This is a genomic window from Mesorhizobium sp. M7A.F.Ce.TU.012.03.2.1, assembly GCF_004006095.1.
In the GTDB taxonomy this organism is placed as follows: Bacteria; Pseudomonadota; Alphaproteobacteria; order Rhizobiales; family Rhizobiaceae; genus Mesorhizobium.
The window spans coordinates 6,625,884-6,683,554 of the sequence record NZ_CP034779.1; the positions used below are offsets into that span (position 1 = coordinate 6,625,884).

A 57,671-nucleotide genomic window follows, 5' to 3' on the forward strand; every position below is an offset into this window, starting at 1 on the left:
GAACTGCCTGTTCGCGGGCATGACAGCGCTCGCGCTGCTGGGCGCGGCGAAAATCACCACGGCGCAGGAAACCGATCAGGTCGGCCGCTCCACTTATCTCGAGGCGCTCAAGGGCAAGAAGGTCATCTTCGTGCCGATCTCACAGGGCATGGACCTCAACCAGGCATGGGTGGTGGTGTGGCAGCGTCACGCGGCACGCTACGGCTTCAGCCTCGAAGTGCGCGATCCCTCCGGCGACACCAATGCCGGCATCCGCGCCATGCAGGGCGCCATCGCCGAGAAGCCGGACCTGATCATCGTGCAGAACCCCGATGTCCAGACCTACGCACGCCTATTGAAACAGGCGCAGGCGGCCGGCATCAAGGTGCTGCAAGTCAACATGCAGTCGGCCACCCAGACCGACAGTTATGTAGGCAATGACTGGATCGAAATGGGCCGTCTCGAAATGGGCGAACTGGCCAAACACTGCACCGGCCCCAATGCCGTCTCGCACAAGGTGGTCTGGCTCGCCGGTGTCCAGACGGGCGCCGCCAACATCTACATGCGCACCGGCATCGACGAGGTTCTGAAGGCCAATCCCGAGCTGCAGCTCGTCTCCGACCAGCCGGCCGATTACATGAGCGAAAAGGCCCGCCAGATCACCGAGACGGTCCTCCAGCAGCATCCGGACCTGTGCGGCATCATGGGCATCTGGGACAATGCCGAGGTCGGCGCAGGCGCCGCCGTCGCGGCCGCCGGCAAACAGGACCAGGTGACGATCGTTACCAATGGCGCCGGCAGCGCCACGGGCTGCGAGAGCATCAAGAACGGACTGCTCGACGTGATCTTCAACTTTAATGCCCCGATCCAGGCCGAGATCGCCGCACAGCAGATTTCCGAGCTGCTGCAGCAGCCCGAGCGGCAAGCGGGCAGCGAGAAGACCATCTTCTTCGGTCCGATCACCCGCGTCGACAAGGCCAATGCGACCGGCAGGAATTGCTGGAAGCTGGACGAGCTCAAGTAACGGACTTCCTTGATGAGCATGGCCGAAAGCCTTGTGCGCTGGCGCTACCGCCTGCTCCCCGACCACGTGGTCGGGGAGATCCTGACCAAGAAGTGGATCGACAGCGTCATCCCCTTCACGGCGCTGGTCATTTTGTGCGCGATCTTCGGCTCGATCGTGCCGGGCTTCTTCGATCTGGCGACGCTGACCAATCTCAGCGGCCAGACCGCCGAGCTTGGCCTGGTGGTGCTCGGCATGACCATCGTCATGGTGTCGGGCGGCATCGATCTGTCGGTCGGGTCGACCTTCGCGCTCGCCGTGTTGGTCACGCTGTATGGCATGAATGTCGAGCAGTGGAGCTTTGGTACCGGCCTTCTGGCGTGCTTGGGCCTCGGCGTCGTCTGCGGCGCCATCAACGGCTTCCTGGTTGGCTTCCTGCGCATGCGGGCCTTTCTCACCACGCTGGTGACGCTCATCATCTACCGCTCGACCTTCGACATCGTCTTCCCGCAGGTCTCGACGCGGATCGTCACCAGCGGTTCGGATTCGCCGGCCTATGATTTCCTTGGTTTCGGCACGATCTGGGGCGTGCCGACATCCTTTGTGGTCTTCGTCGTCATCGCGCTGATCATCCATCTCGTGCTGTCGCGCGCCCGCTATGGCTGGCGGTTGTTCGCGGTCGGCGGCGCGCGCCGCTCTGCCTACAATGCCGGCATCAATGTGCGCTTCATCTTGTTCAGCGCCTATGTCTTGTGCTCGGTGCTGGTGGCGCTCTCCGGCTTCTTCTTCTCGGCTCGCATCGGCAGTGCTGCTTCCGACATCGGCACCGGGCTCGAACTGCAGGTGTTGACCGCAACCGTGCTCGGCGGCATCTCGCTCGGCGGTGGGCGCGGCTCGGTCGCCAAGGCGCTGATGGGCACCGTCTTCGTGCTTGTCCTGTCGAACAGCCTGCTTGCGCTGGCCGTGCCCGGCCCGGTCAATTTCCTGATTCTCGGCATCGTGCTGCTTTTGTCGGTGCTTCTCGACGTGCGCTGGGTGAAGAACCGCCACAAGATCCTGCGCAGTGTCTACATCTCGCCGACCTTCGCCAAGATGCCGCAGGCGATCTCGACCGCGTCCGGCGCGCCGATGGCGGTGAACGACCGGTTGAAGGACGTCGGCGTCATCGGCCTCGGCTTTCTCGACGGCGCGGAAGATGTGATCTTCGACCGGCAGGACCGCCTCTACACCGGCAGCCGCCAAGGCGATATCCTGCGCTTCCAGCCGCCACACTACACCGACAGCGAAGTGTTCGCACATATTGGCGGCTCGCCGCTCGGCATGGCTTTCGACCGCGACGACAACCTCGTCATCTGCGTCGCCGGCATGGGCCTCTACCAGGTCTCGCCGGCCGGGGATGTAAAACTGCTGACCGCCGAGACCAACCGCTCGCTGACCTCGGTGGTCGACGACTCCACCATGAAGCTCGCCGACGACTGCGACATCCTGCCGGACGGCCGCATCGTCTTCTCGGAAGCGACAGTGCGCTTCGAGATGCATGACTGGTATGCCGACGCGCTGGAAAGCCGCGGCAACGGACGCATCATCGTCCATGATCCCAAATCCGGTTCGACACGCACACTGCTGTCGAACCTCGTCTTCCCCAATGGCATCTGCACGGCCTTCGACGGCCAGTCGGTGCTGTTCGCCGAAAGCTGGGCCTGCCGCATCAGCCGCTACTATTTCGATGGCCCGAAGAAGGGCCAGGTCGAGCGCGTCATCGAGGGCTTGCCCGGCTATCCCGACAACATCAACCGCGCCTCCGACGGCACCTACTGGCTGGCCCTGATGGGCATGCGCACGCCGGCATTGGATCTCTCGCTTGAAATGCCGGGCTTCCGCCGCCGCATGGCGCGGCGCGTATCGGAAGATGCGTGGCTGATGCCCAATCTCAACACCGGCTGCGTGCTGCGCTTCGACGAGAACGGCCAGATCCTCGAAAGCCTGTGGGACCAGGCAGGCGAAAAGCATCCGATGATCACCTCGATGCGCGAGCACAAGGGCATCCTCTATCTTTGCGGCATCTTCAACAACCGCATGGGCACTTTGCCCCTGAAAGGCGTCTATCCCGACTGGTTCAGCTCGGATTCCTACTGGGGCAAAAAGTCATGAGCGGTTTGAACCAGCTTCTTGACCGCTTTCTCGGCCGTGGCGAGTGGGCCGTGACCGTGCCGACGCTCGACGGGCCGTTGCTGCCCAACCAAGGACTGGAGGAAGCCGGCCAATTCGCCGGCCTCGCCGAGGCCGACAATCTCGTGCGCACCGAAAAGGGCCTCCTGGCAAGCAGCGCGAACCGGCTGATGCGCTTTAGCGCCGACGGCCATGCCGAAACCTTGCAGGAATTTCCGGGCGAGATCACCGCACTCGCCCATGCCCGCGGCATGACCGCGATGGCCATCGACGGCAAGGGCGTCGTCATCCGCGGCGGCCTGCATGACGGGCGCGAGGCGACGGGCGAGGAGGCTCGCCGCCTCTCCTGCATCACCGCTCTCACCTTCCTCGACAGCAACACCTTGCTGGTGGCCAACGGCTCGGCCTCAGTGCCGGCGAGCGGTTGGCGTCGCGACCTGATGCAGAAGAGCGTATCCGGTTCGGTCTGGCGGCTCGATCTGAAAAACGGCCGGCTGGAGTTGATCAGGGATGGCTTGGCCTGGCCGGCCGGCATCGCCACCACCGGCTCCAACCGCATCTACGTCTCGGAGGCCTGGCGCCACCGCGTGCTGGCGATCGACCTTGCCACCAAGGCGACGCTGCCCGTGCTGGAGCATCTGCCGGCCTACCCCGCCCGCATCGCACCGGCCTTCAACGCCGGCTACTGGCTGACCTTCTATTCCGTGCGCAACCAGTTGGTGGAGTTCATCCTGCGCGAGGACACCTACCGCACCCGCATGCTGGCGGAAGTCCCCGAGGCCTACTGGATGGCGCCGTCGCTCGGCTCATGGCGCGACTATCGCGAGCCCATGCAAGGCAGCCAGTTGAAGCAGATGAACGTGCTGAAGCCATACGCGGTGACAAGGTCCTACGGGCTGGTGGTCCTTTGCGACCAGAACATGAAGCCGCTGTCGAGTTTCCATTCGCGCGCCGACGGCAAGGTGCACGGGACGCTGAGCGCCTGCGAGCTGGGCGATGACCTTCTGGTCGCCTCGCGCGGCGGATCGCGGATCGTGCGCGTGGCGAGCGCCGCCAGTGGCAAGCGAGGCTAAGCGATGTCGGACGCCAACATCATTGAACTCAGGGACGCCGCCAAGGCGTTCGCGCGCATTCCGGCCTTCAAGAATGTCAATTTCGACCTGCGCAAGGGCGAAATCCATGCGCTGCTCGGGGAAAACGGCGCCGGCAAGTCGACGCTGACCAAGGTCATGGCCGGTGTCTTCAAGCTGACCGAGGGCAAGATGACCTTCGACGGCAAGGATGTGTCCTTCGCCACGCCCGCCGAAGCGCTGCGCGCCGGCATCGCCATGGTGTTCCAGGAAACCAACCTGGTGCCGGCCATGACGGTGGCGCAGAATCTCTATCTCGGCGAAGAGAAGATGTTCAACCGGTTGCGCGGCCTCTACATTCAGGCGCGGCAGTTCCTCGCCGGCATGGGCTTCCAGGTCGACCCGTCCGCGCAGGTCAGCACGCTGGGCGCGGCGCACAAGCAGATGGTGGAGATCGCGCGCGCCGTCCACCACAAGGCCCGCGTCATCATCTTCGACGAGCCGACCGCGACGCTGACGCCCGAAGAGAAAAGCCACTTCTTCAAACTTTTGCAGCGGCTGGTGAAGGAGGGCATCGCCGTCATCTTCATCACCCATGCGCTGGAAGAGGCGCTTGCCGTCGCCAACCGCATCACGGTCATGCGCGATGGTGAGATCGTCGCGTCCGGCGAAGCCAAGGGCTTCACCCGCGCTTCGATCGTGCAGGCCATGGTCGGCCGTACGCTGACCGAAACGCTGCATGGCGAGGTCAAGCGCACGGCGCGGCCCTATGGCGACAAGGTGCTTTCGGTCGAGAACCTGTCCTGCGCCGGCCTGGTGCGCAACTCTTCCTTCTCGGTGTTTTCGGGCCAGGTCACCGGCATGTTCGGCCTTGTCGGCGCCGGCCGGACCGAAATGGCCAAGGTCGTCGCCGGACTGTTGAAGCGCAACATCTTCCACGGCGGCGAGATCCGCCTGCTCGGCAAGTCGGTGCGTTACCGGGTGCCCAGGCCTGCGGTGCGCGACGGCATCGTCTATGTCACCGAGGATCGCAAGGTCGACGGCTTCTTCGAAACCATGACTGCGGGCGAGAACCTTCAAGTGGGTGAACTGACCGAGGGCGCCAATCCCGTCTCCATGGTGTCGCTGGCGCGGGCCAGGCAACTTGCCCGCGAATGGGGCGAACGTCTGAGCCTGCGGCAGACCAGCGACCGAGCCCGGATGATCGAGCTCTCCGGCGGTAACCAGCAAAAGGTCGTGATCGCCAAATCGCTGATCCAGAAGCCTAGGCTGGTGATCTTCGACGAGCCGACACGCGGTGTCGACGTCGGCGCCATCGTCGAGATCCACCAGCTCATCAGCGATCTCGCCGAGCAAGGCATGGCCGTCGTTGTCATCTCGTCCTATCTGCCTGAAATTCTCGCCGTTTCGGATCGCATTCTGGTGGTCAAGCGCGGCCGCGTGGTCGAGGAGATGATGCTGTCGGAGGCCACCGAGGAGCGCGTCATGTTCGCCGCGGTTCATTGAGCGGCTCGACAAGGAAGACACTTTTGCCGGTCAAGCCAGGACCAATGTCTGGCCGGTCCTATTGCCTTGCAATCGGTTCCGCGTCTGAATAGGTCAAAGGGTCAGATCACCCTGCCCGAGCGGATATGCCCAGCATTAATCTCAAACTTCTGCAGACGTTCCTGCTTGCCGCCGAAAACGGCAGCTTCCGTCGTGCTGCCGAGGAGAGCAATCGTTCGCCATCGGCGGTCTCGATGCAGATTCGCGACCTTGAGGAGCAGATCGGCATCTCGCTGTTTATCCGCACCGCACAGCGTGCAAGCCTGACGCCGGAAGGCCAGATCCTGTTCGAGGAGATCGCCAATGTGATGTCACAGGTGCAGACCAGCCTCGACCGGCTGACGGAGGTCGCCGCTCGGCGCAAGGGCAAGGTGCAGATCGCCTGCGCCCCGACGCTCGCGGCAAGCCGGCTGGGCGATATCCTGGCGACATTCAAGTTGCGCTATCCCCGCAGCATCGTCGAGGTCATCGAGAGCCCGCCGCAGGCCGCGCTTGGCCTTTTGCAACAGCAGGAGGTCGAGTTCTACATCGGCCCGGAACTGCCAAACCTGACGGACTTCCAGTTCGAGTCTATCCTCGACGATCCGCTGATGGCCTGCATTCCCACGGAAATATACGGCGGCGAAAAGAAGCTGCTGCTCTCCGACCTGCTGCGCTATCCGCTCATCCTGCTCAACCGCAAAACCGCCGTGCGCGGCCTTGTCGATCGGCTGACGGCGGCGGAAGGCATCGAGCTCAAGCCGCAATACGAGGTCGAAAGCGCACAGACGGCGGTGGCGCTGGTGTGTTCGGGACTTGGCGTCTGCGTGGTGCCCGGCATCGCCATTTCGCGCAATGACGAGCGCATGCGAGTGGTGCCGATCGACCATCGCGACGCCCACCGCTCCGTCGGCATCATCACGGCGCGGGGCTATGTGCACCACTCCTTCTCCGAACAGCTGATGAACCTCATCCGCACCAATTTGCGCGAACTGGCAAACTGAGCATCGCGCCTTCGGACAGGCACCTTGCACGAGCGCCGAGAATAGTGCGGGAACGCCGTCATTCGCAGCCCGGCCTCACCTGAATATCAGCGCACCCTCAGTCGGTCTGGATCCAGACCGATTTGGTCTCCAGATATTCATGCAGATGTTCGATGCCGCCCTCGCGGCCGTAGCCGGACATCTTCATGCCGCCGAACGGCACCGCCGGGTCGATGGCGTGGTACATGTTGACCCACACCGAGCCGGCCTTGATGCGGCGGGCGAGCTTGTGCGCGGTGCCCAGATGGGTGGTGAAAATGCCGGCTGCCAAGCCATAGGGCGTCGCATTGGCCCGCGCCACGGCTTCGTCGAGCGTGTCGAACGGCATCGCCGAAATCACCGGACCGAAGATTTCTTCACGCGCGATGGTCATCTTGTCCGACACCGCGCCGAAGACGGTCGGCGCGATGAAATTGCCGCCGTCGTAGGGCTCGCCCGTCAGTCGAGATCCGCCCGCTATCAGTTCCGCGCCTTCGTCGCGGCCGGCCTTGATATAGCCCACCACCTTGCCGGCCTGCCTGGCATTGATGAGCGGGCCGATTTCGGTTTCCGCCTCGATGCCATGGCCGATGCGAAGCCTGCCGGCAAACTCGGCGACCCGGCGCACGAATTCGTCATGGATTTCGCGCGCCACGAACAGCCGCGATCCGGCGATGCAGATCTGGCCCGAATGCACGAACACCGCCATCGCGGCGACAGGAACCGCCTTGTCGATGTCGGCATCGCGGCAGACGATGATCGGCGATTTGCCGCCGAGTTCCAGGGAAACGCGCTTGAGGTTTGTCACGCCCGCCCGCGCGATGGCCTGCCCGGTCAGCGTCGAGCCGGTGAAGACGATCTTGTTGACGTCGGGATGTTCAGCGAGCCGCGCACCGGCCTCCGCCCCGGTGCCGGTGACGACGTTGACGACGCCGTCGGGAACGCCGGCTTCCTGCATCAGCCTGGCGATCAGCAGCGGCGTCAACGAGGCGTCCTCCGAGGGCTTCAGCACGATGGTGCAGCCGGTGGCCAGCGCCGGCGCGATCTTCCAGATCGACGCGGCGGTCGGAGCGTTCCAGGGGATGATCGCGCCGACAACGCCCACCGGCTCGCGCCTTGTGAAGCTGACGATCTCGCCGGGGATCGAATTGTCTATGGATTCGCCATGCAGCGCGGTCGCCATGCCCGCATAGAAGCGCAGCATGCCGATGACGCGCCGCCGGTTGGCGAGCGTGCGCGTGATCGGCAGTCCCATGTCGAGAGTGTCGGAAACGCTGAGCTCTTCCCAATGAGTCTCGAAGAGATCGGCGATGCGCAGAAGCACGCACTGCCGCTCATAGGGCGAGAATTTTGACCACGGCCCTTCGAAAGCCGTGCGCGCAGCGGCCACCGCCGCATCGATGTCGGCGGCCGAGCCACGCGGGACGGTGGCCAGCACTTCGCCAGTCGCCGGGTTGAGCGCCTGCATCTCCTGGCCGGATTGTGCCGGAACCCACCTGCCGCCGACGAACATCGGCCGGAATTCGCCGTGGTAGAGTGCCGTGGCCTTCGCCCGCGGGTCGAAATTCAGCGTCATCCCTTCCTCCTCACAATTCCGTGGCGACTATGCCTCCCACGCCGGTCGACCTCAAACAAGGAAAGCTAAAAGGGCGTTCAGATAATCGGACTGTGCAATGTACGCGACTTCCCCGATGGTGCCGGCAACGGAGGAACAGATATGAGACTTGCTGGCAAGGTCGCTGTCGTCACTGGCGGCGGTTCGGGATTTGGCGAAGGCATCGTCAGGAAATTCGTCACCGAAGGTGCGCGGGTCGTGTTGATGGACCGTGATGAGGCCGCCGCGGCCCGCGTTGCTGCCGAAGTCGGCAAAAATGTGCGGCCAATCACTGGCGACGTCTCGACACTCGCAAGCTTCGAAGCGGCGGCAGACCTGGCCCGCTCGGCCTTTGGCGGTCTCGACATACTGGTCAACAATGCCGGCGTGGCCCAGCCGCCCCTGGCGCTCGAGACGATGGATGAAGAGATGTTCGACCGGATCGCCAACGTCAACATGCGATCCATCTACAATGGCGCCCGTGCGATCGTTGCGCATTTCAAATCCATCAAATCGGGCGCCATCCTCAACGTCGCCTCCACCGGCGGCGTCTCGCCGCGCCCGAATTTGACTTGGTACAATGCTTCCAAAGGCTGGGCGATTGCCGCCACCCGGGCCATGGCCGTGGAACTCGCCCCCTTCGGCATCCGCGTCAACGCCATCAACCCGGTTGCCGGCGACACGCCGCTTCTGTCCACCTTCATCGGCTCCGGCGAGGAAAACCGCGCCCGCGTCGTCGCCACCATTCCGATCGGCAGGCTGTCTACGCCGGCGGACATGGGCAACGCCGCGGCATTCCTGTGCTCCGACGAGGCCAGCATGATCACCGGCGTCGACCTCAATGTCGACGGCGGCAAGTGCATCTGAGCGTTAGACCATTTGGGAGTTGGCGATGAAGCCTGTCTACGAAATCGCCGTGGTGCATGGCGACGGCATCGGCCCGGAAGTCTGCGCCGCAGCGGTTCAAGTGGTGAAAGCAGCGCTTGGTCCCGGCAACCCCTTGCACTTCAGCGAATACCCGGCCGGAGCCGAGCATTTCCTGAAGACCGGCCAGAGCTTTCCCGAGCCGACCTTCCAGGCCTGCCGCGCGGCGGACGCCATCCTGCATGGTGCGGGCGGCTTGCCGGGCGTCGTCCATCCCGATGGAACCGAAGCAGGCCTGGATTTCACGCTGAGACTGCGCTTCGAACTCGATCTCTATGCCAACGTCCGCCCCATCAGGCTCTTCGAGGGCGTGCCTAGCCCGTTGAGCGGAGTGAAGGCCGGCGATATCGACTACATCATCTTGCGCGAGAACAGCGAAGGGCTTTACGCCGCGCGGGGATCGGGCGCCCTGTTGCGCGGCGAAGTGGCGGTCGACACGCTGGTGCAGACCCGCTCCGGCATCGTGCGCATCGTGCGCAAGGCCTTCGAACTGGCGCGCCAGTCGGGCGGCGCGCCTCGTGACGGCGTGCGCCGGGTCACCTGCTGCGACAAGGCCAACGTGCTGCGCAGCTATGCCTTCTTCCGCTCCGTCTTCGACGAAGTGGCGAAGGACTATCCCGATATCGCGACCGAGCACGCGCTGGTCGACGCCATGGCGATGCATCTCGTGCTGAAACCGGGCCATTTCAACGTCATCGTCAGCGAGAACATGTTCGGCGACATCCTGTCCGACCTCGCCGCCGCGACGGTGGGCGGGATGGGCATGGCGCCTTCAGCCGAGATCGGCGCGGCCAACGGCTTCTTCCAGGCCGCGCACGGCTCGGCGCCCGACATTGCCGGCCAAGGTATCGCCAATCCGTATGGGACGATCCTGTCGGCAGCCTCGATGCTCGACTGGCTCGGCCACAAGCATGGCGACGAGAGGCTCAACCAGACCGCGGCGCGCATCCGTCGCGTGACCGAGGACTGCCTGGCCAACGGGCTTCTGAGCGCCGACCTGAAAGGCAGGGCGTCGACCAGCGAGATAACCCGCTCGATCTGCGACCGGCTCGCGGCAGCGGCGTGACTGATGATCAAGGTGAAGATAGATCTTGTTGGACCTCGCAAGGTCGGCCAGACGCTCATGCGCCGGATATTCATTGCCGACCGGCACGAGGGCGAGGCTTGAGATGGGCGCTCTCGATCGCCAGGTTTCGGTCGAGGATTTTCGCAGGCTTGCCCGTCGTCGCCTGCCGAAATCCATCTTCGAATTCATCGATGGCGGGGCGGGGCAGGAACTCACCCTTAACGCCAACCGAAGCGATTTCGAAAAGATCAGACTTTTGCCGCGCGTGCTTACCGATGTTTCGCATCCGAACGTTTCCACGACGCTCTGGTCCGAGACCTTGCCGACACCGCTCGTGATCAGCCCGATGGGTTCCTGCGCGCTGGTCAGGCCCGGAGCCGACATTGCGATCGCGAGGGCGGCAACCGCTCGCGGCATCCCCTACACACTCTCCACCATGGCCACGGCCAGCATCGAAGGCATGGCGCGAGCCGTACAGGGGCCGCTGTGGTTCCAGCTTTATGTGCTCAAGGATTTCGACTTCAATCGCCAACTGGTGAGGCGAGCGGAAGAATTTGGCTATTCGACGCTGGTGGTGACCGTTGATCTGCAAGCCGGGGGCAAGCGCGAAAAGGATCTTAGGAACGGCATATCCATCCCACTGCGGCCTTCGGCCCGGCATCTCTGGGAAGGCATGCTTCATCCTGGCTGGTCGCTGCGCCTGCTGCGCGGTCGTCTGCCCCAGTTCGAGAACGTCCGCGGCTATCTCGGTGACAACAGCGCCGGCCTGACGATCGCCGCGCGTGTTGGCGGCAGCCTCCATGCAGGTTTCGACTGGGACGATTTCCGCCAGATCCGCGACTGGTGGAAAGGCCGGCTGCTGGTCAAGGGCATCCTGCACCCGGACGACGCGTCGCGACTGGTGGCGGCTGGTGCCGATGGCATCTGGGTGTCCAACCATGGAGGCCGTCAGCTCGACGGTGCTGTATCGAGCATCGATGCCCTGCCCGCCATCCGTGAGGCACTTGGCGCCCAAGTCCCGATCCTCATCGATTCCGGTATCCGCACGGGCACGGACATCATCAAGGCCAAGGCACGCGGCGCCACCGTCGCGGCGATCGGCCGGGCCGCCCTGTTCGGCGCCGTGGCTGGCGAGTCCGGTGTGGCCAAGGCACTCGATATCATCCTGGACGAAGTGGTGACTTGCCTCAGGCTCTGCGGAATCCCCCGTTTTCAGGAAGCGGGATCAGAAATCATAGCATAGCGCCAAGACGTGTGCTCACGCTTGGTCGCAAAGTTTCAGCCACCAATTGCCGCCCTCGCACGCCGCTCTTCTCAGGCCCACGCGCTGGCGACAGCGTTATGAAATTCGAAAGGCTGCGCAGTCGGATAGGCGGACTAAACTCCGCCGCCCGGTGCTGTTTTCGGTTCCATCCATCCGTTCTTCAGGACGTCGCGAAGCACGTTCCGAGTGTCTTCGCCCGCTGCCGTTGCGCCGCTCGCCCAAGCGATCGCCAGTGCTCCGAAAAAAATGTCGCGCCCGGTCATCGTCCGTCGTGCAAGCCCTTCGACCTGTGCAGCCTTCAGGATTCGCTCCGTCGTCGCGATGACAGCATGGCAGGTCGGCGTCAGCGGGGATTCTACTCGGCAAGCGGCCCGTAACGGTTCAGGCAAGCCCTCATAAGCCAGCATCCAGTCGCCGAGAGCTTCAACCCAGAGTTCGAGTGCGCGGCCTGCATCGCTCTCCCCGGCTTCGATTTCAACGCGACGATTGTCGAGGCTTTCATAGTGAAGAATTAGCAGCGCAGCCAGGAGGGCGTCTTTGTTTGGAAAATGGCGGTAGAGCGTCCCTGCCCCCACGCCCGCCAGCTTCGCGATAGCATCCATCGAGACGTCAACACTGTCGTTGCCGAACGCTTGTCGCGCCACCTCGAGAATGTGCGCCCGATTGTGTTGCGCGTCCCTGCGGAGGGCTGACGCGATCGACGATTGAGACATGACTGACCTTTGAACCCTTGAAGATCGGAGACACTCTCCGTATCTAAAGTCGAAGCGGAGATAGTCTCCATATAGCCCGTGGTCGACTGTTCTAACAGGTCGGCATGAGCCGGCGAAACGAGGACGATGATCAGGCAGATGATACCGGCATGCATCTGGGCAACGGTACGGCAACCTGCCTGGGGCCTGGCGCGCGCGGTCAGTAGATGCCGCGAGCGAGCTATACGAAGTTCGAGGCTGGCTGTTCCATCGGGGTTATGGCGGCACCACCCTGCGCGACCATCTGGATGTCCCGCTCAACACGGGATCGATCCGCGCATCATGCGCTGAGCTCACAATCACAATTATCTGGAAGGAAATCGACATGAACATCGGCATTATCGGCGCGGGAAATATCGGCACCACCCTCGCACGAAAGCTGACAGCGGCCGGACACGCGGTGAAGCTGGCGGGCTCGAAGGGGCCTGATGACATCCGCGAGAAGGCGATGAAGGTTGGTGCGCTCCCGGTTGCCGCGCACGAAGCAGCCAGGGATGTCGAGGCGATCGTTCTATCGATCCCGTTTGCGAAGATTCCCGATGTCGCCAACATCTTTGCCGATGTACCAGCCGACGTGGTCGTGATCGACACCTCCAATTATTATCCTATGCGCGACGGGAACATCGCGGAGGTTGACGATGGCAAGCCGGAAAGCGTCTGGTCCAGCGAACAACTCGGCCGGCTGGTGGTCAAGGCGTTCAATGCGGTCCTCGCCCAAACGCTCGCCGAAGGTGGCGCAGCGGCCGGAACGGCTGGACGGATCGCGATCCCCGTCGCAGGCGATGATGCGCATGCCAAAGCGATCGCACGCGAACTGGTGAACGAGACCGGTTTCGACGCACTTGATGCCGGCGATCTCGCGAGTTCCTGGCGCCAGCAACCGGGCACGCCAGCCTACTGCACGGAACTGACGTTGCCTGATCTTCAGCATGCGCTGTCCACGGCGGAAAAGGCGCGCGCACCCGGAGCTCGCGACGCACTGATCAAGGGCTTCATGGAGGCGACGACCCCCCTCCGCCACGAGCAGATCGTAGCCCGCAACCGTGAAGTCACCGCCCTCCGATGAGAGACTTTTCCGGTTCCGGCCCGAGGTGGTGACCAAGAAAACTCCCCAAGAGTTCCTTCTGTTTGTCGGGAACAACCTGCCAGCGACGATGACGAGGCCGGCGTGAACCGGCTCTTTAGAGTTTTGTGAAGCCCTTGGCGTTATTTGCGACAAAGGTGAAATCCCCCTTGATGATGCGAGGCGTCAACTCCCAAGCTCCGCTGCTCAACCAGCGAGCCTGAGCCATAGCGCCTGCCTGACACGGCAGGCGGTTAGCCGCCGCCGCCCATGGTCACGGACATGAAGGCCCGGAAGGCCGCCGCGGCCGGTTCGATTGATCTGTCCCGCGACCAGGCCAGGCCGACATCCATGGTAGGAATGGGCTCGACAAGCCCGCGCACTTCGATGCGCTGCCCCTCCAAGGACCAGGGACGGTAAACCATGTCCGACAGGACAGTGACCCCCATGCCGGCAGCCACGAGCGACCGCACGGCCTCAACCGAACTGGTGGTAAGGACGGCGCGAAGCGAAAGCCCCGCGGCATCCCAGTAACGGGCGGCCGTCGTACGTGCCTCGTCAACCGTCAGCATGACATAATCTTCCGCCGCCACATCGGCGAGGCTGATTTCCTGCCGCGCGAGCAGATGATGATCAGCCGAAAGCCAGAGCCGGCGGTTCGACCGCATCAAGACTTCCTGCGCCAACTCCTTGGTGTGCTCCAGGTTGGACACCAGCATCACGGCCATGTCGATGTCCCCGCACATCAACCCGCTTTCGAGAGCGTCTCGGGGCAGTTCCAGCACCTCGACCTCGATCTCGGGATAGGTCTTTCGAAACCGCGCGTAGTGGCGCGACATGTAGTAGCCGACGACCGTGTAGGTCATGCCAAGCCGCAGCTTGCCCGCCAGGCCTTTCCTATCGCGCAACGGGCTTCGGACGGCGGCAGCGACGGCCCCGGTGATAACACGCGCATGTTCAAGAAACCGCGCGCCCTCCATAGTCAGTCTTACGCCAGCGTGGTTACGCTCCAAAAGCCGTACGCCCAGGTCAGCCTCAAGCGTCTTTATCGCCGCAGTGACGGCCGATTGCGAGATGTTGAGATCCACCGCAGCATGACTGACCTGTCCGCTCTCGGCGGTCGCGATAAAATAATCAAGCTGTTTCAAGGTGATGGTCATGGTGCGCTCCGGCCCAGAACCATTATCTGTTTTTTTGATATGACAATCAATAAACTACTATTTCACAAACGCCCTCGCATGCGCAAAAAATGCTGCAACGCCGCAAAGACGGCAGCTTCGAGGGGTAACAATGCGATGGCGGTGACGCTAAACTGCGACATGGGCGAAAGCTTTGGCCTCTACAAGGTTGGCGATGATATGGGCATGATGCCCATCATCGACGTTGCCAATGTCGCCTGTGGTTTTCATGCCTCCGATCCGGATCACATGCACGCCGCCGTCCGCAGCGCCAAGGCGAGTGGCGTAAAGATCGGCGCCCATCCAGGCTTGCCCGACATTCAGGGTTTCGGCCGGCGCGAGATGCGGATGACCCGCGAAGAAGTCAGGAACACCATCATTTACCAGGTGGGAGCGCTTGCCGGCTTCCTCAGGGCCGAGGGTGTGGAACTCCACCACATCAAGCCGCATGGCAGCCTCTACTTCATGGCCATGCAGCAGGAGGCAATCGCCCATGGCGTGTGCGACGCGGCAGAGATTTTCGGCGTACCCCTCTTCGGCATGACGGGCACCCTGCATGAGAAGATCTATCAAGAGCGCGGTATCCCATTCGTCGCCGAGTTCTATGCCGATCTCGACTACGATGCCTCCGGCAAGCTGATCTTGACGCGCGTTCATGACGCCAAGGACCCCGCAGAGATGGCCGAGCGGTGCGTGCGCGCCATCAGGGAGGGCGAGGGCACGGCAGAGGACGGCAGTTTCTTTCCCGTACGCTGCGAAACCATCTGCGTGCATTCCGATACGCCGAACGCCATCGAAATAGCCAGGGCCGTGCGCACCGCAATCGCTCCCTGGCACTGAACTCGACCGAACCCGCCCGCGCAGGCGGTTCCAAATTAGTCTGTCTGCAGTTTTCCGGAGCTTTTTATGGCCCAGATTCTTTCGCCTCTTCCCGGCACTTTCTATCGCAGCGCTTCGCCAGACCAGCCGCCCTACAAGGCGGATGGCGACGCGGTTTCCGCCGGAGACGTAATCGGCCTCATCGAAGTGATGAAGTCGTTCCACGAAGTGAGGGCCGAGACGGCCGGTACGAACATCCGCTTCATTGCCGACAATGAAGACCCGATCATGGCCGGCGCACCTATCGCGGATCTCGACTGATGCTGAAAAAGCTTCTGGTTGCCAACCGGGGCGAGATAGCGGTCAGGATCATCCGGGCCGCGCAAGATTTGGGGATCGCCACCGTGGCGGTGTATTCGGCCGCAGACGCCGAGTCGCTCCACGTCCAGCTTGCGGACGAATCGGTCAACATCGGCCCACCAGCAGCAAAGAAGTCCTATCTCAATGTCGAAGCAATTCTGAAGGCTGCCCGCGACACCGGTTGCGACAGCGTTCATCCTGGCTATGGTTTCCTTGCCGAGAATGCCGCGTTTTCCGACGCGGTCACAGGCGCTGGATTGGTCTTCGTCGGCCCGTCGGGAGATGCGATCCGGATGATGGGAGACAAGGTCTCGGCGCGATCGGCCGCCGCCGCTGCAGGTGTCCCTGTGGTGCCTGGCTCGGCTGGCCGGGTCGAGGGCCTCAAGGCTGGCCACGAGGTGCTGACCGCAACCGGTTTTCCGGTGATGATCAAGGCGGCGGCAGGCGGCGGCGGGCGGGGCATCCGCATCGCCAACTCGCTCGCCGAGTTCGAACAAGCCTTTCCTCAGGCCGAAGCAGAAGCCCTCGCCGCCTTTGGCGACGGTGGCCTCTACATGGAAAAAGTGATCGGCAAGGCCCGCCATATCGAGGTGCAGGTGCTGGCAGACGGAAGCGATGCCATTCACTGCTATGAGCGGGAGTGCTCGCTGCAGCGGCGACGCCAGAAGGTTTGGGAGGAGGCGCCGTCGCGCGCACTTTCAGACAGGCTGCGCGAGGATCTCTGCGCTTCGGCGGTCGCTTTGGCCAAGGCGGTCAAATACTCTGGTGCCGGCACGGTAGAGTATCTTTATGACGATGAAGCAGATCGCTTTTACTTCATCGAGATGAACACCCGTATCCAGGTCGAGCACCCGGTCACCGAAGCGATCACCGGCATCGACCTCGTTGCGGAGATGCTTCGCATCGCCGGCGGCGAGAAGCTGCGGATTCGGCAAGGCGATGTCTCCGTCAAGGGGCATGCGATCGAAGTCCGACTCAATGCCGAAGACCCGGCGAAGGAGTTCGCTCCATTCCCTGGGCAGGTGGCCGAGCTTCGCATTCCCGGCGGTCCGGGCGTACGCTTCGATTCGATGCTCTACCAAGGCTATCAGGTGCCGCCCTTTTATGATTCGCTGCTTGCCAAGCTGATCGTGCATGCAGAAACGCGCGAGGCGGCGATAGTGCGCCTGATCCGCGCGCTCAACGAGTTGAAGATCGGCGGGCTCAAGACCACCAAGCCGCTGTTTCTTGCGCTGGCCGCCGATCCGGCGGTACGGGCGGGAGACGTGCATACCCGCTGGCTGGAAGGCTGGCTCATCGAAAACGCCGCAACATTGGCGGGTTAAGGAGGACCGATGTCGATACGATTCAACTTCGGCGGTGACGAACATATCTTCGGCGAGGTGTCCGAAGAAATGTCGCTCACCTCCTTCTTTACCGGCCTTTCGATGACGAACGCGGTGCGTACGGCAGGCATCCGAGGTGTCACCGAGATCTGCCCAGCCAACGCCAGCTTCCAGATTCGCTTCAACCCCGACATCGTCAAGCCGCAGGATTTGCTCAGCGAACTGAAGTCGATGGAAGAGGCGGCCTCGAAGGCGGACCCGGTGCTGAAGACCCGGATCATCGAACTGCCGGTTTATTTCCAGGATCCATGGACGCGTGAAACCTGCCTGCGCTTCCGCGAGCGCCATCAGGACCCCTCCTCCACCGATCTTGAATATTCGGCACGCATCAACGGCTACGCCACGGTGGAAGAGTTTATCACGGCATATTCCGGCCAGCCCTGGTTCGTGTCCATGGTCGGCTTCGTCGCCGGACTCCCCTTCCTGTACCAGATGGTTGAGCGCAAGAAACAGATTCAGGCGCCGAAATACTTGCGTCCACGCACCGACACTCCCAAGCTCACCATTGGCCATGGCGGCTGCTTTGCAGCGATCTATTCGGTGCGCGGCGCTGGCGGCTACCAGATGTATGGCATAACCCCGGCTCCGATCTACGACCCGACCAGGAAGGTGCGCTACCTCTCAGATGATATGTGCCTGTTCGAGCCAGGCGACATCGTCAAGTTCAAGGCCATTGGCCGCGATGACTACGACGCCACGCTGGAGGAAATCGAAGCCAATCGGTGGCAGCCGACGGTTCGCGAGTGCACCTTCAGCCTGAAGGACTTCAACGGCGATATTTACGGCACCAATGCAAAGCTGATGGAGCTTATCAATGGCCGTTAAGGTAATCTCTCCCGGCCTCTCCACTTCCGTGCAGGATCTTGGCCGACCGGGCCACTACCATGTCGGCATTCCAGAAGGTGGCGGCATGGACCGCTTTGCCACACGCATCGCAAACCTGCTTGTCGGCAACGATCCGGGTGCCGCGGTGCTCGAAGCCACCTTCATGGGCCCCGAACTCGAATTCACCCAATCCGCGGTCGTCGCCGTCACGGGAGGAGAACTCCCCCCCAAACTCAATGGCGAGGAACGGCCGACCTGGGAAAGTTTTCCGGTGAAGGCCGGTGACCGGCTTTCCTTCGGCTTCCTCAAGGGCGGCGCGCGCGCTTATCTGGCCGTCTCCGGCGGTATCGACGTACCCGTGGTTCTCGGTTCGCGCTCGACTTACATTCTGGGCGCACTCGGCGGCCATCAGGGCCGCACGCTGAAGGCGGGTGATGAGCTTCCCCTCGGCGAGGGTTCCGGCAAAGCCGGTCTTTCACTGCCTGCAAATCTGCGCCGCGCGGGCAATAGTCCGGCGGAACTCAGAATGCTTCCCGGCATGTACTGGCATCGGATCACTGAAGCTGCCGGCACTCGGTTCTTTGAGGAAACCTGGAAGGTCGCACCCGAAGCCGACCGCATCGGCTATCGCTTCCGGGGTGGGACGCCGCTGGAATTCGTCGAGCGCGAGCAGCCTTTCGGTGCGGGCTCCGACCCCTCGAACATCGTCGATGCCTGCTATCCCTACGGATCCGTCCAGGTGCCGAGTGGCACGGAGCCGATCGTTCTTCACCGGGACGCGGTTTCGGGTGGCGGGTACATGATGCTGGGCGTGGTGATATCGGCCGACATGGACCTTATCGCCCAGCTCCAGCCGCACACCCCGGCGCGCTTCGTTCCGGTGACGCTGGAAGACGCGCTTGCCGCGCGAACCGAACAGCGCGCCGCGCTGGCGCGTGCTGAAGGGCATCTGGCCGGCTGACGTCAGCCGGGAAAATGCCGGCGGAGGAGCCGGTGGCGAGGAGATCGGCCGGCCAAAACCGACCGTGCGTGGCGGAAGACAAAATCCGGTGCGCGAAACGACAAGACGACGCCGGGCAACGGCGTGAATTTGGCACCCGAGCAGTCCGCTAGAGACCGCCGGAACCGACAGGGGAAGACATTTGCAACGTGACTGGCCGCAAGGCCGGATGCTTCGCGCCTTTCCGTCGGTAGAAAGAAGGAAAGGGTCATGAGTCATCTGAGCGCGGAGAATGTCTCGGTATCGTTTGCGGGGCTGAAGGCCCTGTCATCGGTAGACCTCCAAATTACGCCCGGCCGCATCAGTGGCCTCATCGGCCCGAATGGCGCTGGCAAGACCACGCTCGTCAACGTGCTGACCGGCTTCCAGGCACCGACGGAAGGCACCATCAAGCTCGACGGGGCAGCACTCACAGGTCTCAAGCCGCATCAGGTCCGGCGGCGCGGCATTGCCCGCACCTTCCAGGGTGGGCGGCTCTTCCGCGACCTGCCTGTGCTGGACAATTTGGAGGTAACCGGCGTTGGTCTGGGAATGAGCCGGCGCGCTGCCATCGCCGAAGCGGAAGCGATGCTCGACTGGATAGGCATCGGTGCGCTGGGCACCCGCATCGCCGGAACGTTGCCATATACGGACGAGCGCCGCGTCGCCATTGGCCGCGCCCTGATGGGACGGCCCGCGTACATCCTGCTCGACGAGCCCGCGGCTGGCATGAGCGCGCTGGAGGCGCGGGAGCTTTCGGCCCTGATAAGACATATCGCCAGCGATCTCGGCTGTGGTGTCCTGCTCATCGAGCACAATGTCGGGCTGGTGCTCGGCCTTTGCCAGCATATCGTCGTGCTCGATTCCGGAGCGATCATCGAGGAAGGCCCGCCTGCCGCGATCCGCGACAGCGAGAAGGTGCGCCACGCCTATATGGGCACGGCCGCGAACACCGACCTGCCTGTGCTGGAGGCGATGGAATGAGCCTGCTCGCCCTTTCCGATATCACTATCCGCTACAGCCGTCTCACGGCGGTCCGAAATGTCTCCTTCTCCATGGACGAGGGAGAAATCCTGTTCATCACCGGCCCGAACGGAGCCGGGAAGTCTTCGCTGCTGCGCGCGATCGCCGGTGTTACGCCAGTGGCGGGCGGCCGGATCGACCTTGCAGGTCATGAGATCACCGGCCAGGCGCCGGAGAACATCGCCCGGCTCGGATTCTCCATGGTGCCGGAGGGGCGCGATGTCTTCGGCTCGCTGACGACCGAAGAGAACCTTCTGGTCGGAACCGGCATGCACGCCCGCGAACGCGGCTGGCGCAGCCGAGCGGCCGACGAACTCGAAGCCGTCTACGCAACCTTCCCGATGCTGAAAGAGAGGCGGCATGGGCAGGCGGGATTGCTGTCCGGCGGGCAGCAGCAAATGCTGGTCATCGGACGCGCGTTGATGACCAATCCGCGGCTTGTAGCCATCGACGAGCCTTCGCTGGGCCTCGCCCCCAACATCAACGACCAGGTCTATGAGCGGCTGATCGCGCTGCGTGCGCAGCGCCAGCTCACGCTCCTGATCGTTGAGCAGAGCTCGGCCCGGGCGATGATGGTGGGCGGGCGGATGATCCTGATGCGTGGCGGACAGATCGTGCTCGATGGCGACGCGCGGACGCTCGGCAACGGCGAGGCGATCCAGGCTGCCTATTTCGGTTACGAGGACCACTGAGATGCTCCAGATCCTGTTCGACGCACTCTCGCTTGGTTCGCTCTACTCGCTTGGGGCGCTTGGCATTGCCCTCATCTTCGGCGTCATGCGGCTGGTGAACTTCGCGCATGGCGACGTCATCGCCTTCTGCGTCTTCGCGCTGCTATGGCCCTCAACAGACGCCATGGCCATCGTCTTCGCTGGCCAATTGCCGTGGTACCTGCTGGTGCCCTTCGTGCTCCTTTGCGGGGCCGGGCTGTCGGTGCTGTGCGAAATCGTTGTCTTCAGGCGGTTCCGCCAGGCAAATCCGGCAACCATGATGATCGCCTCCTTCGCGCTCGGTTTCGTCATTCGCTACTTCCTGCTCATGCTTTTCTCCAGTCGGCCGAAATCGATCTCGCTGCTGCCCGAACTGTCCCAGCCGGTGGAGATCCTCGGTGCCAGGCTTCCCCTCCTCCAGCTCATAACAATCGTCGCCACGATGGTCATCCTGATCGGCCTGACACTGTTCCTGCGTCAAACCCGCTTCGGCCTGGAGATGCGGGCGGCGGCCGAGAACTTCTCGATGGCCCGCATGCTGGGTGTGCGTGCGAACCGGATTATCATGGGCGCGTTCGCGCTCTCCGGCGCGTTGGCCGCCGCCATTGCACTGATCTTTGGCGCCCAGACAGGCACGCTGGACATCCAGATGGGCGCCTCGATCATGTTGATGGCCTTCATCGCCACCGTCATTGGCGGCCTCGGCAGCCTCGGGGGAGCCGTGCTCGCCGGCTTCTTGCTGGGTGCCGCCTCGGTGATCATGCAGGTCATGCTGCCCATCGACGCCCGGCCGTTCCGCGATGCCTTTGTCTATGGAGCGGTCATCCTCGTTCTCCTCTTCCGCCCGCAAGGGCTTATTGCCGCGCGCGGCACCAAGGAAAGGGTCTGATTTCATGGGTGTCGCCGCCTCCCTCACCAACTCTACCGCTGCCGGTGCCGCGGCTGCCGAGCGAAAGCCCGCCCGCTTCGCGCTTGCCCGCCGCACAATCCTGACGCCGGTCCTGCTTTCTCTGCTGCTGCTGGCCATCGCGCTGATCACGGTGATGACCGGATCGCGGCCCTTCAACCAGACGGTGATCGACGTGTTCGTCCGTGTCATCCTCGTCGTGGGCCTATACATCTTTATCGGAAATTCGGGCGTTCTCAGCTTCGGGCATATCGGCTTCACCTGCCTTGGCGCCTACGCGGCCGCATGGCTCACCATCAATCCGATGATGAAACGCGGTTCGCTGCCGGGATTGCCCGAATGGCTGCTGGCGACCCGTTTGCCGTACTGGCAATCGGCCGTGCTGGCGGCATTGTTCGCCGCCCTCGCCGCTCTCATCTTCGGGCGGGTGCTGATGCGGCTATCGGGCATCGCGGCTTCGATCGCGACCTTCGCGACGCTCGCCATGATCAACACAATTTATTCCAACTGGGAGAGCGTGACCGGAGCGACCTCATCGGTCGTCGGCATTCCGATCGTGCGCATGATCTGGCCGTATCTCATCGGCGCCGTGGTCGCAATCTTCATCGCCTGGGCGCACGCGATCTCCCGGTCCGGCCTGGCCCTTCGTGCTGCCCGCGACGAGCCCACCGCCGCCGCGGCTTCCGGTATCGACATTCCCAGGGAAAGACTCGTGGCGTTCGTCGTATCGGGCGCGGTGATGGGGCTGGGCGGTGCGCTTATGGCTCATTCCATCGGCGTGGTCACACCCGATACATTCTATCTCGGTCTCACCTTCATCACCCTTTCCATGCTCGTCGTCGGCGGCATGGGCAGCCTGTCGGGGGGGGTGGTGGGTGTCGTCCTGCTGTCCGCCCTGATCCAGGCGCTGCGCTGGCTGGAGGCAGGCGTATCGCTCGGCGAGTCCACTTTCGCCCTCCCGAAAGGGGTCCAGGAAATAGCCCTCGGCGTCATCATGATCGTGATCCTCGCGCTTCGCCCATCCGGACTCATGGGCAACCGCGAGCTCACCTTACCTCGCAGCAGTCGCAACAAGTGACCGGCGGCACAAGCCCGACCGGAAAACAAAAAAGGAGACGTGCATGACATACAAAATGAGAATTGTCGCAACCGCTCTGGCCTCGATGTCCATCGCATATCCGGCGCTGGCCGATGACAAGACTATCGTCATCGGCTTCGCCACTGCGGAGTCGGGCTTCATGGAAGCTTATGACAAGCCTGCGCAGGAGGCGGCCTTGATCCGCATCGACGAGATCAATGCGGCTGGCGGCCTGCTTGGAAAGCAGATCAAGGTTGTCAAGGCCGACACCAAGTCCGACCGGGCCGAAGGCGCCAAGGCGGGCCTCTCCGTGCTCGACCAGGGTGCGGATCTCGTGGTCGTGTCCTGCGATTACGACTTCGGATCGCCGGCTGCGCTCGCGGCCGAGGACGCGGGCCGTATCTCCTTCTTCCTGTGCGCGGAATCGGTCAAGGCCGGTATCCAGGGTGTCGGCCCGCACAGCTTCTCCGCGTCGGTGCTGGCGGCCGTGCAGGGCGCAACCATGGCCGAGTGGGCATTCAAGGAAAAGGGCGCAAAGGACTTCTACCGTCTGCTCGATACTTGGACGGCCTACAACAAGGGCATCTGCGACGGCTTCGACTGGATGATGCCGAAGCTCGAAGCCCAGGGCGCGAAGCTTGTCGGTGAAGACACCTTCAAGAACGAGGACGCCTCCATCGCCGCGCAGATCACCCGCATCAAGTCTCTGCCGAAGGAGCCGGATGCGATCATGCTTTGCACGATGATGCCGGGCGCTGTCTCGGCCATCAAGCAGCTTCGCGCCGCGGGTATCAACTCCATGATCCTGAATGGATCGGGCGTCGACGGTAGCTATTGGCTCTCGGCTGTGCCCGATCTGACGAACTTCTACGTCCCCGTTCAGGGATCGATCTATGGCGACGATCCCAATCCGGCCGTGCTGAAGTTCAATGCCACCTACAAGCAGAAGACAGGCGCCGATCCCTCGAGCCAGTATGTCTTTCCGGGTTACGTCATGGTCGACGTCTGGGCCAAGGCGGTGGAGCGTGCAGGCACGGCCGATGCCGACGCGGTCGTCGCGGAGCTGGAAAAGATGAAGAATGAGCCGACGCTGTTCGGGCCTCGTACCTTCTCGCCGGAACTACATCACCAGAACCAGACGCGGTACCTGATCGTCGAGACCAAGGCCGGCAAGCCGGGTGTTGTAGGCAACTGGACGATTTCCGAGCCGGTACCGATGGAAGCCTTGCTCAAGTAGGAGAAGATGGGCCGGATAAGTCCGGCCCTTCATCTACGAAAGGCCCTGTTCCTCTGGGACGACCGGGCCTTTCGTCTTTGAGGATCTTGCCTTTGGACAAAAAATGAGGGCGGCCCGTTTGGACCGCCCTTGTCGCCCGATGAATTCAGATTTTCGCTACCCTCGCGCTTTGCGGTAGGAATCCTTGAGCGCTATGAGCTCCCCCGAGAAAGCGAAGATATCGCAGCCGTCGACTTCGATTTTCTGCCCCGCTGCCGTGGTGCCGACGAAGCGCCATGATGAAAGCCCGGTGTCGCCCGTCACGACGTGCCGTCCCCTGGTCCACTCGGCTTTCGGGAAGGCATCGAACAGCGCTGCATAGGCGGCGCGCACGGCGTCACGCCCCATATGCTTGCGCCCTTCGGCATCGGGTCCAGCCGAGCCGTGGAAAGCGCAATTCTCAGCCATGCAGTCCATCAGCGCGCCCACGTCGCGGGCGTTCCAGGCCGCGAGGAACCGGTCGAGCACGGCCAGCCGCCTGGCTGCGAGATCGCCGGCTTCAACGACCTCGACCTCCAGGAAGGCGAGCGGTGCATCGCCGGCATTGATGACGTTGTGAGCCACACCCGTCCGCCGCGAATAGGGCACCCCTTGGGTGAGAGCGGCTTGCGACTGCGCGCCGTCCGGGCCTTCGAGACCGAGTTTGCCGCCCGTAAGCGGCACGATGACGTAGTCATGGCCATGGATGTGCCAGCCGGTCTCGGCCCCGGTGGCAAAGCGCCATTCGGTGACCCGGAAGCGTTCGTCGTCGATATGGACGACCGGTTCGGCTTTCATGCGGGTCATTCAAGTCCCTCCTTGGCGACCGCACCGGTCAGGCGCTCAAGCGTCCGGCCCATGCGCGTCATGATTTCCTTCACATCGTCTTCTGTCGAGATCATCGGCGGACAGAGCGCGAGCTGGTCGCCGATGGCGCGGAAGATGAGGCCTTCCTCGTGGCCGATTCCTGCTGCGATAGCCCCTACACGCCCAACCTTGGCGAAGGGGCGTTTCGTCGCCTTGTCCGCCACCAGTTCAACGGCGCCGATAAGACCGGTGCCCCTCGCTTCGCCGACAAGCGGGTGATCGGCGAATGAGCGGATGCCGGCCTGGAACGACGTCTCAAGGCGGGCCGCGTTTCCGATCAGGTCCCGCTCCTCGAAGATGGCCAGATTCTCGAGACCCACCGCCGTGGCGACCGGATGACCCGACGCGGTGAAGCCGTGGCCGAAATTGCCGATCGTGGCGGTGTTGTCGGCGATCGCCTGATAGATCGCATCGGAGAAAATGACGGCGGCAAGCGGCATATATGACGACGTGATTTGCTTGGAGACCGTCATGATATCAGGCGTGAAGCCGTATTTCTGAGCGCCGAAGGGCGTACCAAGCCGCCCGAAACCACAGATCACCTCGTCTGCTATCAGAATGATATCATTTGCCCGGCAGATTTTCTCCACGCCTTCCCAGTACCCGACCGGTGGTGGCAGAACGCCGCCGGCTGCCATAAGCGGCTCTCCTATGAAGGCCGCGATGGTGTCAGCCCCTTCTTCCGCGATCACCGCTTCCAGTTCGGCGAGCAGGCGCGCCGTGAAGGCGGCTTCGTCTTCGCCTTCCATGCCGAAGCGATAGAAGTGCGGGCAGGTCAGGTGGCGAACGGGAATCGCTGGCAGATCGAAGTCGCGATGGTTGACCGGCAGGCCTGTCAGGCTGCCGGAGGCGACGGTGATGCCGTGATAGCCCTTGGTCCGCGCCAGGAATTTCTTCTTTTTTGGCCGGCCCAGCGCGTTGTTCATGAACCACATCATCTTGACGATGGTGTCGTTGGCTTCCGAGCCCGACGACGTGAAGAAGACACGCGTCAGGTTTTCCGGCGTCATCTCCACGAGTTTCTCCGCGAGCCGGATGGATGGCTCATGCGCCTTGGAGGAGAAGGTGTGATAGTAGGGCAGCTTCAGCATCTGCTGATAGGCAGCGTCGGCCAACCGCTTTTCCGAAAAGCCGACGCCCACCGACCAGAGCCCGGCGAGCCCTTCGATGTATTCCTTGCCGCGTTCGTCATACACGCGGATGCCGTCGCCGCGGCTGATGATCAGCGGCCCGGTTTCTTCGTGCTGACGCAGGTTTGTGTATGGGTGCATGGTGGTGGCGATGTCGGCGGCGGCGAGAGAGTTGGAAAGCGCATCCATGGAAGTCCTCAGCGGCTTGGGGAAATGGTTCGGGCGGTGAGTTCGAGATAGTCCTCGATCCCATGCGTGGAGCTTTCACGATTCGGGAAACGAATCATGGCAGGCTGTTGGAATGGGTGTCGATGATCCGCCGCATCAGCGCGGCTACGTCGCGCGCATTCGGAGGATCGGAGTGGATGCAGACGGTGTCGAAGTCGACCGGGCGGATCGTACCGTCTGTCGTGACGAGTTCGCGTCGGGTAAGCGCCCCCACCATGCGATGCTCGGCAAGTGTCAGGTCGATGGCCGACTGGACGCGCGGGATGATCAGGCTGCCGCCGGGAGCGTAGGCAAGATCGGGAAAGAACTCGCCCACGAAGGCAACGCCGAGCTCGGCTGCCGCCGTCTCGTGACGGGTTCCCGCCAGGCCGAAGAGCGGGACGCCGAACGGCTTGACCGCCGCGGCAATTGCCCGGGCAGTGTCTATGTCGTGCGCGGCCATGCCGTAGATGATGCCATGCGGCTTGACATGGCTGAGCTGCCCGCCCTCGGCGGCCAGCATCCCCGTCAGAGCACCGATTTGGTAGAGGAAGGCGGCTGTCAGTTCCTCCGGTTGAAGTTTCATCTCGCGCCGGCCGAATCCCTCGCGATCGGGAAGGGACGGATGCGCGCCAACCTTCTTTCCGTGCGAAAGCGCGAGCCGCACGGTCTTCAGCATCGTCCATGGATCGGAGGCGTGGAAGCCGCATGCGATGTTGGCGCAATCGATGTGAGGCATGATGCCGGCATCGTCGCCGAAACGCCAGTTGCCGTAACTTTCCCCCATGTCGCAGTTCAGGGTGACCATGGTTTGCTTGCCTCAGCCCAGAGTGTTCGACGCCCAGCCGGGGGCGATGTGCGGGAATTCCGGCGGTGGTTCGCGCTCATGCAGCAGTCGAAGCACGCGCGGCGGCGTCAGTGGCAGCTGCCGCACCGGTTTGCCGATAGCGCGTGCCACAGCGCAGCCGATCGCGGCGCCCACGGCCAGGATCGGGACCTCGCCCGCGCCCTTGGTGCCTAGAGGCCCCATCGACGGTGCGCCCTCGTAGAGGTCGGCGGCGACCGGAACCACGTCCTGCGCCAGCGGCAGGCGATAGGTCTCGAAATCGTCCTGCGCGATGCGTCCGTCAGCGGTGATCGTCACCTCCTCATGCAGGGCGTAGCCGAGACCCTGCACGACACCACCCTGTATCTGGCCCATGACCGCGCGCGGGTTGAGTGCGCGGCCGACATCCTGCACCACGCGATAGGCCAGCACCTCGACATGACCGGTGTCCGGATCAACCGCCACCTCGGCCTCGTGAACGACGAAGACGGGGATGTCGAGCGCATCGATGAAGTGCCCCATCGCGCAGCCGGACATTGCCGGAGTGTTCCTGGCGGTAAAGGCTCCGCTTCCGGTGACCGGGCCGGTGGTTGCCTGCGCATGGGCGACGACAGCGGGGATCGACATGCCGGAACCGGGACGTCCCGTGATCTCGACACGACCATCCCGCACCACCAAGTCTTCCGGTCGGGTCTGGAGCATCTCACCGGCGGTCCGCAGCAGCTTCTCCCGCACTTCCGCGCAGGCAGCCACACTTGCCGCACCGATGGAGACGGTGGTGCGCCCACCGCCAACGCCGACATCGAGACCGGCGGCATCCGTATCGGCTTCGCGCACGATCACCTGGTCGGGAGCGAGGCCGAGCTGCCCGGCCACGATCTGCGGCAGGGATTGCACCATCGTGCCGGATCCGATCTCCACACCCGAGGTGACTAGCGTTGCGCTACCGTCGGCGTTCAAATTCACCGTCGCCGCCGAAGGCCCTACGAAAACAAACCATGTGCCGACCGTGGTTGCAATTCCATAGAGCCTGCCGTCGGCCTTGGCCTCTGATGTACCGGTACTGGCGCGTAACGCCTCCATGCGATCGAGCATCGGACCTAGCACATCGGCCTCGAAAACCTGGCCCGTGGCACCGAGATCGCCATCTCCCAGGACATTTTTCTTCCGGAACTCCATAGGGTCGAAGCCTAGCGCATCGCAGATTTCGTCGGTATGTCGCTCCAAAGCGAATGTGTTGTAGACGCCGTTGCAAGCTCGGAAAGCACCGTTGGGTGGTGTGTTGGTGTATACGGCGCGGCTGACGAGCCGCGTTGCGCCAACCCTGTAATTGCCGCCCAGCGTGTGCGCCGTCATCGTCGTCAGAAAAACCTGTTCGCCTCCATACGCGCCGCAGTCCATCAGCACGACCGCCTCGCGCCCGGCAATGTATCCTTCGGCAGTGACAGCGGACCGGATGCGGATTTCCGCATTCTCGCGGCAGAGGCAGGTTGCCATCTCTTCCTGCCGGGTATTTTCCAGGACCACTGTGCGCCCGGTCATTCGCGCCAGAAGTGCCGTGATAGGCTCGATGGATGAATCGAATTTCAGGCCGAACCCGCCGCCGACAGGGGGTACAGTGACCCGCACACGCCCGGGCGGAAGCTGCATGACCCTTCCGGTGACGTTGCGCACGGTCCAAGGCACCTGCGTCGAGGTCTGGATGTGAGCACGGCCGTCCTCCCAGGAGCCGATGGCAACGCGCGGTTCGAAGGGCACATGGTTCTGCCGGCCGACGGTGAAGCTGCTCTCGACAATGCGAATGTCGGGACGGGAGAAGGCCGCATCGACGTCGCCGCGACTGGATTTTGCCTCCCAGGCGATGTTGCCGGCACGTGCACCGCCCTCGGTGATCACCTCATAGCCGCGCCAGCCCTCGTGAACGAGACGGGCGGCGGGCTGGAGCGCTTCGGCCATGGTGGACACCGGTGCCAGCGGTTCGACCTCAAGCACGACGACTGCAAGCGCCGCCCGCGCCTGCTTCTCCGTTTCGGCGGCGATGACGGCGATTGGTTCGCCGTGATAGCGGATCGTGTCGATGGCCAGGAGCGGATGGTCGGCAATGCCGATGCCGTACAGCCCTGGCGCATCGGCGCCGGTCGCCACCGCGCGCACACCAGGACAGCGAAGTGCTGCCGAAACGTCGAGCTTGCGGATCCGCCCAGCGGCAACGGTCGACCGCAGCAGCACGGCATGCAACATGTCGGGGCGAACCCGGTCGTTGGTGTATTTCGTGCGCCCGCGCAGCTTGTCCTGCGCATCGCGGCGGGGAAGGTTCATCACCGTGGCGGACAGCTCAGACATGGATGCCTCCTACCACCTGGCCAGCCATCCGCGCTTGGTCGAGCCAGTCGGCCACGGCGTCGACGATCCGCTCATATCCCGTGCAGCGGCAGATGTTGCCGACCATCGCGGCCTTGATTTCGGGACGGCTCGCATGCGGATTGTCGCGCACGAACGCCGAAAGGCTCATGACCATTCCCGGGAAACACATGCCGCATTGCACGGCATCGGCCGCCTCGAAATTGGCCTGGAGCGGGTGCAGCGCCTGGTTTCCGGAACTCAATCCCTCGATGGTCGTCACCGCGCATCCCTGGACGAGGCCAATCGGCTTCAGGCAGGACGGCACCGCTTCATCGTCGACATGCACGGTGCACGCGCCGCAGAAGCCTTCGCGGCACACGGCTTTGGTCCCCGTCAGGAATCGTTCCTGCCGCAGGATGTCGACGAGTGGCGTCATCGGATCGCCATCAAAGCGGCAGTCCTCGCCATTCAGCTGGAATATCACGGTCATACCAGGCGCCCGGTCTTGAGAAGTGCGGCAACACCGCGCTTGACCAGCGGCGCAAGAACCTGGCGCCGGTACCAACCCTCCGCTTCCTTGCCGTCGCGGCCCTGAAAATCATTGTGCTCCAGCGCAAGCCCGGCGGTGCGTTCCGGATCGAGCGCAGAGGCCGAGTCCGCCGCCATGGCCTGTTCGAGCGCCGCCCAGCGCCGCGCTACCGGCTCCACCGAGCCGACGGCGATGCGACATCGTTTGTCCTTGTCTACCGCAAGCGAGACGATGGCGACCGGATAGTCGCCGGCTTTCCGAAGCGGCAGGCGGATATGAGCACTGGCGACAAGGTCGCGGCGCAGATGAATTCTCGTCACAATCGCTTCGGCCAGCAGCGCGTGCCTGTCTTCGAGGAAATCCGAAATACCGATGAGTTTTGGGCCTTCGAACGTCTCCAGTTCCACCGTCGCCTCACAGACGAGAAGCGCAGGGGGGAGATCGGCGGCGGCAAAGTCCAGGGCACAAAGGTTGCCGCCCACGGTGGCGACCCTTCGGATGCCGGGATTGGCCGCATTCTCCGCCGCGGCAACCAGACCTTCGAAGCCCACCGCCCCGTGCAACGCGCGGCCAAGGACTGCATGGCTAACGGCTGCGCCGATCACGACATGGTCCGGTGCGATTTCGACCTTGGACAAGGCGGGTATTCGGTGGAGTGCGACCAACGCCTCGGGAAGATCGACCCCGCGCCGTGGATCACGCATCATCCAGGTGCCGCCGGCAAGCACCGCCGCGCCTTGCCGGCGTGCGGCCATTGCCTCTTCAATCGTGCTGGCTGCGGTGAACGATCGTTCCACGCTTGGTGCCATCTGTCATACCCCTCGGAAGCAGCCAACTTTCGCGGCGCTGCAGCATTGTTGCTCCAGCTTTAGGCTCCTGTGAAATAGTAATTCTTTGAATATCGTATCGAAAAAACAGATAACTCGGGCATCCCGCGAGCGCCCGCAAGATTGCGGCGCGCTCGTTAGTGCTCAGACCCAGTGGGCGACGGTCCGTTTCTCAAAACTTTCCCGGAACTGGGCGGTGGTTTTGGGGAGCAGTTCGCCAGTCTCCCAGTCGAGGATCACGGCATAGTGCCGAACCGCATCGAGCGTATCGATCTCGCCGGAGCGGTATTTGCGCGCGACCTCCTCGGGATCCATGCGTGCCCAGTCCTTCCGTTTCGCCCGGATGTCGGCACGGCAGGCTTCGGTTGCCGTCCCGTCGATTTCGTACTGGCACAGGTCGCGGTCGATTTCGCGGATCACCACGCCGTAGTCAGTCCTGGCGCGCTCCAGGGAAACGTAGTCGTCGATCACGTCCTCCATCACCTTGCGGGGCTCGCGCTCCAATGGATCGCCGAAACCGCCGCCGCCGGCCGTCGGACGAGCGAACTGATCGCCTGTGTGGACGGAGTAATCGGAGAATACGGAGCCGAGCCAAATCTCGGTCTCTTCTCCGGCGCGCTTCATGGTCAAGCCGTGGGGCATCGACGGCAGGCCTCCTTCGACACCCCAGACGACAGCGCGCTCGCGGTCGCAAATATAGGACATGACGGCATTTTCAGCCTCAAGCAGCAACGAAGTCTTCTGCACGCCCACGCCGCCCCGCCATTTGCCGGGCCCGGCTGAATCCTGCTTGATCTGGAACTCGAGTGTCCGAGTGGGATTCACCCGCTCGTTGCCTTCGTTCGGCTGCGACATCAGCCCAGTTCCGAAGCAGGCGGTGGTGACATCGGCACCATCCTTGCCGTTGCGCCCGCCCCAACCGCCGGGCAGCCATTCGTAGAACATGAAGATCGGCTTTTCGGGTTTGCGCGCGTCCCGTCCCCCGGCCAGCAGATATTCGAGGTTGAAGGCGCAGGCGATAGCGCGTTCGGGCATGATCTTCGACCACATCTCGAAGATCGCGTTCATGATCTTTTCGAACGGCATCAGGAACCCGGTCACCGCCACCGGCCATTCCGCGCTGACGATGCTGTTCTTTGGCGCGGTCACCTCGATCATCCGGTAAAACCCGCTGTTGAGTGGAAGGTCCGGAAAGAAGGTCTTCATGCCGGCGACCACGGCCGAGAAGGTCGCGCCCGGGGCGGAATTGTACATCGAGGCAATGGTCGAATGGCTTCCCGTAAAATCGTAGTGGATCGTGTCGCCCTTGATCGTCATCTTGATGCGGATCGGGATCATGCCTTCGCCGGCACCGAGATCCCGGTCGATGTAGTCGACCGTCTCCCAAGTGCCGTCGGGCAGCTCCGCGAGACGCTTTCGCACCGCACGTTCGACGTAGTCCTGAACCTCCTCCATCCCGCGCATGACCTGGCCGCGTCCGTACTTCTTGACCAGCCGCAACAGTTCGCGCTCGGCGGCCTGCGTCGCCTGCGCCTGGGAATGGATGTCGCCAATGATCGATGCGGGATCGCGCGTGTTGGCCGCGATCATGTTGGCGACGTCGGAGCAGAAGCGGCCGCGCTGGAAAAGGCGCAACGGCGTGATCCGCAGGCCTTCGCGAAACATGTCGCGGGCGGTGACGTCGAAGGAACCCGGCACCGAGCCGCCAAGATCCGACCAGTGGCCGTTCGACTGTGAGAAGCCGATCAGTTTGTCTTCGTCGAAGATCGGCCGGACGAGCCGAACATCGCTGAAATGCGTACCGCCGGCATAGGGATCGTTGATTGCGTAGACGTCACCGGGTGCCATGTCGCCTTCGAAGACCCGGATCACCTCCTTGCACGTGTTGTGCAGTGTGCCGACATGGACCGCGATGTCGTAGTTGCCCTGGGCGACGGAGTTGCCATCGGCGTCGTGCAGGGCGTTCGAAAAGTCTCGGTTGTAGATGACGAAGGAATAGCAGGTGCGAAGCATCTGTTCGGCCATCTGGTCGACGGTGGTGATGAAGGAGTTCTTCAGCACCTCGAACGTTACCGGATCGAGGCCAGGGCTCGTTTCAATCAGCTTTGTCATGTCTCAGCCTTTCGTCACGATGAGAATGTTCAGGAAGCCGTCGACGGTCGCGCTCATTCCCGGCGGAACCACGGTGGTGGAATCGAACTGTTCGACGATGGCGGGTCCCGCAAAGGCAGCGCCGGCCCTGAGTTGGTCGCGTTCATAGACAGCCGCATCATGAGATACGCCGTCGAACCAGACGCCGCGGCGGCCGAGCGGCTCGGGCACATGAGGCAAGACTTCATGCCGCGGCATCTCGGCTTTCGGTACGATGCCGATCGCCTTGACCGCGATGCGGAAGATCGACACCGGCGCCTCTTCGCGGCGGTAGTTGAACTCGCGTTCGTGCTCGTTGTGGAATGCCTCTATCAGCGAGCAGATGCTCTCGATCCGCGCCGGGGCTGACACCGCGAGCGATCGCCACTGGCCCTGGTACATCATCTCGACCGTACGCTGCAGCGCCATGTCTTCGCGCGCCACGCCCTCATGGGTCAGGCGCTCAACGGCCTGTTCTTCCATCAGAACAAAGGCCGTCTGCATCTCGGCGGGCGAGACCGTCGAAGCATCGGCCATGAAGCTTTCGGAGAAATCATGCTGCACGTCGACGAGAAGGCAACCGAGCGCGGAGGTGACGCCAGGATTGGGCGGCACGATCACGGTTGGGATCGAAAGCTCCTTCGCCACGGCCGCTCCGTGCAAAGCGCCTGCACCGCCGAATGCGACGAGCGCAAAGTCTCGTGGGTCATAGCCCCGGCTGATGGAGAGAAGCCGCACGGCATTGCCCATATTGGCGTTGGCGACGGCGATGATCGCCTCGGCCGCTTGGTTGAGTTCCATACCGAAGGGTGTCGCCACAGTCTCCTGCACCGCCTGGGCGGCCAGGGCGGGGTCGAGGGTGATCTTGCCGCCCGCAAGGCTGGTGCCGAGACGGCCGAGCACGACATTGGCATCGGTGTTGGTGGCGGTGCGGTTGCCATTCTTGTAGCAGGCCGGGCCCGGAAAGGCGCCGGCGGACTGCGGTCCGTTGCGCAAGCTGCCGCCCTCGTCCTGCCATGCCAACGACCCGCCGCCCGCGCCGATGGTCAGCACCTCGATGGAGGGGAAGCGGATCGGATATCCGAATTCGATGTACCAGTCTTTTGTGATGCGCGACTCCCCGTTCCATGCGAGCGAGACGTCGGTGCTGGTGCCGCCCATGTCGAAGCCGATCGAGTTCGGGAAGCCACAGAGATTTCCGATGAAGCGGCTTGCGATCGCGCCGGCGGCGATGCCGGATCCCGCGAGCCGGGCCGAGAAATCCCTGACGCTCGCGGGCGTCATGACCCCGCCACCGCTGTGCAGCAACAGGAGATCTCGTTTGTATCCGGCGGCGGCAAGCTTTTCTCCGAGACGCGACACGTAATCGACGACGACCGGGGCGCAGACGGCGTTGGCCATGGTGGTGGAAAAACGTTCGTGCTCGAAGATTTCCGGCATCACCTCCGAGGAGATCGAGACCGGCAGATCCGGCATGGCCTCCTTCAGAATCTCACGCATGCGGCGCTCATTGGCGCCGTTGACATAGGAGTTCATGAAGCAGACGGCGATGGACTTGACCTGCCGTTTGACGAGAATTTCCGCGACGCGATGAGCGGCCTCTTCGTCCAGTGCTTCCAGGATCGTGCCCTCGGCACTGACCCGTTCGCGGACTGTCAGCCGGTCGCGGCGCGGGATATACGGCTTGGCGACATCCTTGTAGGTGTCCCAGAGGTCTTCCTTGTTGGCGCGGCGGATCTCGACAACATCACGGAAACCCTCGGTGCAGACCATTGCGGTGCGTGGCAGGCGGCGGGTGATCAGCGCATTGGTGGCGACCGTCGTACCATGAGAGAACAGCGTCACCTCCGAAAGATCGATGCGGCCCTGCTCCACGCCATTCATGATCGCCTGCATGGGATCGTCAGGCGTGGAGGCGGTCTTCTCGATGCGGATCGCGCCGCTGTCTTCGTCCATGATGCAGATGTCGGTGAAAGTCCCTCCGACATCGACGGCAACTCTTATTCTGCTCATGACAGTTCCTTCGCGGGATATTTGCGGGCAAGGCCCGGCTTTCGCCGCCCTTGCCGGGGCGGCGTCGCAATAGATTATGGAATTGACCCGGATTTCGCCGGGTCTAGTGCCGCTCTCTTGAGGTCGAAGCGCGGCCTGCCCGGTTCGCTGCTTCGCGACGGGTATCGGTCGGTGCGCAACCGAACCGCGTCCGGTAATGCTTGCAGAATTGAGACTGGTCGGCAAAGCCCCAGCGGTAAGCAATCTCGGCAACGCTGCTGATGTTGGTCACCGACATCAGTTCCTCGGCGCAAAGTTCAAGCCGGGCGTCGCGGATGAAGCCGTTGATCGACTGGTTGCTGTCCTGAAAAAGAACCTGCAGGTAACGCAGGGAAATCCCGCAGGCATCGGCCACCGCCTGCGGGCCGAGGCCGGAATTCTTCAGATTGTCGCGAATATACTGCTCGGCACGATGCAAATGGCCGGCCCGGATCGACGAGATGCTGCTGTCCAGCACGCGATCGTCGCTCACGATCGACAGGCACAGCATTTCCAGGATGTGCCTGCCCATCATCTCACGAGCGACTTCAGTGATCTCATCGACATGGCCGATCGTGGTTCGCACCGTGTCGAGGAAGAGCGCGGCGACGCCCTGGGTCGCGTCGAAACTGAGCGCACTGAGCCGTTCGGCAGACCCGATCCGCGCCCGAACGCTCGACGATGGCACCTTCAGGACCCACAGCGCGTTTGGCTTGCCGTGCCAGAATTCGTAAGGCGCGTCTCCCCTCTCAACGAGGAAGCCCCCCGGACCGCAATTGACGGTCCTCGACCCTTGCGAGAAATTCACCTCCGACATCTCCGGGATGGTGATGAGCAGGCTGGCGTCACGTTCGTTGAGGAAGTGGCGGCGATGGCGGCGATAGCTTACGGCATCGCAGCGCATTTTAGACACGCTGACGAGCCCAAGCGAGAAGGTTTCCAGCGTGCCCGAAAATTCACGACGGTTCCGATACTCGGTGTCGAGCGGAAAATAGGCTTCGGTAACAGCGGCTTGCCAGGCATCACCGCCTGTGGGACCGCCGATCGTATCGACGACGTATTTCATTCCCCGACCTTTCTGGTTGGCCCCGGTTAGCCCGGTGTTTTTCTGAAGATTACAGGAATCCGCCGGCGCGTATTGGTCAAAAACGAATAAACTTATGTGGCCGTTGGCCCAAGGGCCGGAGCTCGCGATGGTTTCAGTTATCGTCACGGTCCTGGTGTGCAGTTGATCAAACCAGCCTTGGGCGCGCAAACCGCAAGCCAAATTGGAACCATGCATCGGCCTCGACCGGCTCGTGCACCTTGGGCACGGTCGTCGCCGTGTTTGGTTTCGCGCGATGAGGATGGCGGGACACAGCGCGCACCCGAAACTTCTTCGCCAGGCAACTTTGCGCGAGCCCGCGGCCGAGAAACCCTGTTCCGCCAAAAATGGCGCCGATCCGCTCGGCTCCTCGGTCGTTTTGGCATGAGCCCAACCCTTCCACGCGCCGAAGCGATGCGCCGGCCTAGTCGGCCGCCGGGATAACCCGCCAAATCTTGTTGCCCACATCATCCGCGATCAGCAATGCGCCAGTTCGGTCGATGGCAACGCCAACCGGACGGCCGAATGCCTTGTCATCGTTGCTCAGAAATCCGGTAAGCACGTCCTGCGGCGGCCCCGACGGCTTGCCGTCGGCAAACGGCACGAAGATCACCTTGTAGCCGCTTCGCGGCATGCGATTCCATGAACCATGCTGGCCGACAAAGGCGCCATTCTTCATGTGCAACCCGAACAGGTCGGCGGTGTTGAAGGTGAGCCCAAGCGACCCGGTGTGCGCCCCGAGTGCGTAGTCGGGCACGATCGCCTTGCCGACGAGGTCCGGACGCGGTGGCTCCGCCCTGACATCGATGTGTTGGCCGAAATAGCTGTAGGGCCAGCCGTAGAAGGCGCCATCCCTGACCGATGTCATGTAGTCGGGAATGAGGTCGCTGCCGATCTCGTCCCGCTCGTTGACGACCGCCCAGAGTTCCCCGCTTTCAGGGTTCCAGGAGAGGCCGTTCGGGTTGCGCAGACCCGACGCAAAGAGCCGCGTCTGCCGCGTCGCGAGGTCGATTTCGTGCACGGCGGCGCGGCCTTCTTCCTCCTCCATGCCGTTTTCGCCGACATTGGAGTTGGAGCCCACGGTGGCATAGAGCTTCGTTCCGTCCGGACTGGCAATGACGTCCTTGGTCCAATGGTGATTGCGGCCGGCCGGAAGGTCGACGATCTTCTCGGACGGAGCAGTGATCTCGGCGTCGCCATCGCGATAGGGGAAAGCGACGACCGCGTCGGCATTGGCGACATAGAGCTTGCCGTCGAGCAGCGTCATGCCGAAGGGCGAGAAGAGGCTGCTGAGGAGGACTGTCCTGGTCTCAGCCACGCCATCGCCGTTCTCGTCGCGTAACAACGAGATACGGTTGGCGCTCCGCACCTCGGCGCCAGCCCGGCTCTGGAACAGTTTCATGAACCAGCCACGTATGGAAAAACCTTCGTCAGGTTTTGGTGGCGCATTGCTTTCGGCGACCAGCACGTCGCCATTGGGCAGCACGTGCAGCCAGCGCGGATGGTCGAGGCCGCCAGCGAATTCGTTGACGGCGAAGCCTTTGGCGGCGACCGGCATCTTGCCTTGGGGCCAAGGGGTCGCCTCGGCAACGTGGACCGTGGGTATCCAGGTCGGATTGGGTTCGGCAAGCGTCGGGTTTGGACCGTAGGTCTGCTCGATCGGAACGGTGGCCTGTTCGCGCGAGAAGAAGAACAAGCCCGCCCCCGCGATTATGACGAAGGCGACAATGACGAGTAAGACGCCCAGAATTTTTCGCATTGGATATTCCCGAAGATTGGGACAGTGACGTAACGCCATCAGGGCGTTCCGGTTGCGGCGGCACGCGACATTTGCGCGAAATAGGCGGCCAATGCGGCAATATCTTCGTCCGAGAGGTTTTTAGCAGCGTTGCGCATCAGATGGGCGAAGCGCGTGCCGCCGCCCTTTTCCTCGCGGAAAAGCTCGAGCTGGGTCGCGATGTATTTGGCGGGCTGTCCGGACAGTTCCGGATAGATGGGGTTGCGGTCCGGACGACCGTGGCAACCCAGGCATGCCGGAACGTCGCGCTCCGGGATGCCGCGTCGCGCGATCTCATCGGCACGCGCGATCCGGGCGCGGTCCGGTTGCGTCGACGTTGCAGGCGCAGGCAGCGCGGAAAAATGCCGCGCGAGATCGGCGAGGAGTGCAGGGTCGACAGCGGTGACAGAAATTCCCATGACACCGCTCTGGCGGTGGCCGGTAGCGTAGGCTCTCAAACTCTCAAGAAGATAGGTTTCGCGCTGAGAGGCCAAGACGGGCGTTGCGGGGCTCCGGCCGAGCCCGTCCGTGCCGTGGCAGCGGGTACAGTCGGCGAGTGCGCGTTCGAGGCCTTGTGTTTGGCCAGTCGACGGTTCGCTACTGCCATAAGCAAGGTCGCGCCACCGCGCCTCGTCCATCATCGGCAGTTCGCGCAGGAAGGCGACCATCGCCCAGACTTCATCGTCGCGCTGCTGCGTCGGCCAGGCCGGCATGCCGGTGAAGCGCACGCCGTGCTGGACGATGCGGAAGAGTTCGGCGTCCGTCCATTCGCCGACCTTGCCGGCAAGGTCCGGCGGCTGCGGCAGCATCGCAAGGACGGCGGGCGACCGCGGTTCGCCGGGCGCACCGTGGCAGATGGCGCAGCCGCGCGCGAAATGGCCGGCAGCCGGCTGAATAGCGTAGCGCGGCAGCTCGTCCGGCACCTTGACCGTGAGTGCGTATGTCCGCACGGCCGAGCGCATCGCGAAGTGCAGGAACCATTCGGTCACCTTCCAGTGGCCGGTCGAGGCACCAACGTTGAAGAAGCCGATCCAGGTCGCGAAAAGCACCGCGGCCGGCAAGATCGCCAAGCCTATCGCCAAGTGTTTCCAGTTGACGTGCATCAGCCGGCCAGCCTCTCGGTTTTGCCGCTCAGGAGCCTGGCAAGCAGGAAGACGCCTCCGGCGAGGTAAACGGCAGCGCCGATCATCAACATGATGATGCCGCCGAGCGCCTGGTCCTGCCCCGCCCCGAGCACGAGGCCGAAGCACGTCACTTCGCCGAGGCCATAGAGCGGTCGCGAGGCGAGCGAGAGCAGCGCGCCAAGCAACGTCATGTGGATGGAGGTCAGGAGCAACGCGAAGGCGCCGGCAGCGTCCCTAGCCGGCGCATCGGCATTGCGCGGCGCCATGCACGTCAGCCACAGGAACAGCCCGGCGCCAAGGAAGGACACCTGCTCGATCATGGTGGCGATGGTCGATGTCTCGGCCCACTGGCGCGCAGCCGGCGCATGCCAGCCCCAGACGACAATCAGTTCGACGAGAGAGGCGATAAGGGGAGCGGCGGTGGCCACGGAGCGTATCGTTCTGGCAATACCGATTGCTATCAGCGGCGCCGCAATCGCGACGACGCCCATGTGGGCAAGCATGTGAGCCGCGAACGAGCCACGCCACGCATCGAGCAGCGGTCCCGCCCAGACCAGCGCGAGGGTGACGAAGCCCAGCAACAGGCTTGCCGTCCTCATGAGGAGCATCCGTCGATGAAGAGCAGCGGCAGCCCCACGTAGAGCACGGCGACGAAGCTCAGGCCGCAAAGCAGTAGCGTGGCAAACCCCTGGAAGAGGTTGCGGTCCGTCGCTGTGGGATCGTCGTGCGGCGGGTCGTTCGTGCCGAAGCCCCACTGCCTCCAGGCGAGCCAGCCGGACAAGACGATCATCGCGAGTGCCGCCAGCGTCATAGCCACGATGCCAGCCTGGACGACAGCGAAACCGAGGTCACCGCGCTTGGCACACCAGATTGCGGCCAGTGCGTAACAGGCGAGGAAATGTCCGGCCCAGATCACGGGCGCGGTGAAGAGCGTCCAGAGCGTTTCGACCTCTTTGGGAATGATGCGCATCACCGTCTCACATCGCTTCCGGGAAAAGACCGATGACGGCGAAGGTGATGACAGCGGTGATCGCCATAAAATGCCAGTAGAGCGCGACGTTGTGCAGTTCCATGTCGTGCTCCCGCGTCAGGCGACCGGCGAGGCTGCGCGCAAGGCAATAGAGCTGCATGACGGATCCGACCGCGGCATGAGCAAGCGCCCAGATGACGAGAATCCAGACGATCGCCGGATAGACATGCGCGGTCGGCTGCATGTCATGCTGCCAGGGTCCGGCAAAACCGGCTGCAGAGGCAGCAAGCGTCAGCAGAAACGCAGCAACAAGCGCAACGCGTGCGCCGTCGATCCACCCGCTTGCGTTCAGTCGGCGCGCACCAAGCATCGCGACCCATGCGGCGACGAAGAGAGACAGCGCGATCATCGGCCACCGCATACCGGGACCCGGCTGCCCCAGAGTGAAGTCGGGATGGATGGTCCAGTAGAAAAAATAGCCGAAGATGAGGCTGGCGAAGGCAGTTCCGTCGCCAACCATTGTAATGAACATCGCCCACCAGCCAACAGAATCCGGACCGGAGGCATAGAGCGGCAAGCGCAATCCAAGGCCGACATCCTTGGTCTTCCTTTCCGGGGTTTCGCCGGTGCCGGTCCAGAGCCACCACAGAACGGCAGAGAGCGTGCCGATGCCCGACAATAGGGCGAGGATCCAGAGTTCGAAGGTGAGCGCGACGAAGACCCCGCCGAGCAATGCGGCCGAGATTATTGTGATCGTGGTTGATGTCGCCACGCGCTGGCACTGTAGCGGATGGGCGTCGAGCACCGAGGTGATGAGCGTCTCGCGGCGATTCTCCTTGGCACTGCGAAGATAATAGGCGCCCTCATTGACCTTTTGCATCAGATCCGCCTGGTCCCAAAGCGGATACCGGCTCTCGATGATCGGAATGGATCGAACGCCCCAGTTCTCCTCGGGCTCGTTCAGCCATTCGAGCGTGCCCGCCTTCCACGGATTCTGCTCGCTGCGGGGTTCGCGATGCTTCGGCCGTACAACATCGAAGACAACCACCAGCACCCCTGCCGCGAAAACATAGGCGCCGATCGTGGAGATGAGATTCAGCCAGTCCCAACCGATCCCCTCGGGGTAGGTGAAGACGCGGCGCGGCATCCCGCGCAGGCCGCTGAGATGCATCGGAAAGAACGCGACGTTGAAGCCGGCAAACATCAGCCAGAAGGCGGTGCGCCCGAGACGGGGCGAGAGCATCCGCGCATTGATCAGCGGGTAATAATAGTAAACGCCGGCGACCAGCGGGAACAGCATTCCACCGATCAGCACGTAATGCAGATGTGCGACGATAAAATAGGTATCGTGCGCCTGCCAGTCGAACGGCACGAGCGCGACCATCACGCCGGTCAGCCCGCCGATGACGAAGATAGCGAGCCCGCCGGCGCCGAACAGCATCGGCACCGAGAAGATGACACGTCCGGCCAGCATGGTGGCGATGAAGACGAAGATCTGCACGCCGGTTGGAATCGCGACCGCTTCCGAGGCGGCCGAGAAGAATGCCAGCGAGATCTGCGGCAGGCCGGTAGCGAACATGTGGTGGACCCAGAGGCCGAACGATAGGAAGCCGGTGCCGACAGCGGCAAGCACGATCCAGGAGTAGCCGACGATCGGACGTTGCGAAAAGGTTGGCACGATCATCGCCATCAGCGCGATGGCGGGCAAGAAGATGATGTAGACCTCGGGGTGCCCGAAGATCCAGAACAGGTGTTGCCACAGCAGTGGGTCGCCGCCCCGCGTCGGGTCGAAGAACGGCCAGTCGAACATGCGCTGCATCTCAAACAGGATGTCGCCGGCGATCAGCGGCGGAAAAGCGAAGAGGATCATGCCCGCGACGATCAGCAGGTACCAGGCGAACAGTGGCATTAGGTTGATGCGCATGCCCGGCGCACGGCACTTCATGATGCCGACGATCAGTTCGACCGCCGCAGCAATGGAGGCGACTTCGATAAAGGAGAGGCCCAGCAGCCAGATGTCGGCACCAATGCCGGAATATGCCTTGTCAGTGGCAAGAGGCGGATACATGAACCAGCCTGAAGAGGGAGCGGCGTCGAAGAAGATCGAACCGCAAACGAAGACACCGCCGATCAGAAAGCTCCAGAAGCCGAAGGCGCCGAGACGGGGAAATGGCAGTTCACGCGCACCGAGCATTGGCGGCAGCAGAAAGATCGCGACGGCCTCGAAGATAGGCACGGCAAACAGGAACATCATCACGGTGCCATGCAGCGTAAAGGCCTGGTTATAGAAGTCGGCAGAGAGGAAATTGTTTCCCGGAACCGCGAGTTGCGTACGCACAAGAAGCGCCAGAACGCCGCCAAACAGCATGAAGGCAAAGGCCGCACCCCCGTACCAGAGGCCAACCTGCGTATTGTTGACCGAAGTCCAGTAACGCCAGCCGATCGGCGTCTTCCAGACGAGGCGCAGCTGTTCTTCCTCGATCTTCTCTGCGGAGGGCAAGGCGTTTCGCTTGATGCGGGCTTTGAGGGTTGTCATTCGAGCCCCTTCAGCCAGGAGGCGATTTCGGCGATGTCCTGTTGGGGCAGCATGTTGAAGTCGGGCATCTTCGAACCCGGCTTGATCAAATGCGGATGGGCGATGAAGCTACGAACGGCCTCATCGTCGGTGGGCAAAACGCCGGCACCAATCGTTCCCCGCGAACTCATATGCGAGAGATCCGGGCCGACACCACCCTCAGCTTGTGTGCCCGCAACGCGGTGGCACGCGCCGCAGCCGTTGCGAAGGAATATGTCGCGTCCGGGCAAGGATGCGCCGGGCGAAGGGTTCGCCCGCACAGCCAGCCATTCCCGGAAGGCAGCGGGCTGCATGGCGACGGCCGTGAAGGTCATCAGCGCGTGCGAGGTCCCGCAATATTCCGCGCAAGGGCCGCGGTAGGTGCCAGGTTTGGTCGCCAGCAACGAGAGCCGATTCACGCGACCCGGGATCATGTCCATCTTGCCACCGAGCGCGGGAATCCAGAAGGAATGGATGACGTCGGTGCTTTTCAGCAAGAACTCGACGCGCTCGCCAACCGGCAGCCTGATCTCGTTGGCGGAAAGAATAGGAACTCCGCCGTCAGCCGGGTGGTAGGCGACCCGCCACCAGAATTGCTCACCAGTCACTTCGATCCTGAGACCATTGGCTTCGCCGGCTCGTGCGAAAGGTCTCAGTCCAGGCATCAACCAAAGCGCATAGCCTAGCAAGAGAAAGAGGAGTAGCGAAGGAATGGCTGCCCCGCCCCAGAAAATCAGCCGGCTTGCAATACGCTCGTCTATGGGAGTGCGCTCATGACGTGTCGCGTGGACCAGAAGACCGATGACCGTCAGCCAGATAAAACCGCCAGCAATGGCCATGAGCCAGAAAAGGTCAGCGATCTGGCGCGCTTCCTCTCCGGCCGGATCAAGCGCCGACTGGGCTCCCGAGCAGCTGGAACAGGTTCCCAAGCATAACCACAGCGCGAGCCAGCGCACCGCAGCGAGTTTCGTAATCCGGGCGCTTGTGCTTGGAACTGTTGACGAATCTATCCCTCCGATCGATGCCCTTGCTCACAAACGCGCCCGCAACCGAGTGGTTGCGCCGAAATTTCAGTTTAGCGGCAATGGCCAGTGCTCATGCAATCTATGCGCCGGTTTCGTCATTTGTCGCGCCGGTAGGCTTCGATTCCGGCGATCCTTTGTACGTCTCAGCAGGCAGCCATCGATTTTAAGGTTTCACCAACTATCGGGACCAATCGGGCGATTTCTTGCACTTTGCGGCGTTCGACGGCGTGCCCAAGCCGTCTCGAAAAGTACCCTCCGTTCCAACCTGCGAGCAGGCGACCGAGCATTGGTGTTGGTGAAACGTGGGCGCGCACCGAAGAGTTGTCGCCGAGCCGCCCGCCGATCTCGAACATCTCGATCAGGAACCCGCGCCTCCGGCGCGGTTGCAATGCCGGTCCTGTAAATGTCCGCAACGCCAGGGGGGCGGCTCAGCCATCGTCCCTGGCGACCAGTAGAAAAGGTTCGCGCTCCGGCGTCGTCACCGAAAAGCCCGAAGGGCCCACCGCGCTGAAAAAGCGATGGAACATGTCGATGAAGACACGCACGAAGAGTGGCTTTGCCGAACCGTACATGTCGGCGACGATCAGCGTGGGTGGCGGCAGTTCATCGAGGATTGGTCTTCGAACGATCTCCTCGCCATCGGCGGTGGCGCGACCGATCGGCCGCATGTTGAGGACGGCCATGCCGAAGCCGGATGCGACGGCCGAGCGCACCGTTTCGTAAGAGCGCGTGCGAAAGCGCACCTCCGGTCGTTTCGCCAGCACGTCGAACAGGGTCAGGAGATAGGTCGCCGTGTGCGGCAGGTCGAGCAGCACCAGCGGCCGTGCCGCCAGTTCCGCCAGCCAGATGCCGTCGCGCGCGGCAAGGGGATCGTCTGCATTGAGCACGGCATGCGCCGGTACCTTGCAGATGCGGGTGACGCTGTCGATACCGATTGGACCGATGTCGTAGAGAATGGCCAGATCGATCTGGCCAGCGACAAGCCGTTCCTGCAACTGGACCTGGTCGGCCTCGACAAGGTCGATCTCGACATCGCCGACGCTGTCGAGGTAGCTGCGCAGCATCTCCGGCATGAACAGCGCGCCGAACGGCTCGAAGCAGCCGATGCGCAGGACCTTCGGCACGCGCCCGTTGAGGTCTCCGATCGACCGGTTGAACTCCGTCTCCGCCGCCAGCATGATGCGGGCGGCGGCGACGAAGCGTTGGCCGGCCGGCGTGATGGAGACGCCGCGCGCCGGCCGCCTGTCGAAAATGCGCGCCCCCATCCCGGCCTCGGCCAGAGTGATCGCCGCGAGGATGGAGGATTGCGAGATGTAGAGCGATCTGGAGGCCGCCAGCACGCTGCCAAGGCGGGCGACTTCGCAGACATAGCGCAACTGCCGAATGGTCAGATTCATGGCTCTTTGTTACATTAAATAGCGAATATTCCCCACAACAATACATTTTATGGTGATGAAAAAACCCGCCAGATTGCCCGGGCTGACAAGGCTGCCGGAAGAGCGGCCATGAAGTGAGGGGTTCGAACTGCATGCCGAATGGGCTGTCTCCCATTGCCGACGCCGATGATCTGTGCCGCCTGGCTGCTGCGGAGCTTAGCGCCGCCTACCGCGCTGGATCGCTGTCGCCCGTCGAGGTGACGCTGGCGGCGCTGGATCGCGCCGAAGCGATCAATCCGCTTTTCAACGCCTTCACCATGATCGACCGCAAGGGTGCGATCGAGGCCGCAGGTGCTTCCGAGAAACGATGGCGGGCAGGCGAGCCGCTGTCGGCAGCCGACGGCATACCGACGACGCTGAAGGACATCGTCTGGGTCGAGGGCTGGAGCGTGCGTTACGGCAGCAGGACGACGACTTCCGCCGCCTATGACAAGGATGCCCCCGCCGTTGCCCTGCTGCGCAGAGCCGGCGCCGTCTTCATCGGACAGACGACGACGCCCGAATTCGGCTGGAAGGCGATTACCGACAGCGGCCTCTGCGGCATCACGCGCAATCCCTGGAATGCGCAAAAGACCCCCGGCGGTTCCTCCGGCGGAGCGGCGGTGGCCGCCGCCACCGGCGCCGGCGTCTTCCATCTCGGTACCGATGGCGGCGGCTCGATCCGCATTCCGGCCTCGTTCACCGGCATCGCCGGATTGAAGCCGACCTTCGGCCGCGTGCCCGCCTATCCGTCCAGCGCGTTCGGAACCGTCGCCCATATCGGACCGATGGCACGGACAGCACTCGATCTTTCCGTCATGGCCGGCGCCATGTCCGGCCGTGATATCAGCGACTGGCAGCAAGGCGTGGGAACGCTGGCGCCGCTTGGCCGGATCGAAGAAGTTTTGCGGGGCGCTCGGATCGGCTACTGGTCGAAGCCGCCTTCAGGAGCGCTGGATTCCGGGATCGCCGCCGTCGTCTCCCACGCCTTGACGTGTTTCGACACCTTCGGCGCGACGGTCGAGCCGATTGATCTTCCCGGTGGCGATCTCCTCGACCTGTTCCAGCATCACTGGTTCACCGGCGCCGCGGCGCGGCTGGCGCTGGTTCCGCCGAGCGAACGGGCGGGCATCGATCCGGGCTTCCTGGAGATCGCACAGGCTGGGGCGGCGTTCGACGTCCATACGCTCGTCGCCGCACAGTTGGAGCGCGCCGAATTCGGCGCCGCCATGGACCGGCTGCTGGACGACTATGATTTCATCGTTTCGCCGGGGTCATCGATTCCAGCCTTCGACGTTGGCCTTGAAGTGCCTCTGGGCAGCGGCCTCTCGCGATGGATCGAATGGGCAGCGTTCAGCTACCCCATCAATCTCAGCCAGCAACCCGCCTGCGTCATCCCTTGCGGCATGACCGAGGCGAGCCTGCCCGTCGGCTTCCAGATTATCGGCGCGCGCGGCGACGATGCCCGCGTGCTTTCGGCGGCAGCCGACCTGGAAGCCGCTTTCGTGCCCATGACCCACGCGTTTCGCCAGAAAGATCTGGTGTGAAAGATTTCGCATGAAGAAAAGACTCTAACCAACGCCAAAAAAGGGGAACTTTGCCATGATGAACAGACGTGCAATGCTGCAGGGCGTGGTCGGCGCGGGTGCGGCCGGTGCCGCGCTTCTTGCCGATATGAACACTGCGGCGATCGCCCAGGACACCAAGCCCATTCCGGTCGGCTCGGCCCTGCCGATGTCCGGCATTGCCGCCGCCGACGGCATCGAGTTCAAGAACGGTCTCGAACTTGCCGCCGAGGAGATCAATGCGGGGGGCGGCATTCTCGGCCGGCCTGTCGAGATCCACATCGAAGACACCAAGGAAATGGGCGCCGACCTCGTCAGCCAGTCGATGCAGCGCCTGATCGACCGCTTCGAGGCGCCGGTCATCATCAATGGCTACAATCTCGGCACCAACATGATCGAGATGGACGTCGCCGCCGACAACGACGTCATCATGATGCACTACAACACGCTGATTTCGCACAATGAGAAGTTCAAGACCGACCCCGCCCGCTATTACAGCTCCTTCCAGGGCGATCCGCCGGAGTTCTGGTATGGACCGGGCTGCCTGAACTTCCTCAAGACGCTTGCCGCGGACGGCAAATGGAAGGCGCCCAACAAGAAGATCGCCATCATCCCGTCTGCCAACGAATATTCGATCGTCATCGCCAACGCGATCCGCGACAAGGCCGCCGAATACGGCTTCGAGGTTAGTCTGTTCGAGACCGTTCCGTTCCCGACCAACCAATGGGGACCGACGCTGGCGAAACTTCGCCAGGACCCGCCGGCGGCGATCCTGGTCACGCACTTCCTGCCGCAGGACCTGGCGCAGTTCATGGTCCAGTTCCTCGCCGAGCCGATCAACAGCCTGATCTACATGCAGTACGGACCATCGCTGCCGGCTTTCCGCGAGATCGGCGGCGAGGCGGTCAACGGCGTCGTCTATTCGACGGTGATCGGCTGCCTGCCGGACGATTTCTCCAAGCCGTTCCGCGAGAGCTACCGGGCCAAATTCGGTCCGAACTCGGCCTACATCACGGGATCGCAGACCTATGACGGCCTGTGGATGTGGGCGCTTGCCGCGGCAATCGCCGGTGGTCCAGGCGAACCGATGGACAAGGCGCAGACCACCAAGGTGGCCAATGCGATGAAGCGCCTGGTCTATCGCGGGGTCAACGGCACCTACCGGGCCGATCCGGCCGGCCAATCGGCCTTCTGCTATCCGACGCAGGTAGCCGATCCGTCGCTTGGCATGCCGCACCAGTTCCTGCAGCATCAGGATTACAAAACCGATCCGAAGCTGATCGCGCCGGTGCTCTATGCCACGGACAGCTTCATCCTGCCGCCATGGATCAAGTGACCGGACGCGGAAATGAAACCAACGACACCGGCCGGGCCGTTTGCCCGACCGGCTCCATTGGGTGAGAAATATGACTGAGGCCGCCGGTCCGATGCTGGTTTGTGACAGTGTGGTCAAACGGTTCGGCTCGCTGGCCGCCGTCGACGGCGTGTCGATGGTGGTCAATGCGGGCGAGATCGTTGGCATTGGTGGGCCAAACGGCGCCGGCAAGACAACTTTCTTCGACGTGGTGACCGGGATCACGCCGGCCAGTGGCGGCCGGGTGCATTTCGGCGACACCGACATTTCGGCGCTTCCGGCCGACCGCATCTGCCAACTCGGCATCGCCCGCACCTTCCAGCTCAATGCCGCCTTCGACAGCTTGACCGTTCGCGAAAACATCGAGATCGCCGCGTATTTCGGCCGGCAGCGGCGAAGGCTGGCCGGCTTCCGCCTTGGCGAGGATGTCCGGCAGGCAACGATCGAAGCGCTGGACTTCGTCGGGCTTGCGGCCAAGGCCGACGAGACCGTGGCGCGGCTGCCGGTGCTCGACCGCAAGCTGCTGATGATTGCCGGCGCCATCGCCACCCGGCCGAAAATGCTCTTCCTCGACGAGCCGGTGGGCGGGCTCAACGTCGCCGAGATCGACCAGATCATGGCGATGGTGCTGAAACTGCGCGACCAGGGACTGACCATCGTCCTGATCGAGCACGTCATGCGCTTTCTCCTGGCGCTCTCCAGCCGCGTGATCATCATGCACCATGGCAAGGTGATATTCGAAGGCCGGCCGGACAAGGTCGCCGAGGACCAGACCGTTGTCGAAACCTATCTCGGCCAGGGCACGCAGAAACGGCTGAAGAAATTCTTCGATGAGCAAGCTGCCGCGACGAATCCGGCGGTGGGGGGAACGCCATGACGGGCGCAGCCGCAAAACCACCTGTCCTGCAACTCGACGGCATCGTCTGCGGCTATGACGGACTCGACGTGCTCAAGGGCATTTCGCTGACCGTTCATGCCGGTGAATTCGTCACCGTCGTCGGCCCGAACGGCCATGGCAAGTCGACATTGCTCAAGACCATTTCCGGCCTGGTGCCGCTGCGCGGCGGTCAGATCAGCATCGACGGCCGGCGCCTGTCCGGCAAGCCGCATGAGACGGCGATGTTGGGCGTCGCCCACGTGCCGCAGGGCGATATGCTGTTCGCGCAGATGAGCGTGCTCGAAAACCTTTTGATGGGCGGCTATCTCGCGCCGGACAAGGCCGAGATCGCGCGTCGGCTGGACGAGGTCTACGCGCTTCTGCCGAAGCTTGCCGACCGTCGCAACCAGATCGCCTCGAGCCTGTCGGGCGGCGAACGGCGCATGGTCGGCATAGGCCGCGGCCTGATGATGGGCGGGCGCATCCTTTTGATCGACGAGCCGTCGCTTGGCCTCGCGCCACTGATCATCGATCAGGTCTACGACGTCATTTCGCAACTGAGCAAGGCTGGGCGCACGATCCTGCTGGTGGAGGAGAACCCGGCCCGGGTCGAGGACCTCGCCGACCGCCTGCATCTGCTCGACGACGGCGCCATCGTCTGGTCAGGCAAGCCCGCCGAACTGATGGCGCGCGACGAACTCCTCGCAACCTATCTCGGAGGCTGACGCCATGACCGACGTTCTCATGGCCATTCTCGTCGCCGGCTTCACCTCGGGCGCGCTCTATGCGCTGGCGACGGTCGGGCTGTCGCTGGTCTGGGGTTCGATGGGCATGCTCAACATGGCCCATGCGGCGATGCTGACGCTTGGCGGCTACGTCGCCTTCACGGTGATCACCTCGCTCGGCCTGCCGGTCGCGATCGGTTTCGCCGGTGCTATCGGCGCGGGTGCTTTGGCCGGCGCCATCCTCTATTTCGCGATCGTTCGCAATCTCCTGCAGAACGACAAATCGACATTCGAAGCCAACGTCATGATCGCCACGGTCGGCATCGGCATCGCCCTCGAGAATGCCATCCTCCTGACCTATGGCGGGCAGCCGCTGAAGCAGCCGGTTTCGATCGCCGGCGCCCTGCGCCTGGGGCCGCTGACACTGCCTTGGCAGAACCTTCTGATCATCGCGGTGGTGGTCGTCATGATGGTGGTCGTCTCGGCGGCGCTCGGCCGCACGCGGATGGGTCGTGCGATCCGGGCGACGGCGCAGAACCGCGACGCGGCGCAACTCATGGGCGTCGCCGTCAACCGCGTCTACCTGCAGGTGCTGATGCTGTCGGGCGCGCTCGCCGGCATCTGCGGCGTCATGGTCTCGTCGATGACGCAATTGTCGCCGCCACTCGGCAACGACCCGATGCTGAAGGCCTTCATCATGTGCGTGGTCGCCGGTCTCGGCAATCTGCCGGGCGCCATCGCAGCAGCACTTGGGCTGGCGTTGCTCGAATCCTTCGTCCAGTACGCCTTGGGCGCCAGGTGGGGCTTTCCATCGCTGCTGTTCGTCGTCATTGCCGTGCTGATCTGGCGGCCGTCCGGCCTTTTCGGCCACGCCGAAATCCGGCGCATGTGAGGGTCATCATGACAGAGACACGTCCCCTGCCCCGTTTCTCCATGTCCCGCTCGGCCAGGACTGATCTTGCCATCAGCCTGATGCTGATCGCGGCGGCGATCGCGCTGCCGTTCCTGGTCGACAGCCGCTACATCCTTGGCCAGATCGTGCTGGCGCTGTTCTATGCGACGATCGCCTCGCAGTGGAACCTCCTGTTCGGCTTCTCGGGCATCTTCTCGCTGGCGCAAATGGCGATCTTTGCCTTCGGCGGCTATGCGACGGCGATGCTCTGCTTCTATTTCGGCTGGAACGTCTGGGCAGCACTTGTGCCTGGCGCGCTGGGCGCCGTGCTGTTCTCGCTGGTCGTCGGCCTCGCCTGCCTTCGCCTGACCGGCGTCTATGTGGCGCTGCTGACGCTGGCGATCGCCCAGACGATGTATCTGCTGATCGTCACCGACACCGAATGTTTCGTCATGGTCGGCTCCGTCTGCCGCCAGTTCACCGGCGGCGCCGTCGGCTTTGCCCGCTTCGGCGACCTCGGCACCAGGGCCTTGCTCCGAGCGCAGTGGCTGGTCGGCAATTACGCCATCATCGCGGTGCTGTTCGCGCTCACCATGGTCTTCACCTACGCGATCGTCAAAAGCCCGATCGGCCTTGCTTTCCGGGCGCTGAAGGACAATCCGGGCTATGCGGTGGCCCGCGGCGTCAACCGCTTCCAGGCGCAGCTTCTGGTGTTCGGCATCTCCGCCTTCTTCACCGGGCTGGCCGGCGGTTTCTATGCCGCGCATTTCCAGGCGATCGGCCCCGGTGTGCTGTCGATGTCGCAACTTATGTTCATCATCGCCATCGTCGTGGTCGGCGGCGTCGGCACGTTCTGGGGACCGCTGGTCGGGACGGTGGTGCTGGTGCTGGCTGACGAGTTGATGCGAGAGAGCGGCGAGTTCCGCACGCTCGGGCTCGGCCTGATCATCGCCCTGTCGGTGGTGCTGATGCCCAAGGGGCTGGTCGGCCGTTTTGGCGATCTCATCGACTGGCTCGGGCGCCGTCGCGCCAGCCCCGACAGCAAGCCAGCAGCAAGCAGCATTGTGCAAAGCCCGACCCCGGCCGGAAAGTGAGAGACTGACGATGTTCGATACGATCATAGTGGGCGCCGGCTCGGCCGGCTGCGTGCTGGCAAACCGGCTCAGCGCCGATCCTGCCCGCAAGGTGCTGCTGCTGGAGGCCGGGCGCGAGGCGCCGCTCGCCTCGGACGTGCCGTCGGACTGGCCGACCATGTTCAACACGGAAGTCGATTGGGGCTACTACACCGAGCCGCAGGCCGGCTGCCGCGGCAGGCGGGTGTTCTGGCCGCGCGGCAAGATGATCGGCGGCTCCGGCGCGCTGAACGCCATGATCTATATTCGCGGCCTGCCGTCCGACTATGATGGCTGGGCGGCGATGGGCTGCCCCGGCTGGGCGTGGGCTGACGTGCTGCCGGTGTTCAAGGCCAGTGAAAGCAATGCCGAACTCGGCAACGACCCGCTGCACGGCGCCGACGGGCCGCTGCATATCGGCAATGTCGGACATGTCGATCCCAACGAGCTTGCCTGGATCGAGGCCTGCAAGGCCGCAGGCTACAAGCAGAACCGCGATTTCAACGGCGTCGAGCAGGAAGGCGTCGGCCTGTTCCAGTTCACCATCAAGAATGGCGAACGCTGGGGCACCGGCAAGGCCTATCTGCGCCCGGCGCGGGAACGTCCCAACCTCACCGTGAAAACCGGTGTGCTGGCGACGGGCCTGATCGTCGAGAAGGGCCGGGTCAAGGGCATCCGCTATCTCGTCAATGGCGAACCTGAGACCGCTTTCGCCGACAGCGAGGTGGTGCTGTCTTCGGGCTCGATCGGCAGTTGCCAGTTGATGCTGCTTTCGGGCATCGGGCCGGCCGACGAACTCGCCCAGGTCGGCGTTGCTCCCGTGCACGACCTGCCGGGCGTGGGCAAGGATCTGCAGGACCACATCAACATTCCGATCACCTTCTATACCAAGGACAAGATCGGCGTCGGCGCCTGGACCGACGAGACGCTGCAGCGCGACTTCGCGGAATGGCAGACATCGCGCAGCGGCCCGCGTTCCTCACCCTGGGTGGCGGCGGGCGGCTTCGTCAAGAGCCGGCCCGATATCGAGCCGGACCTGCAGCTTTACGGCGCCATCAGCCCGCATCGCGACTATGTTCGGTTCCTTTCGTCCAGACCCGGCATCACGCTGCACACCACGCTGCAGCGGCCAGACAGCCGCGGCGAGATTCGCCTGCGCTCGGCCAATCCAATCGAATATCCGGCGATCGACCCACGTTACTTCATCAGCGACGAGGATGGCTCGGACATCGCCACGCTGGTCGAAGGCATCCGCATCAGCCGGCGCATCGCGGCGCAGTCGCCGCTTGCCGAAATGCTCGTCGGCGAAATCACGCCGAGCGCCGAATGCGAGAGCGACGCCGAGATCGCCCACTATATACGCGGCCACTGCACGACGCTCTATCACCCGACCAGCACCTGCCGCATGGGTTCAGATGCAATGGCCGTCGTCGATCCCACGTCGATGAAGGTTCATGGGCTGGACGGGCTTTGCATCGCTGACGCCTCGGTCTTTCCGAAAATGGTGTCGGGCAACACCAACGCGCCGACGATCATGATCGCCGAACGCGCCGCGTCAATGATCCAGGCGGGATGAGGCACGAGATGACGACGGGCTGGAATTTCCACGAACTCTATCTCTGGCACGAGACCGGCAATGCCGCGCAGTTCTTTCAGCCGAGCCTGACCATCGAGCCGGGCGAGCATGCGGAGAATGCCGACACGAAACGCCGATTCCGCAATCTGATGGAGGTTTCGGGCCTGACCGAGAAACTGTCTAAGATCGCCTCCGTCGCGGTGAGCGAGGATGACCTCGCCCTGTTTCACGACCGCGACTACATCAGCCGTATCAAGCTGCTCAGTGATGGGCGCGGCGGCGATGCGAGCTATCTCACCCCCTTCGGCCATGGCAGCTACGAGATCGCCTGTCTGGCTGCCGGCGGCACGGCAGCGGTGATGGATGCGGTGTTGAGCGGCGATGTCGACAATGGCTATGCGCTGGTGCGACCGCCCGGCCATCATGCCGAGCGCGGGCAAGGCATGGGCTTTTGCCTGTTCGGCAACGTTCCGGTCGCTATCCTGAAGAACCGGGCCAAACATGGCTTCGAGCGGGTCGCCAGCGTCGACTGGGATGTTCATCACGGCAACGGCACCCAGTCCGCCTTCTATTCGGACCCGTCGGTACTGACCATCTCGATCCATCAGGACGGGCTTTATCCGCATGACAGCGGTCTTCACAAGGAACGCGGCGAGGGCAAGGGCGAAGGCTACAACATCAATGTACCGCTGCCGGCCGGCTGCGGCCACGGCGCTTACATGTCCGTCTTCGAACGCGTCGTGCTACCGGCGCTCAATCGCTACAAGCCTGATCTCATCGTCGTGCCGTCGGGCTTCGACGCCTCGGCGGCCGATCCGCTGGGGCGCATGATGCTGCATAGCGGCAGCTACCGCGACATGACGCGGATGCTGATGCAGGCGGCGGACGACCTCTGCGGCGGGCGCCTGATGATGTCGCACGAAGGCGGCTATTCCGCCTCCTACGTTCCCTACTGTGGCCTGGCGGTGATGGAGCAGTTGTCCGGCATCAGGACGCATATCGACGACCCGTTCCTGCCGGTCTTCGAAAGCTATGCCGGCCAACCCTTGCAGCCACATCAGGCGGCCGCTGTTTCCAGGGCGGAGGAACTTTTGGGCGGCATCGCCTAGAATTCTGATTGCGGTCAGCCGATGAGGCGATCTCAAGACACACCGGCGGCCAATCTCGCAAATGCGGGCATGCGCTGACGGTAGGCTAATGCATGTCGCCCAAAAGTTCCGGTTTGGGACAACGACATGCACGAAAACAAAGACTTAAAGCGCGTCGTTTTTTGCGAGAAACTACGCCGGAGCACTCCTGACTACGCTAACCCCTACTCCCACTCGATTGTTCAAACAGCCTATAACTAATTGAAATTACACTAGGATGTTTCCATAGCCCCATAAGAGACCGACCAGAGCCGTCAAAAAATTACGCTTTGGTTCTAAAGGGAAATCGCCGCAAAGAATTTTTCCAGGGTTCACCAACTATCGGGACCAATTGGGCGATTTTTGTACCTCAAGACGTTCGACGGCCCTGCCCAAGCCGTTTAAAAAAGGTACCGTCACCGCTCCAATAAGGCATTGGCATGGGTCATAATGATCGACAAGCAACCGGTGTCGCACACACCCTGCTGCGGGCGGTGTGGCGCGACCGCTGGCATCCACTCGATTATTGCTAAAATTCCGGCTAGCTTGGCGACAGATGGCTCAATTTCTGGTCGGTGAATCACAATCAGACCGCCCTTTAAGAGAATAATGGGCGGCACCTTTGGTCCAAGGCGAGTGCAATGGCGCACGAATGAGCTCTACAACAATGCGCCGTGCGACGCCCAGCGACCTTGTCCTTTCGTATACCGATCAAGCAATTGGCTGTATGGGCAAGATAGGGGAAATCGTTTTTAGCAATCCGGATTGGAATCAAGAGGGATGACTTCTGCCTATTTTTTTGACATCGTTTTCCTCCTCGATCCATCCCACAATACAACAGGAAGTCTCTGCTCACTCCTCGCGGCGATATTCGCCAACCCACCTAGTTCCGGACTGGCGATCAGAAAGCATATCTGAACGGCATTCCATAGAAGCGATATAAATTGAAATTGCGGCCATGTGTTTCACACCCGGGATGGTTTCGAAGCCGGGGGGCGCTCACGGTCTCAAGGCGAGAATTTTAAGAGACGTTCAAGAATGACCCAGCACGCAGAAAACGCTCGAATTCTCATGTACAGCCACGACACGTTCGGGCTCGGCCACTTGCAGCGCTGCCGGACTATTGCGCATTCGCTAGTCGAGGATTTCCGTGGGCTTCAGGTGCTTATCATTTCGGGTGCGACTATCGCCGGCGCCTTCGACTACCGCGCCCGTGTCGACTTCGTGAAGATCCCCAGCGTCATCAAGTTGCGCAACGGCGAATACACCTCGTTGGAAAAGGACATCGATCTGCATGAGACGCTAAGGATGCGTCAGTCGATCATCCGCCACACAGCCGAGACCTTCCGGCCGGATATCTTCATCGTCGACAAGGAACCGCTCGGCCTACGCGGTGAGATTGAGGACACGCTGTCCTACCTCAAGACCCGGGGCACCACGCTGGTGCTTGGCCTGCGCGAGGTGATGGATGCACCGCATCTGCTCGAAGCAGAGTGGGCTCGCAGGGATGTGATGCGCAAGATAGGCCTGTTCTACGACAAGGTCTGGGCCTATGGCCCGCCGGATTTCTACGACCCATTGACCGGCTTGGATGTGCCGCCGGCTGTCAGGGCAAAAATGAGATTCGTCGGTTTCCTGCAACGGAGCTTGCAGCGGAACCAGTTGCCCGGCCACCGGCCAGAGGGCGACTATATCCTGGTTACCACCGGTGGCGGCGGCGACGGGGCCGAATTGATTCACGACGTCATCGACGCTTATCAGCAGGATCCGAAATTGCAGCACAAGGCGCTGATCGTGCTTGGGCCTTACATGCCGGCTCGCAAGCGCAATAAGTTGCTGAAGAAGGGTGCCACGATCCCCTACATCAAGATTATCGAGTTCGACAACCGCATGGAAGACCTGATTGCCGGCGCCAAGGCGGTAGTGGCGATGGGCGGTTACAACACCTATTGCGAGATACTTTCTTTCGACAAGCCGGCGCTCATCGTGCCGCGCATCGAACCCCGCCAGGAACAACTGATCCGCGCGCGGCGCGCGGCCGAACTGGGCCTCATCGAAATGCTTTTGCCGGAGGAAGCCAAGGACTCCCAGCGGTTTGCCGATGCACTGGTGGCGCTGCCGAATCGGCCTCGTCCATCCCAGAGTAATCCACATCTGACCCTGGAAGGGCTCCCTCATATTTCCGAAATCGTCGCGGAACTGCTCGACCGGCAGGCTGGCCCTCACCTTTCGGTTATTGAAGGCATGAACTGAGTTGCAACATCGCAAGATCGTCGTGGTTCTGAAGGGTTATCCGCGGCTGTCGGAAACCTTCATCGCGCAGGAACTGCTCGGACTGGAGCGTGCGGGGTTCGATCTGATACTCGTTGCGCTCAGGCGGCCGACCGACGCAAAACGCCACCCCGTGCATGACGAGATCAAAGCGCCCGTCCATTATCTGCCGGAATATCTGCATGAAGAGCCGCTGCGCGTGGTTCGCTCGCTTTCTGCTTGTTTGCAGCGGCCGGGCTTCTGGCGTGCACTGGGATCGCTGGCCGTCGATATGCCGCGCGACTTTACGCGCAATCGCGCGCGCCGTTTCGGGCAAGCGCTCGTGCTAGCGGCCGAATGGCCCGAAGACGCGGTATGGCTGCATGCGCATTTCGCGCACACGCCGGCATCGGTGACGCGCTATGCCAGCCAGCTTCTTGGTCTGCCCTGGAGCTGCTCGGCCCATGCCAAGGACATCTGGACTTCGGCGGATTGGGATCTGGCCAGCAAGCTTTCCTCGGCGCGCTGGACGGTAACTTGCACGAAAACGGGCTTCGACCGTCTGAAAAAACTCGCCGACGGCAACTCGTCAGTGCATTTGAGCTATCATGGGCTCGACCTTGATCGCTTCGGCATTTTCGGCGAGGCACGAAAACAGCATGACGGCTCGGCGCCGGACGAACCGGTTATCGTTCTGAGTGTCGGGCGCGCCGTTGCAAAGAAAGGTTTCGACACCTTGCTGGAGGCCCTTGCCCTCTTGCCCGGTGATTTAGCGTGGCGTTTCGAGCATATTGGCGGCGGCGAGGAATTGGAGCGGCTCAAGGCGTTGGCGCAAAAACTCGGACTGGATGGTCGCATCTCTTGGAAAGGCGCGCTCGCGCAGGAAGAGGTGCTTGAGCACTACCGCCGCGCCGATATCTTCGCCCTGGCCTGCAGGATCACCGCAAATGGCGACCGCGATGGTCTGCCGAATGTTCTGGTGGAGGCGGCCAGCCAGCGGCTTGCCTGCGTTTCGACCGATGTTTCCGGCGTGCCGGAGCTTTTATCGCCGGATGAAACCGGGCTACTGGTTCCGACGGAAAACCCAATTGCCCTGGCACAGGCGCTGGAGCGACTGATCCGTGATCCCGTGCTGCGTGCCCGCCTCGGCGACACCGCAGAGGCGCGCGTGCGCGGCAATTTCGATCACATGGCAAGCATTGGACAGCTCAAGGAGCTGTTCGAACGGGAGTGGCGGGCCGCCGAATGAAGCGGCTGCGCGCTTTCTTCTATGTCCAGCACCTGCTCGGCATCGGCCATCTCGCGCGCTCCAGCCGCGTCGCGGCGGCTCTGGTCGATGACGGGTTTGACGTAACCATCGTCACTGGCGGAGCGCCGGTCGCGGGGTTTCCGGGATTGGGGGCAA

The 57,671-nt window shown here is 62.9% G+C and carries 49 protein-coding genes (2 of these 49 cut by a window edge); 30 read left to right on the forward strand and 19 right to left on the reverse strand.

Annotated elements, in window-relative coordinates; genetic code table 11:
* The 5 genes from EJ079_RS32735 to EJ079_RS32755 form a co-directional block, all read left to right on the forward strand.
* Positions 1-1,003, forward strand: the 3' portion of a protein-coding gene (locus EJ079_RS32735) for a sugar ABC transporter substrate-binding protein (protein WP_127320431.1). 14 nt of this gene lie to the left of the window's left edge; the window shows 1,003 of its 1,017 coding nt (coding positions 15-1,017); the start codon falls outside the window, past its left edge; the stop codon is at positions 1,001-1,003.
* A 12-nt stretch (positions 1,004-1,015) separates the two neighbouring features.
* Complete coding sequence (locus tag EJ079_RS32740; RefSeq protein ID WP_127811199.1) at positions 1,016-3,133, forward strand: SMP-30/gluconolactonase/LRE family protein; 2,118 nt, start codon at positions 1,016-1,018, stop codon at positions 3,131-3,133.
* Positions 3,130-4,224, forward strand: coding sequence for a strictosidine synthase (locus tag EJ079_RS32745; protein WP_127811200.1), 1,095 nt, complete (start codon positions 3,130-3,132; stop codon positions 4,222-4,224). The genes EJ079_RS32740 and EJ079_RS32745 overlap by 4 nt, the downstream gene beginning before the upstream one ends.
* A 3-nt stretch (positions 4,225-4,227) precedes the next feature.
* Positions 4,228-5,727: a sugar ABC transporter ATP-binding protein gene (locus tag EJ079_RS32750; RefSeq protein ID WP_127811201.1), complete on the forward strand. Its 1,500-nt coding sequence runs from the start codon at positions 4,228-4,230 to the stop codon at positions 5,725-5,727.
* A 125-nt stretch (positions 5,728-5,852) separates the two neighbouring features.
* Positions 5,853-6,749 carry a LysR family transcriptional regulator gene (locus EJ079_RS32755; protein ID WP_027036279.1) on the forward strand — a complete coding sequence of 299 codons (897 nt, stop codon included), beginning with the start codon at positions 5,853-5,855 and terminating at the stop codon, positions 6,747-6,749.
* A 97-nt stretch (positions 6,750-6,846) separates the two neighbouring features.
* On the opposite strand, the gene EJ079_RS32760 is transcribed toward EJ079_RS32755, so the two are convergent.
* Complete coding sequence (locus tag EJ079_RS32760; protein WP_127811202.1) at positions 6,847-8,343, reverse strand: aldehyde dehydrogenase family protein; 1,497 nt, start codon at positions 8,341-8,343, stop codon at positions 6,847-6,849.
* A 141-nt stretch (positions 8,344-8,484) separates the two neighbouring features.
* Between EJ079_RS32760 and EJ079_RS32765 the strand changes: the two genes are divergently transcribed.
* From EJ079_RS32765 to EJ079_RS32775, 3 genes are all read left to right on the forward strand, one after another.
* Complete coding sequence (locus EJ079_RS32765) at positions 8,485-9,228, forward strand: glucose 1-dehydrogenase (RefSeq protein ID WP_127811203.1); 744 nt, start codon at positions 8,485-8,487, stop codon at positions 9,226-9,228.
* Positions 9,229-9,253: 25 nt separating this feature from the next.
* A complete protein-coding gene (locus EJ079_RS32770; RefSeq protein WP_127811204.1) occupies positions 9,254-10,351 on the forward strand; it encodes an isocitrate/isopropylmalate dehydrogenase family protein in 1,098 nt (365 codons plus the stop codon).
* 103 nt (positions 10,352-10,454) lie between these two features.
* Positions 10,455-11,594: an alpha-hydroxy acid oxidase gene (locus EJ079_RS32775; RefSeq protein WP_127811205.1), complete on the forward strand. Its 1,140-nt coding sequence runs from the start codon at positions 10,455-10,457 to the stop codon at positions 11,592-11,594.
* Between the two features lie 134 nt (positions 11,595-11,728).
* Here the strand turns inward: EJ079_RS32775 and EJ079_RS32780 are convergent, their stop codons facing one another.
* On the reverse strand, positions 11,729-12,328 hold the full coding sequence (locus EJ079_RS32780; RefSeq protein ID WP_127811206.1) for a TetR/AcrR family transcriptional regulator: 600 nt from the start codon (positions 12,326-12,328) through the stop codon (positions 11,729-11,731).
* A 364-nt stretch (positions 12,329-12,692) separates the two neighbouring features.
* Between EJ079_RS32780 and EJ079_RS32785 the strand changes: the two genes are divergently transcribed.
* Complete coding sequence (locus EJ079_RS32785; RefSeq protein WP_127380493.1) at positions 12,693-13,433, forward strand: NAD(P)-binding domain-containing protein; 741 nt, start codon at positions 12,693-12,695, stop codon at positions 13,431-13,433.
* Between the two features lie 251 nt (positions 13,434-13,684).
* On the opposite strand, the gene EJ079_RS32790 is transcribed toward EJ079_RS32785, so the two are convergent.
* Positions 13,685-14,590: a LysR family transcriptional regulator gene (locus EJ079_RS32790; protein WP_127811207.1), complete on the reverse strand. Its 906-nt coding sequence runs from the start codon at positions 14,588-14,590 to the stop codon at positions 13,685-13,687.
* 135 nt (positions 14,591-14,725) lie between these two features.
* Between EJ079_RS32790 and EJ079_RS32795 the strand changes: the two genes are divergently transcribed.
* From EJ079_RS32795 to EJ079_RS32840, 10 genes are all read left to right on the forward strand, one after another.
* Complete coding sequence (locus tag EJ079_RS32795; protein ID WP_127319967.1) at positions 14,726-15,448, forward strand: LamB/YcsF family protein; 723 nt, start codon at positions 14,726-14,728, stop codon at positions 15,446-15,448.
* A gap of 66 nt (positions 15,449-15,514) precedes the next feature.
* A complete protein-coding gene (locus tag EJ079_RS32800) occupies positions 15,515-15,748 on the forward strand; it encodes an acetyl-CoA carboxylase (protein ID WP_013533152.1) in 234 nt (77 codons plus the stop codon).
* Positions 15,748-17,112 (forward strand): acetyl-CoA carboxylase biotin carboxylase subunit, encoded by a 1,365-nt coding sequence (locus EJ079_RS32805; RefSeq protein WP_127811208.1) that lies wholly within the window; start codon positions 15,748-15,750, stop codon positions 17,110-17,112. Before EJ079_RS32800 ends, EJ079_RS32805 begins: the two co-directional genes overlap by 1 nt.
* 9 nt (positions 17,113-17,121) lie before the next feature.
* Complete coding sequence (locus EJ079_RS32810) at positions 17,122-17,997, forward strand: carboxyltransferase domain-containing protein (RefSeq protein ID WP_127811209.1); 876 nt, start codon at positions 17,122-17,124, stop codon at positions 17,995-17,997.
* The gene (locus EJ079_RS32815) at positions 17,987-18,958 is read left to right on the forward strand and encodes a biotin-dependent carboxyltransferase family protein (RefSeq protein ID WP_127319973.1); all 972 of its coding nucleotides are present in this window, start codon (positions 17,987-17,989) and stop codon (positions 18,956-18,958) included. Before EJ079_RS32810 ends, EJ079_RS32815 begins: the two co-directional genes overlap by 11 nt.
* Before the next feature lie 249 nt (positions 18,959-19,207).
* Entirely contained in the window at positions 19,208-19,960 is a 753-nt protein-coding gene (locus tag EJ079_RS32820; protein ID WP_027163992.1) for an ABC transporter ATP-binding protein, read from the forward strand.
* A complete protein-coding gene (locus tag EJ079_RS32825; protein ID WP_027036290.1) occupies positions 19,957-20,691 on the forward strand; it encodes an ABC transporter ATP-binding protein in 735 nt (244 codons plus the stop codon). Before EJ079_RS32820 ends, EJ079_RS32825 begins: the two co-directional genes overlap by 4 nt.
* Position 20,692: 1 nt before the next feature.
* Positions 20,693-21,598 (forward strand): branched-chain amino acid ABC transporter permease, encoded by a 906-nt coding sequence (locus EJ079_RS32830; protein WP_127811210.1) that lies wholly within the window; start codon positions 20,693-20,695, stop codon positions 21,596-21,598.
* 4 nt (positions 21,599-21,602) lie between these two features.
* A complete protein-coding gene (locus EJ079_RS32835) occupies positions 21,603-22,694 on the forward strand; it encodes a branched-chain amino acid ABC transporter permease (protein ID WP_127811211.1) in 1,092 nt (363 codons plus the stop codon).
* Between the two features lie 43 nt (positions 22,695-22,737).
* Positions 22,738-23,931 (forward strand): ABC transporter substrate-binding protein, encoded by a 1,194-nt coding sequence (locus EJ079_RS32840; RefSeq protein ID WP_127326908.1) that lies wholly within the window; start codon positions 22,738-22,740, stop codon positions 23,929-23,931.
* A 156-nt stretch (positions 23,932-24,087) separates the two neighbouring features.
* Here EJ079_RS32840 and EJ079_RS32845 read toward each other — a convergent pair whose 3' ends face one another.
* The 16 genes from EJ079_RS32845 to EJ079_RS32920 all read right to left on the reverse strand — a co-directional run bounded on the left by EJ079_RS32845 (position 24,088) and on the right by EJ079_RS32920 (position 44,770).
* Positions 24,088-24,756, reverse strand: coding sequence for a nuclear transport factor 2 family protein (locus EJ079_RS32845; RefSeq protein WP_127396157.1), 669 nt, complete (start codon positions 24,754-24,756; stop codon positions 24,088-24,090).
* Positions 24,753-26,135, reverse strand: a complete 1,383-nt coding sequence (locus tag EJ079_RS32850; RefSeq protein WP_127396158.1) for an aspartate aminotransferase family protein — start codon at positions 26,133-26,135, stop codon at positions 24,753-24,755. The genes EJ079_RS32845 and EJ079_RS32850 overlap by 4 nt, the downstream gene beginning before the upstream one ends.
* 94 nt (positions 26,136-26,229) lie before the next feature.
* Positions 26,230-26,961, reverse strand: a complete 732-nt coding sequence (locus tag EJ079_RS32855) for a LamB/YcsF family protein (RefSeq protein ID WP_127317797.1) — start codon at positions 26,959-26,961, stop codon at positions 26,230-26,232.
* Between the two features lie 12 nt (positions 26,962-26,973).
* Positions 26,974-29,322, reverse strand: coding sequence for a xanthine dehydrogenase family protein molybdopterin-binding subunit (locus EJ079_RS32860; RefSeq protein ID WP_127811212.1), 2,349 nt, complete (start codon positions 29,320-29,322; stop codon positions 26,974-26,976).
* Positions 29,315-29,812, reverse strand: coding sequence for a (2Fe-2S)-binding protein (locus tag EJ079_RS32865; RefSeq protein WP_127811213.1), 498 nt, complete (start codon positions 29,810-29,812; stop codon positions 29,315-29,317). The genes EJ079_RS32860 and EJ079_RS32865 overlap by 8 nt, the downstream gene beginning before the upstream one ends.
* The gene (locus tag EJ079_RS32870) at positions 29,809-30,660 is read right to left on the reverse strand and encodes an FAD binding domain-containing protein (RefSeq protein WP_127811214.1); all 852 of its coding nucleotides are present in this window, start codon (positions 30,658-30,660) and stop codon (positions 29,809-29,811) included. The genes EJ079_RS32865 and EJ079_RS32870 overlap by 4 nt, the downstream gene beginning before the upstream one ends.
* 162 nt (positions 30,661-30,822) lie before the next feature.
* Positions 30,823-32,790, reverse strand: a complete 1,968-nt coding sequence (locus EJ079_RS32875; protein ID WP_127380462.1) for a hydantoinase B/oxoprolinase family protein — start codon at positions 32,788-32,790, stop codon at positions 30,823-30,825.
* A gap of 3 nt (positions 32,791-32,793) precedes the next feature.
* Positions 32,794-34,821, reverse strand: a complete 2,028-nt coding sequence (locus tag EJ079_RS32880; protein ID WP_127811215.1) for a hydantoinase/oxoprolinase family protein — start codon at positions 34,819-34,821, stop codon at positions 32,794-32,796.
* A 103-nt stretch (positions 34,822-34,924) separates the two neighbouring features.
* Entirely contained in the window at positions 34,925-36,121 is a 1,197-nt protein-coding gene (locus tag EJ079_RS32885; protein ID WP_245481773.1) for a helix-turn-helix domain-containing protein, read from the reverse strand.
* A 226-nt stretch (positions 36,122-36,347) separates the two neighbouring features.
* Positions 36,348-37,682, reverse strand: coding sequence for a sorbosone dehydrogenase family protein (locus EJ079_RS32890; protein WP_127811216.1), 1,335 nt, complete (start codon positions 37,680-37,682; stop codon positions 36,348-36,350).
* A gap of 38 nt (positions 37,683-37,720) precedes the next feature.
* Positions 37,721-38,761, reverse strand: coding sequence for a c-type cytochrome (locus tag EJ079_RS32895; protein WP_245481774.1), 1,041 nt, complete (start codon positions 38,759-38,761; stop codon positions 37,721-37,723).
* Between the two features lie 41 nt (positions 38,762-38,802).
* Positions 38,803-39,423, reverse strand: coding sequence for a cytochrome c oxidase assembly protein (locus tag EJ079_RS32900; RefSeq protein WP_236383168.1), 621 nt, complete (start codon positions 39,421-39,423; stop codon positions 38,803-38,805).
* Entirely contained in the window at positions 39,420-39,794 is a 375-nt protein-coding gene (locus EJ079_RS32905) for a hypothetical protein (RefSeq protein ID WP_127397622.1), read from the reverse strand. The genes EJ079_RS32900 and EJ079_RS32905 overlap by 4 nt, the downstream gene beginning before the upstream one ends.
* A 7-nt stretch (positions 39,795-39,801) precedes the next feature.
* Positions 39,802-42,330, reverse strand: a complete 2,529-nt coding sequence (gene ctaD / locus EJ079_RS32910) for a cytochrome c oxidase subunit I (RefSeq protein WP_127811218.1) — start codon at positions 42,328-42,330, stop codon at positions 39,802-39,804.
* Positions 42,327-43,304 (reverse strand): cytochrome c oxidase subunit II, encoded by a 978-nt coding sequence (gene coxB / locus EJ079_RS32915; RefSeq protein WP_281040143.1) that lies wholly within the window; start codon positions 43,302-43,304, stop codon positions 42,327-42,329. The genes ctaD and coxB overlap by 4 nt, the downstream gene beginning before the upstream one ends.
* 497 nt (positions 43,305-43,801) lie before the next feature.
* Positions 43,802-44,770 (reverse strand): LysR family transcriptional regulator, encoded by a 969-nt coding sequence (locus EJ079_RS32920; protein WP_127811219.1) that lies wholly within the window; start codon positions 44,768-44,770, stop codon positions 43,802-43,804.
* 131 nt (positions 44,771-44,901) lie between these two features.
* On the opposite strand from EJ079_RS32920, the gene EJ079_RS32925 reads away from it, so the two are divergent.
* From EJ079_RS32925 to EJ079_RS32975, 11 genes are all read left to right on the forward strand, one after another.
* Positions 44,902-46,335: an amidase gene (locus tag EJ079_RS32925; protein ID WP_127811220.1), complete on the forward strand. Its 1,434-nt coding sequence runs from the start codon at positions 44,902-44,904 to the stop codon at positions 46,333-46,335.
* Between the two features lie 55 nt (positions 46,336-46,390).
* Positions 46,391-47,689 (forward strand): ABC transporter substrate-binding protein, encoded by a 1,299-nt coding sequence (locus EJ079_RS32930; RefSeq protein WP_127811221.1) that lies wholly within the window; start codon positions 46,391-46,393, stop codon positions 47,687-47,689.
* Positions 47,690-47,759: 70 nt separating this feature from the next.
* Positions 47,760-48,584, forward strand: a complete 825-nt coding sequence (locus tag EJ079_RS32935) for an ABC transporter ATP-binding protein (RefSeq protein ID WP_127317773.1) — start codon at positions 47,760-47,762, stop codon at positions 48,582-48,584.
* Positions 48,581-49,309, forward strand: coding sequence for an ABC transporter ATP-binding protein (locus EJ079_RS32940; protein ID WP_127326892.1), 729 nt, complete (start codon positions 48,581-48,583; stop codon positions 49,307-49,309). The genes EJ079_RS32935 and EJ079_RS32940 overlap by 4 nt, the downstream gene beginning before the upstream one ends.
* A 4-nt stretch (positions 49,310-49,313) precedes the next feature.
* Positions 49,314-50,201, forward strand: a complete 888-nt coding sequence (locus tag EJ079_RS32945; protein WP_127811222.1) for a branched-chain amino acid ABC transporter permease — start codon at positions 49,314-49,316, stop codon at positions 50,199-50,201.
* Between the two features lie 8 nt (positions 50,202-50,209).
* Entirely contained in the window at positions 50,210-51,295 is a 1,086-nt protein-coding gene (locus EJ079_RS32950; protein WP_127396192.1) for a branched-chain amino acid ABC transporter permease, read from the forward strand.
* 10 nt (positions 51,296-51,305) lie between these two features.
* On the forward strand, positions 51,306-52,889 hold the full coding sequence (locus tag EJ079_RS32955; RefSeq protein WP_127811223.1) for a GMC family oxidoreductase N-terminal domain-containing protein: 1,584 nt from the start codon (positions 51,306-51,308) through the stop codon (positions 52,887-52,889).
* Positions 52,890-52,897: 8 nt separating this feature from the next.
* The gene (locus EJ079_RS32960; protein WP_127811224.1) at positions 52,898-53,998 is read left to right on the forward strand and encodes a class II histone deacetylase; all 1,101 of its coding nucleotides are present in this window, start codon (positions 52,898-52,900) and stop codon (positions 53,996-53,998) included.
* 1,056 nt (positions 53,999-55,054) lie between these two features.
* Positions 55,055-56,269, forward strand: coding sequence for a glycosyltransferase family protein (locus EJ079_RS32965; RefSeq protein WP_127396319.1), 1,215 nt, complete (start codon positions 55,055-55,057; stop codon positions 56,267-56,269).
* A gap of 1 nt (position 56,270) precedes the next feature.
* Entirely contained in the window at positions 56,271-57,515 is a 1,245-nt protein-coding gene (locus tag EJ079_RS32970; RefSeq protein WP_127811225.1) for a glycosyltransferase, read from the forward strand.
* A protein-coding gene (locus tag EJ079_RS32975) for a glycosyltransferase family protein (RefSeq protein ID WP_127811226.1) crosses the window boundary here: on the forward strand, positions 57,512-57,671 show its 5' portion. Its footprint extends 992 nt past the window's final position; only the first 160 of its 1,152 coding nucleotides appear in the window; its start codon is at positions 57,512-57,514; its stop codon lies beyond the right edge, outside the window. The genes EJ079_RS32970 and EJ079_RS32975 overlap by 4 nt, the downstream gene beginning before the upstream one ends.

Excerpts from the sequence above, each read along its gene's own strand:
- EJ079_RS32740 (WP_127811199.1), top strand. The coding sequence starts at position 1,016 with ATGAGCATGGCCGAAAGCCTTGTGCGCTGGCGCTACCGCCTGCTCCCC.
- EJ079_RS32745 (WP_127811200.1), top strand. The coding sequence starts at position 3,130 with ATGAGCGGTTTGAACCAGCTTCTTGACCGCTTTCTCGGCCGTGGCGAG.
- EJ079_RS32750 (WP_127811201.1), top strand. The coding sequence starts at position 4,228 with ATGTCGGACGCCAACATCATTGAACTCAGGGACGCCGCCAAGGCGTTC.
- EJ079_RS32755 (WP_027036279.1), top strand. The coding sequence starts at position 5,853 with ATGCCCAGCATTAATCTCAAACTTCTGCAGACGTTCCTGCTTGCCGCC.
- EJ079_RS32760 (WP_127811202.1), bottom strand. The coding sequence starts at position 8,343 with ATGACGCTGAATTTCGACCCGCGGGCGAAGGCCACGGCACTCTACCAC.
- EJ079_RS32765 (WP_127811203.1), top strand. The coding sequence starts at position 8,485 with ATGAGACTTGCTGGCAAGGTCGCTGTCGTCACTGGCGGCGGTTCGGGA.
- EJ079_RS32770 (WP_127811204.1), top strand. The coding sequence starts at position 9,254 with ATGAAGCCTGTCTACGAAATCGCCGTGGTGCATGGCGACGGCATCGGC.
- EJ079_RS32775 (WP_127811205.1), top strand. The coding sequence starts at position 10,455 with ATGGGCGCTCTCGATCGCCAGGTTTCGGTCGAGGATTTTCGCAGGCTT.
- EJ079_RS32780 (WP_127811206.1), bottom strand. The coding sequence starts at position 12,328 with ATGTCTCAATCGTCGATCGCGTCAGCCCTCCGCAGGGACGCGCAACAC.
- EJ079_RS32785 (WP_127380493.1), top strand. The coding sequence starts at position 12,693 with ATGAACATCGGCATTATCGGCGCGGGAAATATCGGCACCACCCTCGCA.
- EJ079_RS32790 (WP_127811207.1), bottom strand. The coding sequence starts at position 14,590 with ATGACCATCACCTTGAAACAGCTTGATTATTTTATCGCGACCGCCGAG.
- EJ079_RS32795 (WP_127319967.1), top strand. The coding sequence starts at position 14,726 with ATGGCGGTGACGCTAAACTGCGACATGGGCGAAAGCTTTGGCCTCTAC.
- EJ079_RS32800 (WP_013533152.1), top strand. The coding sequence starts at position 15,515 with ATGGCCCAGATTCTTTCGCCTCTTCCCGGCACTTTCTATCGCAGCGCT.
- EJ079_RS32805 (WP_127811208.1), top strand. The coding sequence starts at position 15,748 with ATGCTGAAAAAGCTTCTGGTTGCCAACCGGGGCGAGATAGCGGTCAGG.
- EJ079_RS32810 (WP_127811209.1), top strand. The coding sequence starts at position 17,122 with ATGTCGATACGATTCAACTTCGGCGGTGACGAACATATCTTCGGCGAG.
- EJ079_RS32815 (WP_127319973.1), top strand. The coding sequence starts at position 17,987 with ATGGCCGTTAAGGTAATCTCTCCCGGCCTCTCCACTTCCGTGCAGGAT.
- EJ079_RS32820 (WP_027163992.1), top strand. The coding sequence starts at position 19,208 with ATGAGTCATCTGAGCGCGGAGAATGTCTCGGTATCGTTTGCGGGGCTG.
- EJ079_RS32825 (WP_027036290.1), top strand. The coding sequence starts at position 19,957 with ATGAGCCTGCTCGCCCTTTCCGATATCACTATCCGCTACAGCCGTCTC.
- EJ079_RS32830 (WP_127811210.1), top strand. The coding sequence starts at position 20,693 with ATGCTCCAGATCCTGTTCGACGCACTCTCGCTTGGTTCGCTCTACTCG.
- EJ079_RS32835 (WP_127811211.1), top strand. The coding sequence starts at position 21,603 with ATGGGTGTCGCCGCCTCCCTCACCAACTCTACCGCTGCCGGTGCCGCG.
- EJ079_RS32840 (WP_127326908.1), top strand. The coding sequence starts at position 22,738 with ATGACATACAAAATGAGAATTGTCGCAACCGCTCTGGCCTCGATGTCC.
- EJ079_RS32845 (WP_127396157.1), bottom strand. The coding sequence starts at position 24,756 with ATGACCCGCATGAAAGCCGAACCGGTCGTCCATATCGACGACGAACGC.
- EJ079_RS32850 (WP_127396158.1), bottom strand. The coding sequence starts at position 26,135 with ATGGATGCGCTTTCCAACTCTCTCGCCGCCGCCGACATCGCCACCACC.
- EJ079_RS32855 (WP_127317797.1), bottom strand. The coding sequence starts at position 26,961 with ATGGTCACCCTGAACTGCGACATGGGGGAAAGTTACGGCAACTGGCGT.
- EJ079_RS32860 (WP_127811212.1), bottom strand. The coding sequence starts at position 29,322 with ATGTCTGAGCTGTCCGCCACGGTGATGAACCTTCCCCGCCGCGATGCG.
- EJ079_RS32865 (WP_127811213.1), bottom strand. The coding sequence starts at position 29,812 with ATGACCGTGATATTCCAGCTGAATGGCGAGGACTGCCGCTTTGATGGC.
- EJ079_RS32870 (WP_127811214.1), bottom strand. The coding sequence starts at position 30,660 with ATGGCACCAAGCGTGGAACGATCGTTCACCGCAGCCAGCACGATTGAA.
- EJ079_RS32875 (WP_127380462.1), bottom strand. The coding sequence starts at position 32,790 with ATGACAAAGCTGATTGAAACGAGCCCTGGCCTCGATCCGGTAACGTTC.
- EJ079_RS32880 (WP_127811215.1), bottom strand. The coding sequence starts at position 34,821 with ATGAGCAGAATAAGAGTTGCCGTCGATGTCGGAGGGACTTTCACCGAC.
- EJ079_RS32885 (WP_245481773.1), bottom strand. The coding sequence starts at position 36,121 with ATGCATGGTTCCAATTTGGCTTGCGGTTTGCGCGCCCAAGGCTGGTTT.
- EJ079_RS32890 (WP_127811216.1), bottom strand. The coding sequence starts at position 37,682 with ATGCGAAAAATTCTGGGCGTCTTACTCGTCATTGTCGCCTTCGTCATA.
- EJ079_RS32900 (WP_236383168.1), bottom strand. The coding sequence starts at position 39,423 with ATGAGGACGGCAAGCCTGTTGCTGGGCTTCGTCACCCTCGCGCTGGTC.
- EJ079_RS32905 (WP_127397622.1), bottom strand. The coding sequence starts at position 39,794 with ATGCGCATCATTCCCAAAGAGGTCGAAACGCTCTGGACGCTCTTCACC.
- ctaD (WP_127811218.1), bottom strand. The coding sequence starts at position 42,330 with ATGACAACCCTCAAAGCCCGCATCAAGCGAAACGCCTTGCCCTCCGCA.
- EJ079_RS32920 (WP_127811219.1), bottom strand. The coding sequence starts at position 44,770 with ATGAATCTGACCATTCGGCAGTTGCGCTATGTCTGCGAAGTCGCCCGC.
- EJ079_RS32925 (WP_127811220.1), top strand. The coding sequence starts at position 44,902 with ATGCCGAATGGGCTGTCTCCCATTGCCGACGCCGATGATCTGTGCCGC.
- EJ079_RS32930 (WP_127811221.1), top strand. The coding sequence starts at position 46,391 with ATGATGAACAGACGTGCAATGCTGCAGGGCGTGGTCGGCGCGGGTGCG.
- EJ079_RS32935 (WP_127317773.1), top strand. The coding sequence starts at position 47,760 with ATGACTGAGGCCGCCGGTCCGATGCTGGTTTGTGACAGTGTGGTCAAA.
- EJ079_RS32940 (WP_127326892.1), top strand. The coding sequence starts at position 48,581 with ATGACGGGCGCAGCCGCAAAACCACCTGTCCTGCAACTCGACGGCATC.
- EJ079_RS32945 (WP_127811222.1), top strand. The coding sequence starts at position 49,314 with ATGACCGACGTTCTCATGGCCATTCTCGTCGCCGGCTTCACCTCGGGC.
- EJ079_RS32950 (WP_127396192.1), top strand. The coding sequence starts at position 50,210 with ATGACAGAGACACGTCCCCTGCCCCGTTTCTCCATGTCCCGCTCGGCC.
- EJ079_RS32955 (WP_127811223.1), top strand. The coding sequence starts at position 51,306 with ATGTTCGATACGATCATAGTGGGCGCCGGCTCGGCCGGCTGCGTGCTG.
- EJ079_RS32960 (WP_127811224.1), top strand. The coding sequence starts at position 52,898 with ATGACGACGGGCTGGAATTTCCACGAACTCTATCTCTGGCACGAGACC.
- EJ079_RS32965 (WP_127396319.1), top strand. The coding sequence starts at position 55,055 with ATGACCCAGCACGCAGAAAACGCTCGAATTCTCATGTACAGCCACGAC.